Genomic DNA, 57,456 nt, shown 5'->3' on the forward strand with positions numbered 1-57,456 from the left:
CTTGGCCGCAACCATCCGCATGTCGAGATCGAACTCTCGCCCGAACGCGCCGCTGCCGGCGACCACAGCCGCATCGCCTTCCGACCGACAAAGTGGAAACTGTTCAGGGAGGAGCAGGCGAATGCGGCCGCAACGCCGGAGCCGCCGGCCGAAGTGGAGACCGCCGAACCGTTTGAACTGGCACGCACCGGCAGCTGACCGGTCGCGCTCCTAGCCCAGTTTCACCCGTCTCGTCATGCCTAGCGTGCAAGCGCGCCGACAACGACGGGCTGAGAGTCGCCGTGCGGATATCGGTTTGCTTCGCGATGCGCTAAGCAAGGATACCCGCTGCCGACAATGGCTGCGGAACCAGGAGAAGCGCATGACCATCGTCGACGACCTGAAACAAGCCCTCGGCGACATCGTGCTCACCGGCACGCAAATCGGCGAACGCCACCGGAGCGACGCCAGCCTGACCGGCCGGGAGCTGCCCAAAGCCGTGATCCGCCCGACAAGCAGTGGCGAGATCGCCACGGCCCTCCGGCTCTGCAACGAGAACGGCCAAACGGTCGTCGTCCAGGGCGGCCTGACCGGACTTGCTGGCGGCGCCAATGCCGGCAAGGACGCGGTGGTGATCTCGCTCGAGCGTTACACCGGCATCGAAGAGATCGACCCACAGGCAGGCACCATGACTGTGCGGGCCGGAACGCCGCTCGAAGTGGCGCAACGCGCCGCCGAAGACGCCGGTTTCCTGCTGCCAATCGATCTCGGCGCCCGTGGTTCCTGCCAGATCGGCGGCAACCTCGCCACCAATGCCGGCGGCATCCGGGTGCTTCGCTACGGCGTGACCCGCGACAACGTGCTCGGTCTCGAAGCGGTGCTCGCCGACGGCACGATCATCTCGTCGCTCAACAAGATGATCAAGAACAACACCGGCTACGACCTCCGGCAATTCTTCATCGGCTCCGAAGGAACGCTCGGCGTGATCACCCGCGCGGTCCTGCGCCTGCGGCCCTTGCCCGCCGGCCGGCTGACGGCGCTCTGCGCTCTCGAAAGCTACGACGATCTGGTCGCCTTCCTCACGCGCTGCCAACGCCGCCTGCCCGGCCTCTCGGCCTTCGAGGCGATGTGGGAAAACTACTTCCGCTTCAACGCCGAGGCGGAGAAGCTGAAGTTCTTCGATGAAATCCCGCCCTTCGCGGTGATCGTCGAGCAGGATCTGCTCGGTGATGCCAGCGAGCGTGACGGCTTCGAGGCCTTTCTCGGTGAGGCGCTTGAAGATGGGATCATTGCCGATGCGCTGATCGCCCAGTCGGAGAAGGAAAGCCGTTCGTTCTGGAGCGTGCGCGAAGGCCACGCGATGGACAGCCAGCTGCCGGCGCTCGTCAACCTCGACGTCAGCCTGCCGATCGGCGATATCGGCCGCTTCGCCGCGGAATGTGGTGCGGCTCTATCTCAACGGTTCCCGGCCGCCCATGTCTCTTTCTTCGGCCACGTCGCCGACAGCAACCTGCATATCGCCTTTTCGGAGCCTGACAGCGACGCGGACACGCCGCATATCGTCGACGGCATCGTCTACGAAATCGTGCGGCGCTACAAAGGCTCGATCTCGGCCGAACATGGCATCGGCACGCTGAAGCGGGATTTCCTCGACCATTCGCGCAGCCCGGCCGAACTCGAACTCATGCACCGGATCAAACGGGCGCTCGACCCGAACGGCATCCTCAATCCGGGCAAGGTGATCTGAGGCAGCCTCATCGCCACGCAAACGGCTCAACTTCAGAGCCAGGACGCCGGCGTTTTCGGCAGGCGCCCTTCGGGATCGATAACCTTCAGTTCGGAACCCTCGCCCGCGTTCCAGTGCCACAGCGCGACGCAGGTGCCGCCGGGCGACATGAAGGACGGATAGATCAGGCCATCGAAGCCTCGGTCGCTCAACGCCAGTTGCAGCTGGTGCGTCTCCGGCACCAGACCACGATCGAGCGCATCGCGCCATTCGCATCGGTGGATTTCTTCGGTGAGACCAAGGTCGGAAAGGATCTCCGGCGCCGTCAGATCGGCAAGACGGGCAAAGCGGAGTTCAAGCTGGGCGATCAGCGCCGGGTGTTGGACGAAACCCTGATTGTATTCGGCCCAGGCGGTCGAGAGCTCGCGGGCGGCGTAAATCGTCGGCGTTCCAACGGGATTCCACCTCCCACCGTACCGCCCTGCCCCTTCGCCCGAGAGCGGCGCATGCGCCCAGCGCGGCACATAAGCGCGCCAGAGGCGCACCGGCTCACCAACCGCCATCAGGCGTAGACACCGGAACGCACGGCTTCGAGATAGGCGAGCACCTTGTCGGCCTTGCCCTCGCCGACGAGATCATAGGCGGTCTTGCCGGCCCAGCCGGGGATCGGCTGGTGCTTGAACCAGATGACGGCGCGGCTATCGTCGCCCGCCATTTCGCCGGCTATGGCAAGGATACGGACGACGCTGCTCAAGGCCGCATCGACCTTTCGGGCACTGGACTTCGCCGTCAGCGTGTTGCGCGCGACACCGATCAGCTTCGCGAGTTCGGCAAGCGTCACGCCAAGGCGTTCGGCGACCAGCCGAGCGGACAGGAAGGACGACTGGCTCTCGCCGTAGTGGGCGGTGGAGATGTTGAGACCGACAGCAGCCATGACAGGATCCGCACTTGTTTTGATCATCGTGTTATCAAAGTAAGATCAAAACATGCCCAAATCAAGGACGCCTATCGCCGCCAGGCGGGCTCGCGCTTGTCGAAGAACGCGCCGACACCCTCACGCGCCTCATCGGATTCCCAGCAATCGGCAAGCTGTTCGATGGTCGCGGCAATGGTCTTTTCGGTGATTGGAGCCCCAAGCGAGCGAGCCAGTCGCTTGGCCCGGCCGGTGGCCTCCGGCGCGACCGCCAGATAGGGCTCGATCTCCGCTTCGATCGCCGCATCCAGCGCGTCGGCGGTGACAACGGTGGTGGCGAGCCCCAAGGCGCGCGCCTCCTCCGCACCAAACAGACGGGCGGACATGAACAGCGGCCGCGCCTTACCCTCGCCGATGCGGGCGACGACATAGGGGCTGATGGTCGCCGGGATCAGGCCGAGACGTGTTTCGGTCAGGCCGAACTTGGCGTCGGTCGAGGCAACCGCCGCGTCACAGATGCTCATGAGGCCAACGCCGCCGCCAAAGGCATTGCCATGCAGGCGGCCGATCATGGGCTTCGAGATCTCGTTCAGCCCCTTGAACATCATCGCCAATCGCGTCGCCTCAGCAATGCGAGTCGCCCTGTCTGCATCGAACTGCTCGCGCATCCAGCCGAGGTCGCCGCCGGCGCAGAAGCTGCGGCCCTCGCCCTCAAGGATAACGACGCGGACAGAACGGTCGGCCGAAAGCTGCTCTGCCGCCTCGGTCAGTTCGCCGATCATCCGCGCCGAAAGCGCGTTGTGCTTCTGCGGCAGTGCCAAGGTCAGCCGCGCGACACCGCGTGCATCGGTTTCGATCCGGATCGTTTCGAAGGTCATGATCCCGTCCTTAAGGTCCGCGCGAAAGCGGCGGCCTGTTCGAGCTTCGCTACGTCGAGCCCCGTCGCAAAACCCTTGGCCGTTACGAAGGCGTTGACGGCGAGCGTGTCGACATTGCCGGCAGCACCCGGCGCATAGGGGCAGCCACCGAGACCGCCGGCCGAACCGTCGAAGACCCTGAGGCCGCGGTCGAGCGAAACGGCAATGTTGTCGAGCGCGCGGCCGGAGGTGTCGTGGAAATGCCCGGCGAGCCTGTTGGCCGGAATGCGCTCCAGCACCGCGGCCAGCATCGCGTCCACCGCCTCCGGCGTGCCGCGGCCGATCGTGTCGCCGAGACTGATCTCGTAGCAACCGAGATCGTCGAGCAGGTCGGCGACGCGGGCGGGGCTCGCTGGGGCGATCGCACCCTCATAAGGGCATTCGACAACGCAACTCACATAGCCGCGCAGCAGAATTCCTTTTTCCCGGCACAGTTCGGCAACCGGTAGGAACCGCTCGATGCTCTCGGCGATCGAACAATTGATGTTCTTTTGCGAGAAGGTTTCGGAAGCCGACGCGAAGATCGCCACCTCGTCGGCGCCGGCTTCGAGCGCGGCTTCAAGACCGCGCATGTTGGGCGTCAGCACCGCGTAGCGCGTCCCGGGCCGCCTCCGGATGCCGGCCATCACTTCGGCGGCGTCGGCCATCTGCGGCACCCATTTCGGGCTGACGAAGCTCGTCACCTCGATCCGCTCGTAGCCGCAATCCGAGAGCATATCGACGAGACGTATCTTCTCAGTCGTTGGGACGAGCGCGCTTTCATTCTGCAGCCCGTCGCGCGGCGCCATCTCGACGATCGTCACATGCCCAGGCGCCGCTCCGCTCATTCCGCGCTCTCCGGCTGGAGCATCACCAGCACGGCGCCGGCTGTCACCTGCTCGCCTTCGCTGACCTGCACGCTCTCGACCACGCCGGCGCGCGAGGCCGACAAGGTGAGTTCCATCTTCATCGCTTCCATGACCGCAAGCGCCTGGCCCTTCTCGACCGCATCACCGGGGCGGACCCGGATGAGCTTGACGATGCCGGGCATCGGCGCCGAGACCGCGTCGTCGGCGACCTCGCTTGAGTGACCGGCACCAAGCGCGTCCGGCAAGCGAAGTCCGTAGGTCTCACCGTTCAGGAACAGCGTGATCTGCTCGCCTTCGCGCAGGAAACGGAACTCCTGCTGCGCGCCGGCGATTTCCGCCCGGGCGCCATCGGCAGAGCGATGGAGGATAACGACCGGCAGCGCCGCCGTCCCGGTGTGGACGGCGAACTGATCCCGGCCACGGGCCGCCAGCGCCACGGTCGTCCGTCCACCCAGGTGCTCGATCGCGATGTTGCGGTTTGCGTCACCCCAAATCTGCCAATGGCCGAGCGAAGACCAGGGATCGGCCGATCCGTCCGGCTGCAAGGCTCCGGTCGAAATGATGGCCGCAAGCGCGAGGGCCGCATCGTTCGGCACCGGCGACGCCGATAGCCGATCGATCGAACGATCGATCAGGCCGGTATCGGGGTGCCCGGCGCGAAAATCCGGTTCGGCCGCAAGGCGGGCCAGAAAATCGAGATTGGTGACCGTGCCACCGATGCGGCAGGCCCTGAGCGCGTTCTCGAGCCTGGCCAGCGCCGTCGACCGGTTGGACCCGTGCACGATCAGCTTGGCGATCAGCGGGTCATAGAACGGCGTGATCCTGTCTCCCTGCCGGACACCGGCATCGACACGGACGCCCTCCTCCGGAAAGCTCAAGGTCGTGAGATGCCCGGTCGCCGGCAGGAAGCCGCGCGACGGGTCTTCCGCATAGATGCGGGCCTCGAAGGCCCAGCCGTCGATGGCGATCTCGCTCTGGCGTTTCGGCAGCGCTTCACCGGCTGCAGCCCGCAACTGCCACTCGACGAGATCGATGCCGGTGATCGCCTCGGTGACCGGATGCTCGACCTGCAGCCGGGTGTTCATTTCCATGAAATAGAACTGATCCGGCCAGAGTCCGTCGGTCACGTCGGCGATGAACTCGACAGTGCCCGCGCCGACATAGCCGATCGCCTGCGCCGCGCGAACGGCGGCTTCGCCCATGGCGCGCCGCACTTCCGCGGTCATGCCCGGCGCCGGCGCTTCCTCGATCACCTTCTGGTGGCGTCGTTGCAGCGAGCAGTCGCGCTCGTAAAGATGCAGGATGTTGCCGTGCCGGTCACCGAAGACCTGCACCTCGATATGCCGCGGCTTCGTCAGATATTTCTCGATCAGGACCGCGCCGTCGCCGAAGGCCGCTTCCGCCTCGCGGCGCGCCGCCTCCAGCGCAGCCGGAAAGTCGGCGGCGCTGTCGACCCGCCGCATGCCCTTGCCGCCGCCGCCGGCGCGCGCCTTGATCAGCACGGGATAGCCGATGTTCACCGCTTCCCCGGCAAGGAAGTCCGGCTCCTGTGTCTCGCCGTGATAGCCCGGAACCACCGGCACGCCGGATTGCTCCATCAGCGCCTTGGCGGCATCCTTCAGCCCCATGGCGCGAATGGCCGACGCCGACGGTCCGACGAAGGTGATGCCGGCCGCCTCGACAGCTTCGGCAAAGTCGGCATTCTCCGACAGGAAGCCGTAGCCGGGATGAATGGCGTCCGCGCCGACGGAGTGCGCCGCCGCGATGATGCGTTCGGCCACAAGGTAGCTGTCGAGCGCCGGCGCCGGGCCGATGCGGATCGCCTCGTCGGCCAGCGCCACATGCAGCGCGCCGACATCGGCATCGGAGTAGACGGCGACCGTGCGGATGCCGAGGCGCTTGGCTGTGCGGATCACCCGGCAGGCGATCTCACCGCGATTGGCAATCAGGAGTTTGGAAAACATCGGCATCTCCTGGCCCTATTGCGCTGCGATCACATCGATTTCGAGCAACCATCCGGCATCGAAGATGCCGGCGATCGCGACCGTCATGGCGGGTGCTAGCGCGCCGAGATATTCGGCGCGGGCCGCGCGGTTGGCCATGGCGTGTTGCCGATCGGCAAGCAGCACCGTCACCTTGACGATATCGACCTTGGTCATGCCCGCCGCGGTCAATTGCGCGTCGATGTTGGCCCAGACCTGGCGCGCCTGCGCCTCGAAACCCTTCGGCAGCGCGTCTTCAGGCGTCAGCGGCACCTGCCCGCTGACGAAGAGCAGACGCTCGAAGTTCTCCAGGCGAACGGCCTGCGAGTAGCCTCCACGCGGCTGCGGTGCGTTCGGGGCATTGATGTTTTCGCGTTTCATGGCGGTGTCCCTACATCCTGAAGAGGCCGAAGCGCGTGTCTTCGATCGGCGCATTGAGCGCCGCCGACAGCGACAGGCCGAGCACGTCGCGCGTCTTGCGCGGATCGACGACGCCGTCGTCCCAAAGTCTGGCCGAGGCATAGAGCGGATGGCTCTGGCGTTCGAAGAGATCAAGGATGGGCTGGCGGAAACGCGCCTCCTCCTCCTCGCTCCAGGGCGTTCCCGCCCGCTTCAGGGCCTCGCTGCGCACGGTCGTCAGGACGCCGGCCGCCTGCTCACCACCCATGACGGAGATGCGGCTGTTCGGCCAGGTCCACAGGAACCGCGGCGAAAACGCCCGACCGCACATGCCGTAGTTGCCAGCGCCGAAGGAACCGCCGACCAGCATCGTCACCTTCGGCACACGTGCCGTCGCCACCGCCGTCACCAGTTTGGCGCCGTGCTTGGCGATGCCTTCCGTCTCATATTTCCGCCCGACCATGAAGCCGGTGATGTTCTGCAGGAAGACGAGCGGGATCTTGCGCTGGGCGCAGAGCTCGACGAAATGCGCGCCCTTCAGGGCGGATTCCGAAAACAGCACGCCGTTGTTGGCGATGATGCCGACCGGGATGCCGTGCACATGGGCAAAGCCGCAGACGAGCGTGGTGCCGTAGCGCGCCTTGAATTCGTCGAAACGGGAACCGTCCACGGTGCGGGCGATGACCTCGCGGATGTCGTAGGGCGTGCGCAGATCCGAGGGCACGATGCCGGCGATCTCGTGCGGGTCGTAGAGCGGCGGCTCAGGCGTCACCAGCTCGACCGTCAACGGCTTCAGCCGATTGAGTGCCGAAACGGCCCGGCGGGCGAGCGCCAGTGCATGAGCGTCATCGCGCGCCAGATGGTCGGCCACGCCGGAGAGCCGCGTGTGCACATCGGCGCCGCCGAGATCCTCCGCCGAGACGACCTCGCCGGTCGCGGCGCGCACGAGCGGGGGGCCGGCGAGAAAGATCGTGCCCTGGCCTTCGACGATGATCGTCTCGTCGGACATGGCCGGCACATAGGCGCCACCCGCGGTGCAGGAACCCATCACCACGGCGATCTGCGGGATGCCGGCGGCCGACATATTGGCCTGGTTATAGAAGATCCGACCGAAGTGATCGCGGTCCGGAAAAACCTCGTCCTGGTTCGGCAGGTTGGCGCCGCCGGAATCGACCAGATAGATGCAGGGCAGATTGTTTTCCGCGGCGATCTCCTGCGCGCGCAGGTGCTTCTTGACCGTCAGCGGATAGTAGGTGCCGCCTTTGACCGTCGGGTCGTTGCAAACGATCATGCACTCACGGCCAGACACCCGGCCGATGCCGGTGATCAGCCCGGCCGCCGGCGCATCGCCGTTGTACATGCCGTGCGCCGCCGTCATGCCGACTTCGAGGAAGGGTGTTGCCGGATCGATGAGGCTGGCCACCCGGTCGCGCGGCAAGAGTTTGCCGCGGCTGACATGGCGTTCGCGCGCGGTATCACCGCCGCCGGCGGCCGCCACCTTCACCGCGTCTTCGACAGTCGCGATCGCCTCCGCCATGGCCGCCTGGTTTGCCTTGAACGTATCGGAGGACGGAGAAATGTGAGATTTCAGAACGGTCATCAAGTCCTCTTTCGATCGAGTTCGGCCGTTTCAGTTGGCGGCGGCTACCGCGTCTCGGTGAACAGCTCCCGCCCGATCAGCATGCGGCGGATCTCGCTGGTGCCGGCGCCGATCTCGTAGAGCTTGGCGTCGCGCAGCAGGCGACCCGCCGGGTAGTCGTTGGTGTAGCCGTTACCTCCGAGCGCCTGGATCGCTTCGAGCGCCAGCGCCGTCGCCTTCTCCGCCGCATAGAGGATGCAACCGGCCGCATCCTTGCGCGTGGTCTCGCCGCGATCGCAGGCCGCCGCCACGGCATAGACATAGGCGCGCGCCGCATTCGCCGTTACATACATGTCGGCGAGCTTGCCCTGCATCAGCTGGAACTCGCCGATCGCCTGGCCGAACTGCTTGCGCTCATGCAGATAGGGGACGACCACATCGAGGCAGGCGGCCATGATGCCGAGCGGCCCGGCCGAAAGCACGACACGCTCATAGTCGAGCCCCGACATCAGCACGCGCACGCCACCGCCGATGGTGCCGAGCACGTTTTCTTCCGGCACTTCGCAGTCCTTGAAAATCAGCTCGCAGGTATTGGAGCCGCGCATGCCGAGCTTGTCGAGCTTCTGGCCGGTCGAAAAGCCGGCATAGCCCTTCTCGACGAGGAAGGCGGTGATGCCGCGCGGGCCGGCGGTCGGATCGGTCTTGGCATAGACGACGAGCACGTCGGCGTCCGGACCGTTGGTGATCCACATCTTGTTACCGTTGAGCACATAACGGTCGCCGCGCTTGTCGGCTCTGAGCGTCATCGAAACGACGTCGGAACCGGCGCCGGGCTCCGACATCGCCAGCGCACCGACATTCTCGCCGGAAATCAGCTTCGGCAGGTAACGCGCCTTCTGGTGGTGGTTGCCGTTGCGGTTGATCTGGTTGACGCAGAGATTGGAATGGGCGCCGTAGCTAAGGCCGATCGAGGCCGATGCGCGGCTGATCTCCTCCATCGCCACGCAATGGGCGAGATAGCCCATAGCGGCCCCGCCATGCTCCTCGCCGGCGGTAATCCCAAGCAGACCAAGCTCGCCCATCTCGCGCCAGAGCGGCATCGGAAATGCGTTGCTGCGATCGGTCTCGTCCGCCAAAGGCGCGATACGGTCCGTTGCGAAGCGCCGCACACTCTCGCGCAACGCGTCGATGTCCTCGCCAAGCGCGAAGCTCAATCCGCCCTGAAACATGTCTATCCTCCCATCGTGCCGGCCAGTGCGGTCTCCTCCCACAGCGGCCGGACGATAACGCTCCATCCTCTACGCGGATCGCAGCGAATGCAATGAGATCAACGCCGCGACATGGCCGGACGATAGCACCGCGTTTCGCTAATTTCCTTCCAAAGAGGGGCAAAGCCAAGCACGATATGCAAATCCGGAACCGCCTGCCGATTGCATCCTGTGCGCGAACGAGTTGGCGGGCCCTCGCGCCGAGTCCGGCGGCAGGCGTTCCACTCCTGGTACGGCAGCAGGTGTCGCCGTGACATCGCGGGATCGACGATCAGTTCTTGTTCGGCCAGATTTCCTGGCTGGCCTCGACGGCCGCAAGGCCCTGCATCGCGTCTCTATTGCCGGTGGCGGCAAGCGCCTCGAAGATGCGTCGCGCTTCCGCGTGGTACTTGAGGTTCATGTAGGCGTAGCCGCGCAGCACCATCAGGTCCTGGCGGCGGGTCGAGATCTGCCCGAGCTGATCGAGAAAAAGGATGGCCTCGCGGTAGCGATTGGCATTGAAGGCGGCAATGGCACGGTCGGCGAGGATCGCCGTCTGCAGCTCGTCGACCCGCCCCCGGCTCTGCGTCGACTTGGTCGCCGACACCGCGGCCTTGTTGGTGAGACCAGCGCGCAGGTAGGCCAGGCTCTGGCCATAGGCAGCGTCTTCGCGCATCTGCGACGCAGGCGCCTGCAAGGCCACCTCGAATGCTTCGGCGGCCTCCAGCGGCCGGTTGAGGTCCATCAGGCACCAGCCGCGCGCGAGCGCCGCCTGCGGCGCCATGCCGGCGGGATTGATGGTGGTTCGGCAGCCGGCCCCGCTGCGCACCGATTTCTGCACGACGCCGCCCGTGCGCGGCCTCTGAGCGGCAGGTTGCGCGACCACCTCTGTGACGACGGTGGTACGGGCCGTCGGCTGCGGTTGCGTCCGTTGCACCTCGGCCGTCGGAAGCGGCGCGCGGCTGACTTCGTCGAGCTTCTCCTTGACTTCGCCAAGCCGGGCGATGCGTTCGGAACGGCCCGACCACAAACGCTGGACTTCGACGACGCCATCCTTGTCGTTCAGCTGGTCACGGCTGAGCGCAAGGCCATAGGCCGACGGCTCGTCGTCCGACTTCCAGCGCAGCGCCGTTGCAAACCATTGTGCGGCGGTTGCCGGCTGGTTGAGGGCGCGCGCATACCAGCCGAACTGCTGGGCCGTGGCCGGTTCGCGGGCCTTGGTCGTTTCCTGAGCGATCCGCGCCAGCACGGCGGCATCGAGGGCGACCGGCGGATCGATTGCCAGCAGATTGGCAGTCGCCGCGAAATAGGTCGCAAGGGCATCGGGCGAGCTATCGCGCCACGGGTAGAGTACTGCCTCGGCCTCGAGCGGTGCCTTGCGCGCGATCAGCGTCAGCGCCAGCCCCTGCGCGGCGGAGGCGCTGTCTTCCTTGTCATGGGCACGGCGGAACCATTGCTCGGCGGCGCTCATGTTGTCGCGGCGCAGCTGATACCAGCCCAGCAGCAGAGCGTCGCTTGCCGTGCCACCGGTCTCGGCCAGTTTTTCGACGCGCTGGACGTACTTGGGATCAACCGCAAGCGCTTTGTCTCCGTCACCTTCGGCAACGAAGCGCCGGGCGAGATCGTCACGGATGCTTTCGAACTCCGGCACGCCCTCCGGCGTGGTGCGCTCGAGCGCGAGCAGATCCTGCAGGGTCGCGTAGGACAGCACAGCGGCAGCCTTCTGCACGGTGGCGAGCCGTTCCGGCGCATTGTCGCAGCTCTTCAGCACATAGAGATAGGCATCGCGGGCCCGGTCCGGCCGCTTGGTCTCGGCAAAGGCCTGCGCCACATGCCAGAGCACATCCACTTCCGAGCAGGTCAGAAGGCTCGGCGTGCTCGCAGCAATCGAAATCACGGTTTCATACTGCTTGAGCTCGGAGGCGTTCACCAGCCGGGCGCGAGCCTCGGCGACGTTGAGGCGCTCGAGCAGGTCCGATGGCGGCTGCCAGGCGGCTTCCTTCGCCTGACGCTCGGCGATCGCCTTGCGCACTTCGGCGTAGCGGCCTTCAGAGTAGAGCCGCCACATGGTTTCGAGCGCGACGTCGTTGTTGCGCGGCACAGCCAGCGGATCGGCGGGCGGGACCCAGTCGGGATAAAGCGAGCGCAGGCGCGAGATTTCCGCCTGCAGCCGTGCGGTATCGCCCTTGGCGGCAAAGTAGCGAAGCGCCGATTCGTCGACGACCGACTGCGGCTTGCTTGTGCTTTGTGCTTCCTCCGACGGCCTGTCGGCCTGGGCCACCTCGGTGAATTGCGGCGGCGCGCCGCGCGCGCCCTGGCCGGCGCTGCCGCCGACGGCGGGCGCCTCCTGGCTCTCACCAGTCAAGCTGCCGAGTTTCTTGTTGTCCTGGCGCAAGAAGCCGCCATCGGTCAGTCCGGCAACCCCGATCGCCGTAGTCATCACAGCGGCAATGGCAACGATTGAGGACTTCATAGACACTCCGGACGCTTCTCCCTCACGTAAGACAGCCCCAACAGGTGCAGCGTGGAAGGGTAATATTGCGTCGGGCTGAACACCTTGACGCTGTCGGGTATCGGAACCCTGTCCAAGACACAGGCCAGAATATGGTTAACAAATCGATAACCGGGGTCCGTGAGGCTGGTTTGAACGGCCCCCGTAGAGGCGTCGCTGAGGACCAATGCGTCGTTGTCGCCGGCCAATCCCGCCCGCAGCCGCGCCATCAGATCGCGGCCACCCATGTCCGCCCGGGCGAGGTAGAGCGGGATCCGCAAAGCGTTATAGCCGAACTCGGCGGGAAAGCCCTGGGCTGGCTTCGGCATCGCACGCAGGCTGACCCAGTCGGCCGGCAGTTTTCTCGGGCCTGATTGCAGGGCATTGAGCAAGGCCAGGCCGTCATCCGAGAGCGCCTTCCAGCGCGGCGACGGCGCTACCCGATCAAGTGCGGGAAAAGCCTCGAAGATCCAGTAGGACGGATTGACCACCGGGCCATCCGGGCGATCGGTCGTGCCGAAGCCCGTAACGCCGGGCAACAGCAGCGTTCGCCCGCCATGATCGAGCAGGGTGTTGTCGAGGATGGCCTTGGCGATCCGCGATGCGGCCTGCAGGTAATCCTGCCGCTTCCAGCGTTCACCGGCGAGCACCAGCGCATAGGCGATCAGGATGTCGCCGTCGGTGGCATTGTTGATGTCGATAATGTGCGGCGTTTCGGTGGCACTCCACTTCCACGCCGCCAGCCCATCGTCGCGCAGCAGCAGCTCACGGCGCGTGAACGACCAGATCAGCGCGAAGTCGGCCGGGTTGTCGGCCAGCACGGCGAGAAGCAGGCCGTAACCCTGTCCCTCGCTATGGCTGACATTGCCATTGGCGTCGTCGATGATCCGGCCACCGGAATCGAGGAACCGCGCCTTGTACTGGTCCCATTCCCCAGCCTTCACGGAGCCCGCCTGTTCGTCGGCTCCGGCCGCCATCGGCAAAAGGAGCGCAAGCAATCCGGCGAGAAGCGCGGTCCGCCACTTCATTGGCGCCGCCCCAAGCGAGTGAGCATCGAGGATGTTGCCAGCCCCAGAAGCACCGACAGCACGATCAGCAGCAGGGCATAGACCATGATGTTGCTGGACAGCCAGTTGGCAAAGATCAGGCGATAGTTGGTGAGCGACGGCGGCTGCGTCTGGACGAAATCGAATCCGGCGGCCGGCGTCGCCTCGATCTTGTCCGTCGCCGGCTCGTAGGCCGAGACCCGCCCGGCAAGCTGTTGCCAGCGCGTGACGTCGGCGATCGCCGCCGTGCCCTCACGCAGACGCTTGCCGGTTGGCGCCGTCAGCAGCGTCCAGGTCGCGTCGTCGCTCGGATTGGCGCCTTGCGCAATCACCAGGCCGGCACTTTCCGGTGGAATATAGGCGGCTTGCGCTTCGGGCAGAATACGCAGCGAGCTCAGCGAAATGTCGAACTCCTGCTTCACCCAGGTCTGAAACCCCGTGACCTGGTTGCGCCAGGCGCCGCCGCTCAGGCGCGTGCGCCATTCGTCGATGGCTTTCTGGGTGTCGTCAGGACGGCCGGTGTCCTCCGCATTGCCCCAGGACATCTGCCTGGCGGGGTCGATACCGACCTGTGTCAGCACCGTCTTCGGCAACTGCGGCATGGCGCCGATGAAGATCGCGTTGCGGCTGCCGGCTGCAAGCGGCGATGTGATCACCTCCACCAGCATCGGCCTGCCGCCGGCAACCGCCAGGCGGGCAAGGAAGGTCGCGGCCGCCGACAGCGTGTCCTCGTCTGCACGGTCGAGGAAAAGGGGAACGGCGGCGCTATCACTGCGATAGGGGGCGGCAGCACCGGAAATCGCAGCGATATTCGGCCGGCGACCGATGCGCGCGAAGTCCGGCATTCGCAGTTCGGACGTATCGAAGAGCGCGAAGCGGGGATCGTTAGAGGCCGGCGTTCCCGGCGCGCAGGCCTTGTCCGGCTCGGCGGAGAGCACCGCCTCGATCTCGATCAGGTTCGGACCGGGCTTGAAATGGCGCATCGTTACTTTGATCGGCAGGTGGCGCAGGATGTCGCCTGTGGCCGAGTTCAAAGGGATCGTCGATGCGATGTTGCCGTTGATATAGATGTCGATGTGGCTGCCTGGAAGCACGGCATCCGTATAGGCAGCGTCGAGCAAAAGCGTCGCGTCGCCATAGGCGTCGGCATAGAAATCCGACGGCACGGCTACGGAGAAACGCGTACGAAAGCGCCGGCCGGTAAATTCGCTGGTTTCCACCCCGAGTTCGGAGAAGCGCAGGCGCGCATTCGTCACGACCAGCGGCGTCTCCGGCAACTGCCAACGCCCGGTGGCGATGACGTCGCGCGGCACGTTGCTCGGGCGGTCCATCGGCTGCGTGATCCCCTCGATCGCCTCCTGAACGGCGGACCAGTCTGGACCGCTGATCACCAGCACCGACGACTTCGTCTTGCCGTCGCGCACGAACATGGCGACAGGGCCGCTCGACGCACCTTCCGGCAGTCGCTCGAGGAACGGCGCCACTTCCTCCGCGGTGCCGACGAGCGCAGTCATCTGCCCGGGTTTCGCGAGTTCAGGCATGGTCTCGCTGAGGGCGAATTCCTGGGCGGGCATCTGGCCGCGCAACGCCATGCCTTGCGCAAGCCGCATCAGAGCCGCCGTTCGGCTCGGCTGCTGGAGGCCGGGTACGACCAGGTTGAACTGCGTCCGGCCGCGCGCATCGAGCCCGACCGCGCGTACGTCGTCGAGACTGGAAAGCGTCGCGCTGTCGCCGGAGGAAAACCGGATGAAGGCCGATTCCGGTGCGATCTCAGTCCACAGTTCATAGGTCGATTCGACCGTGCAGTCCGTGCGGTGGCGTTGGCGAACCTTGACGCGAATATCGTTGGATCCGGCGCGCAGCAACCCGGGCTTCAGGTCGTAGCTCAGCGGCGTGGCGGCCTCCGCCGAGCCGATCGGCTTCTCGCCGGCCAGTTCGCCATTGACGAAGATCGAAAGCGTCGACGCTTCCGGCGCAACGACGATCGCGTTCTGATAGGCGAAATTAAGCGAGGCGGCAGATTGCGCCTGCGCCGGCGTCAGATAGACGGACCAGGTGCGTTCATCGACCTCGCCGGTCAGCGACAGTGCGCTGAACGGGATGATGAAGCGCTTGAAGTCGTCCGGCGGCTTGAGCGTGACGATGGGCTCTGCCGGCCCGGCGTTGCTTCCGGTGTCTGCCGGCGGCTGCAGGATCGGGGCATCCGCCGGGCGCTCGCCGGACATGTCGAAAGGCGACGGCTGCGCCGACACGCCGGTTGCAAGGCTCGCAAGCAAGAGGGCTGGGAGAACGAGGTGCCTGAGCATCAAGCGCCCTCCTTCTGCGCCTCGGAGCCGCGCAGGCTGCGAAGGAAGTAGATCATGCCGCGGCTCGTCTGATAGAGCGCCAGCCAGAGGAACCAGAACGTTCCGCGCACCAGTCCCGGATTACCGCGCCGGGCGCTTTGAAACTCGCTCCATTGCCGCGAATTGGCAAAGATCAGGTCGGCGACCAGGCTGTGATGGCGGGCGACCTGCGGCAGGTAGCGGCAGCCCATGATGGTGATATCGCCGGCAACCTCCTTGTTGCGGATCGCGACAGGCAGCGTCTCGGCCACGCCGCTGCCGCTGTAGGGCTCGAAGCGGATCCCGCCCTCGGTGTCGGTCGGCAGCGTCGATGCGTCGATGCCGTAGACCTGGACGCGCGCGCCGTGCGCCGAGACATCCTCGATCGTTGCCGGATACCATTTGTCGGCGACCCCGAATTCGCAGCGGCGGCTGACCTTGACGCGCCGGGAGGCTGCCCGCTCGCCGCGCTCCGACACGACGCCGAGCACGCAGCCGGCCATGATCAGGTTCAAGAGGTTCCAGCCGCCGACGACGAGCGTCACGTCTGCCTTGTACGGCTCGGTGTAGACCCGGTAGACCGTCATGAGCAGGGCGACGAAAAGCACCGCGAAGATGACGAAGAACGGCCGGGCAATCTCGGAGAGCCGGCTTTCCAGGATCGATTCATCCTTTGCCGTCACCTTGAAGGTCGGCCGGCTCGGCCGCAGCAGCACCGAGATGACCGCCGGCAGCAGATGCACCGTCTGGGCGAACTCGTAGAGTTCAGAGATCCAGGGCCAGCGGAACGAGCCGTAGAGATAGTTCTGCATCATCAGGTTCACGACCATGTAGGCCAGCGTATAGGCGAGGAACTCGCCGCCAGACGCCGTGAAGATCTCAAGGTCGAAGAACAGATAGAAGAGCGGCGCAAAAAGGAAAATCGTCCGCGGGATCGGAAACAGCCAGAACAGCGTCGACGACATGTAGCAAAGCCGTTGCGGGATCGACAGTCCGCCCTTGAACAGCGGAAAGCGAAATATGAGGATCTGCATCATCCCTTGCGCCCAGCGGCTGCGCTGGCCGATGAAGCTGGCGAAGGTTGCCGGTTGCAGGCCGGCGATGAGCGGGCGGTCGACATAGATGCTGTTCCAGCCGCGTCCGTGCAGCGCCAATGCCGTTTCGCAATCCTCGGTGATGCTCATGCCGCTGAAGCCCTCGGTATCCTCCAGCGCCTTGCGGCGGAGAACGGCGGCCGAGCCGCAGAAGAAGGCGGCATTCCACTTGTCGAGACCGCGCTGGATGATGCCGTAGAACATCTCGTTCTCGCTCGGCATTTTCTCGAAAGTGCGCAGGTTGCGCTCAAGCGGATCCGGGTTGAGGAAGAAGTGCGGCGTCTGCACCAGGAACAGCTTCGGGTCCTGCTCGAAATAACCGACGGTCTCTAAGAGGAAGTCGCGCGCCGGCGCGTGGTCGGCATCGAAGACCGCAATCAACTCGCCGTCGGAGTGCAGCATGCCGTTGTTGAGGTTGCCGGCCTTGGCGTGCTCGTTGCGCTCGCGCGTGAGGTAGCGCACGCCGAGATCGTCGCAAAGCGCCTGCAGTTCGGCATTGCGGGCGGATGCGCGCTGCGCTTCGACAAGGTTTGCCGAGTTGCGCTTCTGCAGGGTGCCGCCGTCGTCGAGCAGCCACACCGTCAGCTTGTCGGCCGGATAATCCATCGCCTTGGCGGCGGCAAGCGTATTGGCGAGCAGGCCTGCGTCCTCGTTGTAGGACGGCACGAAGACGTCGACCTTCGGAAACTTGCCGGGAGAGATCGAACTCGCCTTTCGCGGCGGCAACGGCATCGCCACTACGAACAGGCTGAGCGACAACATCATCACGCTGTACATTTCAGCAAGGTAGAGCAGGAAGCCCGGGATGAAGTTTTCAAGCTGGTTGAGCGGCGGCAGCGTGCTTGTCGTGCGCCAATAGACATAACGCAGCACGATCGCCGTACCGAAGGCGAGCGCGATCAGCCGCCAGCGGCCGCCGGCATTGGCAAGCTTGAGCACGGCCATGAAGGTAACGATGAGAACGCTGACGATGAGCTGCGTCTGGAGGTTCACCGGCAGCGTGATGACCGCCATCACACAAAGCGAGAAAAACGCCCAAGCGGCAACCGATCCGATCCTGCTCATACATTTGCCTTCCAGCGTTCGGCATCATGCCACTGGTATTGCCCGACCCATATTCGACCGAGTCTCCCCTACCGACACCAGCCCATAACAAAGGATGGTTAGCGGTCGATTAAGGGCAGGCTCCTCCGGTCTGCTGCCCTGCGCACGCGGGAGCCGGCACGATCACGTTCGGCAAGGTTTTCGCCGTGGTTTCCGCCTGCGCCTGCGGCATTGAGACGGTCCCGTCCGGCTGCGGAACCGGGATCGACGTCACCGCGGCGGGCGCGACGACCTGCTGTTCGACGCGTGCCGGAACGCTGCTGACTTCACGCCGTGCCACGGGCTGCACCTGGCGCCGCGGAACCGCCACCGGAGCGCTCGTGGTCACCGCCTCTTCCTGGCGGTAGATCGGGCTGCCGGTTCGGCCGAGACCCGCCTCCAGCGGCGGCGGCGCGCCATAGGGGTTCCAGGCAGGATCGCCGAAGGTGCCGGTGATCGTGTAGCCGTAGACCGGGGCCAGAAGCTCGGTCTCGCTGGCGCCTGCCGCGCAATAGCGCAGCCGCACCTGGATCGTGCCGTAGCCCTTGAGCGGCGAGCGATGGTTCTCCGCCTGGCGGATCTGCTGCCAGGCAAAGATGCAGGCGTCGTTCGCCCGGCCCTGACCGAAGGCATAGCCGAACGGCCCGTAATTGTTCTGCAGGAAATAAGGGTTGAGCGACAGCGAAACGCCGGGCAGCGCCCGGCGCGCCTCAGCCATCATTTTGTTGTCGCGCACAGCGGCATAGTTCGAGCGGGATTGCTGGTCGAACTTGGCGTTCATCGGGCCGAAGAACTTGGCCCGCAGCAGGTTCTGACCTGGGGTCGCCGCCGAGGTGTAAAGATAGATATCCTGCTCGATCGCGTTGGTGCTGCGCCGTTCGACGACGTTCAGAACCGCAGGCCCGCCGGGCGGCGGCAGGATCAACGCGTTTTCCGAGGGAACCATGATGCTGCCGGTCGGCGTGCCGACGTCCTGGCGCGTGTTGCAGCCCGACAGCACGGTCGCGGCCACCAGCGACACCGCAGCCACGCGCCAGCCGTCCGCAGGGCGCAGCCGTCTCTCCGACGTGCCGAATCTCCGACTCAGATATCGTTGCATCATGGCTGAGCATTAGTTGATTCACCCCATTTCGCAAACCCGCGAAGAATGGGGGCAGAGATGCGACCGGGCGACGACGCACGGCTTTGTCCCCTCAAAATCGATTGTTTCAGGGCGGGCCGGCGCGCTTCGGCGGCGCCGCGACCAGTCGCCTCAAACCGCTTCTCTGGGACGGGCAAGATCGTTGACACCCTCATCATCCGGGGCCTGCCCGTAGCTCATGCGGCGCATCTGCGCGATGACGCGCTCCATCTCGTCGTCGGGCAGAACCGGCGGCTCGCCAAGCGTCAGCGCCTGAACATACATGCGCGACAGGGTCTCGATCTCGATCGCCAGCCACAGGGCGGACTCGAGCGTCCTGCCGAGCGAGATCTGGCCGTGCTGGCCAAGCAGGCAGGCCGTACGGTCCTTGAGCGCCACAAGCGCATTGTCGGACAATGCCTGCGTGCCGAAGGTCGCATATTCTGCACAGCGGATCGTCGTGCCGCCGGCAATGCCGGTCATGTAGTGAAAACTCGGGATGGTCTTGTGGTGGCAGGCAAGCGTGGTCGCATAGACCGAATGGCAGTGCAGTACGACGTTGATATCCGTGCGTTCCCTCAGGATATCGCGGTGGAAACGCCATTCCGACGACGGACGAAGACCGACATAGGTACCGTCGAAATCCATCTCGACCAGATCCTCAGGCTGCATCGTCTCATAGGGCAGCGACGACGGCGTGATCAGGAAACCGGTCTCGGTACGAACAGAAATGTTGCCCGCAGTCCCCTGGTTGATACCGTTCGAATTCATGCGGCGGCAGATGTCCACCATCTCGCGGCGGAGCGACAGAATGTCGGCCTTGCTCATCGATATGTCCTTTCGAAGTCGCGACTGAAACCATTGTTGTGCCCAGCCCGGGCGCGGGCTCGCCATTGCGACGCATAGACGGCGACAGCAGGCGAGAGGTGAGACACGTCGCCGGGATCGGCGAGCGAAAGCGGCGCCGGGCGCCGGCGCCGGCCCTCGCTTGCAAGCAGTGCGGCGCCGGAGGCCACGCCATAGGCATCGAGATTGAAACGCACACGCCGGTTCGGCATCAGTGCGGCGACGAGGCGGGCATAGAGCGGGTCGCGCAGGAAGCTTCCGTCGAGTACGACCAGCGGCCCCGGCCCCAGCGCCTCCACGCACTCCGCCGTTAGAAGCGCGCAATAGAGCAACGCCAGCGCCTTGCGTTCGATCGGCGTTTCCGGCGGTGGCCCGCTGATGCGACCGCGACCGGCACTTCCCGGAAAGAGGCCGTCATCGTCGCCGAACGACGGCAGCGCCATGCTGCGTCTGGCGATCAAGCCGAGAACGACGTCGTCAGGCACCGCAGCGTCCGGCGGTTCGCGGCCCGCCACATGGGAGAACTCGCGGCCGCCCATCGTGAGCACGCCGCCGAGCGGGCGCCCGAAGACGTCGCTGTTCAGCGTCATGCCGCGGCGTTCGTCGAGCCGGTCGAGCGCCGTGCGGCCGGAAAAGCCGACGATCCACGTTCCGGTCGAAACGACGATGAAATCGTTGAGCCCGCCGGCGTGATAACGATAGTGGTTGAGGCTGCTGTCGTGGCCGCCCGTAAGCACGCGCAAGCCTTCCGGCAACCCGTGGCGCCGGACAAGCTCGGGACGAGCGGAGCCGAGGACCTGCCAGGCATCGGCAAAATCCGGCATCAGGCTCCGCCAGCCGCGTGTCCCGACAATGGGCGCGAAGCGGCGTTCGGCGACATTCCAGAGATGCGATTGCGCGCCGAGCAGGCTCGCCTCGGATGCAGCAACGCCCGACAGCCGCCACGCCCAATATTGCGGCAGACCGAGATACCAGCACGCGGCGGCGACGGCATCGGGCGCATGCTCCTGCATCCAGTAGAGCTGGCGCGCCTGATGGGTGGCGCTGTGCATCGTCGCGCTGCCGCGGTCGAAAAACGAACCGGAGAGCGGCGCGTAGCCGAACTGGATTTTCTCCGGCACCGGCTGCTCGTAATCGATCATCGGTAGAGCCGCGCCAGCGGCCATATCCGGGTCATCGCCGACGAGTACGCCGCCGGACCCGTGACCGGCGGCGACGAAGGTTTGCAGCGGATGGCGGCGACCAAGATCTGCGAGACTGGCGAAGATCCATTCGCCAAGGCTTTCGAGGTCGTGATGCCGCCAGGGCGGGCCCGGCAGCACTGGGTTGGCAACGCTCAGCGTTTCCAGGACGAAACCGTCTGATGTGACCGCGTTCAGCTTCACATTGGTCTTGCCGACGTCAAGGACGGCGACCGTCCCCGTGTCCGCATCCGCTGAAACTGCCATCCCGAGACCCTCCGTCCTGATAGAGGCGGCGCTTAAAGCGCGCGCACCTAGATCAATCCGTATTGCAGGGCCTTGTTCCTAAGGAACGGCAGGCCGTTGCCCATCACTTCCTCTTCGTCCCTGGCGACCGGCCGCCAGACCGCAAGGCCATAGGCCACTTCCGGCGGCATGTTGATGAAGCTTTCCATCGCCAGTCCACCCTTGAAACCGATCGCGGCCAGCGTCGCGAAGATCTCGTCCCAGGCGCAGTTGCCATAGCCGGGCGTGCCGCGGTCGCTTTCGGACAGGTGGATGTATTTGATGAAGTCGCGTGCATCGAGGATGCCGGTGCCGATGCCCTTTTCCTCGATGTTCATGTGGTAGGTATCGAGATGCACGAAGACATTGTCGGCGCCCACCCTCTTGATCATGTCGACCGCCTGCCAGCCGGTGTTGATCAGGTGGTTCTCGTAGCGGTTGACCGCCTCGACGCCCAGTTCGATGCCACGGGTTTTGGCGTGCTTGGCGGCGGCCTGCAGCACACGGGCGATGTTGTCGTACTCGGCTTCAGTCGGCGGCACGCCGGTGCGCTCGCCGATGCCGCCGTAGATGACGCCGGAGAGCGCCTCGCCGCCGAGATCGGCCGTCTTGTCGATCGCCACCTTCAGATGCTCGATCGCGGCATCGGGTCGGACGGATGCCCAGGCGCGCTCCGGCAGGCCGAGCGAGCAGACCGCGCGCAGCTTGTTTTTCTCCAGCAGCGCCTTGGTATGGGCAGTATCAACCGCCGGCGGATTGAGCATCGGGATCTCGATGAAGTCGACGGCGTATTTCACCGCCGCCGCAACGGCGCGCTCCGCACCGGGGCGATCCCAATTCATGGTCCACATGCTTGTATGGACGCCAAAACCCTGCATGGTCATGTTTCCTTTCTGACAAATGAAATCTTGAATTTCGTCGCGACGAAGCGCAGCACCATGACGCCGGCGAGCAGCAAACCCCAGACGGCGGTCGCCAGATGCTGGTTGGCGCCGACGAGGTTGAGACCCGAAGAGAGAAGCTGCAGCACCACCAGCGCGACAAAGACAGGGATGACCCGACCGAAGCCGCCGAACGGATTGACGCCACCCAAGAAGCAGGCGAGCACCGTGATCAGCAGGTAGCTTTCACCGTGGCCGATGCGCACGGAATTGAAGCGCGCCAGCATGATGATGCCGGCAATCGCGCACATGGCGCCGGAGAGCGCATAGACGAGCACGATCACCTTGCGGGTGTTGATGCCGGAATAGCGGGTCGCCTCGAGGTTGGAGCCGATCATGTACGTGTTGAAGCCGAGCTTCGTGCGGGTCAGCAGCACGTTCCAGGCGAGCACGCAGACGATGAAGACGATCAGCGGGATCGGCACGCCGAGAAACGAGCCGTGACCGAGCGGACCGAGGAAGGCCGGAAAGCCGGATACGTCGCCGCCGCGCGTCAGGAACTCGCCGAGGCCGCGCAGGAAGATCATCATCGACAACGAAACGAGGATCGGATGCGCGCGGGTAAAGGCGATCACCAGTCCCATGATCACGCCGCTCGCCGCCCCAACGAGAATGGCGAGCACCGAACCGAGCAGGAAAGCGCCGGGGCCGGCCTCCACCCCGCCATTGGCCTGCAACACCCAGGCCAGCGTCAGCCCGGCGATGTTGGCCGTGAAGGTGATCGCGAGATTGAGCCCGCCCGTCAGGATCGGCAGCAACATCGCGAGCGTCAGAAGGCCGAGCTCCGGCAGCTGGAAGGCGACCGAACCGAAGGTGGCCGCGCTGAGGAACTGCGGCGAGGCGATGCCGAACACCAACACCACGGCGAGAAACGCCAGCCCCGGCCCGGCTATTTCCGGACCGATGAGGGTCTTCACGCGTTCGACGATCGCACTCATCGTCCGGCTCCTTTCTGGCTGACGAAGGGCAGAAGCCTTTCGATGCGGGTATTGGAGAGCGTGATCGCCACGAGGATGATGGCGCCGATGATCATCTTGAAAGCGAAGGGCGAGACGCCCATCAGGTTGAGGCCGTTCTGGGTGATCGAGATCAGGAGCACGCCGAGCACGCAGCCGAGCACCGAGCCCTTGCCGCCGCCAAGCCGCGCGCCGCCAAGGACGACCGCCGCAAGCACGTCGAGTTCGCGACCATAGAGCGCGTTCGGCACCACCTCCTGCGCATAGTGCGCCTGGATGAGCCCACCGATGCCGGCCATCAGACCGAGCCAGCCGAAGGCGATGAACTGCATGGCGCCGATGTTGATGCCGAAGCGGCGCGCGCCTTCCGGATTGTCGCCGAACGCATAGAGCTGGCGGCCGGTCGCGGTGCGGGTGATCAGCACCCAGGTGGCGATGACGCAGAGCACCATCACCAGCACGGGAAGCGTGATCTCGATCCAGGTTCCGTCCGGCATCTCGTGTTCGAACAGGATGAGGCGGTCCGTCAGCCAATCCGGCAGGTCGTAGATCGACACGCCCTTGGTGAAAAACATCAGGAGGCCGAAGTAGATGTTGAAGGTCGAGATCGTCGCGACGATCGAGATGACGCGGAAACGGTGGATCAGGAAGGCGTTGATGGCGCCGAGCAGGATGCCGAGCGAGCCGGCAATCAAAAGGCCTGAGATCCAACCTCCCCCGCCAATCCAACCAAGAGCAATGGCCGTACCGTATTGCACGACAGAGGCGGCAACAGCGAAGGAGATATCGATGCCACCGGCGATCAGCACGACGAGCAGCCCGACGGCGAAGATGATGTTGACCGAGCTGATGTTCAGCAGGTCAAAGGCGTTGCCGAGCGAGAAGAAGTTGGCGGTCGAGACCGACAGCACGGCGCTGATCGCGATGATGACGGCAAGCAGCGACACTTCCGTCGCGTGGGTGCGGACGAAGCTACGCATAGACCGCTCCTTCGATCTCGGCGAGCGAAGCGCTGCGCGGATCATAGCTGCCGACGATGCGGCCTTGTGCCATGTGCAGCACACGGTCGGCGTTGAAATAGACCTCCGGCACCTCATCGGAGATCAGAATGATCGCAAGGCCGGTCTCGGCAAGCCGCGCGACGATGTCGAAGATGCCAGCACGCGCACCAACGTCGACGCCGACAGTCGGGGCGTCGAGGATCAGGAGCTTCGGATCGGTCGCCAGCCACTTGGCGATCGCCACGCGCTGCTGGTTGCCGCCGGAAAGCGTGGAGATCGCATCCTGCTGCAGCCCGATCTTGACGCCGAGATCGGCGATCCAGCGCGCGACAAGGCTGCGCTTGCGATCCTCGGAAAGCAGTCCGCCTGAAAGGATCTTGTCGAGCGAACTGATGACAAGATTGTCGGCGATCGACTGCGGTTGGATGAGGCCAAGCGACAGCCGGTCCTCGGAGAGATAGGCGACGCCCGCCGCAATCGCATCGCGGTTGGACGAGAAGCGAGCCGGCTTGCCTTCAAGCGCAATGGTACCGGATGCCGGCTTCAGCATGCCGAAAAGCGTCAGCGCCAGTTCGGTGCGCCCGGCGCCGAGCAGGCCGGTAATCCCAAGTGTTTCGCCGCGCCTGACCGAGAGCGAGATATCCTCGAATTGGCCCGGGCGGGACAGGCCCTTCACATCGAGCACGACGGGCTGACCGTCGCGGAATTTCGCGCGCACCTGCTGGTCGAAGGTCTTGCCGGTCATCAGTTCAGTGATGCGCGACTGGGTCATGCCGGTGGCGGGGTAGACGCCCACCAGCGCACCATCGCGCAAGACCGTGATGCGGCTCGAAATCTCCAACACCTCGGCGAGCCTATGGCTGACGAAAACGACGGCGACGCCGGAGGCGGAGAGCCCGCGAACGATATCGAGCAGATGGTCGGTTTCCGATTGCGTCAGCGACGCGGTCGGCTCGTCCATGAAGACGAGCCTCGCTTCACCCACAAGCGCCCGGGCGATCGCCACGATCTGGCGCTGGGCAATCGCATATTCCTTGAGCGGCAGGTCGACGTCGAGCGTCACGCCAAGACGGGCGAGCGCATCGGTCGCGATCTGGCGCATTCGGCCATAATCGACCAGTTTCGGCCAGCGGCCGAGCACCGTCTGGAAGGCGATGTTTTCGGCGACGCTCATTTCGGGAAACAGCGCCAGGTCCTGCCAGATCACCTGGATGCCGCGATCCTGCGCGGTCACCGGTGACATGTGGGAATAGGTTTCGCCATCGAACTCGATCGAGGCGCCATCGGCGGGGCGGTAAACGCCGGTGATGATCTTGATCAGCGTGCTCTTGCCGCAGCCGTTTTCGCCGGCAAGGCAATGAACCTCGCCCGGTCGGACGTCGAAGCTCACATTCTTGAGCGCACGAACCCCACCAAACGTCATGTTGATATCGCGCAGGGCCAGAAGCGGCTTCTCGCCTCCTCCCGCGGTCGCAAGCTGGTGCATGGACTGCCCCTAAATCACGTTAAGTCCGAGCAAGATGCGGGCAGAAACCGCAAACACCTTTCCTCATCCGGCTCCGGTACGGTTGAGGGACTTGCCAGGCCGGCCGAAGCCGGCCCAGCAGCCGGGAGAACCCTTGAGGATCAGAGACCCATGGCCGCGAGATCCGCGACCGTGTCCTTGTTGATCGGCACGAGCTGATCGACGATGATGTTGCGGTTTTCGAAGTCCGGCTTGACCTTGCCGAGACCTTCGATCTCGTCACCGTCCTTGACCTCCTCGCCCTTCATCAGCTTGTCGGCAAGCGTGACGAAGACTTCGCCGGCCTGCTTCGGATTCCACATGAAGCCGCCGGAGATCGCGTCGGACTTCACCAGCTTCTGGCCTTGGCCGGGAGAGAAGGGACCGAGCACGAAGATCTCGCCGACCTTGCGGCGCTCTTCGACGGCGCGGCCGGCGCCGATCGGGCCCTGGCTGCCGAAGGCAAGGAAGCCTTTCAGGTTCGGATGGGCAGAGATCAGGTCGAGTGCAGTCGACCGGCTCTTGTCGACGTCTTCGGCAACACCGTAGCGATCGCCGACCAGCGTCATGTCCGGATGGTTCTTCTTGATGTAGGCGATTGCCGCATCGGCCCAGGCATTGTGCAGCGGCACGGTCAGCGAGCCGACGAAGACTGCATATTCGCCCTTGCCGCCCATCTTCTCGGCCAGCAGCTTGCCATGCGCCTCACCGAAACCGGTCGAGGATGCGAGCTCGAAGTCCCAGTCGGCACCCTTCTGGCCCGGGGATTCGTGGGTGATGACGATGATGCCCTTTTCCTTGGCCTTGGTCAGCACCGGCTCAAGCACCTTGGCGTCGTTCGGCACCACGCCGATGACCTTCACGCCTTGGGCGATGAGATCCTCGATGGCGCGCACCTGCAGCGCCGGGTCGGCGCTGGTCGGGCCGACCATGAAGGCGTCGATACCGAGCTTCTGGCCGCGTTCCTTGATGCCGGCTTCCATGGCGTTGAACCACGGAATGCCGCCGATCTTGACGACGACGCCGACCTTACCGGCATCCTGCGCAAAGGCGGTCGCCGAACTCGCAAGCGCCAGCGATGTCGCCAGGGCGGCGACGAGAATTTTCCTGATCATGTTCTCTCCTCCACTCGTTCCCATAGGGGGAACGCGCCCGGTCGCCTCAGCGCCGGCCTCCAGTTTCAAATCATCACTGGCGAAGTGTTCCTCGCCTCCCTGAAACGCCGCCTCCTCAGACGACACCATCAAATGTGCACAATCGATATTTCTTGTTTGCACAATCGATGGTGCAAGAACTATTGTGCAGACTTAATCTTTCGTCAAGGGGAAATCGGCACTAAAACCACCAGGGGAGAAACCGATGGCCAGCAGCAGCAAGAAGAAGGCGACGATCTACGACCTGTCAGTGTTGTCAGGAAGCTCGCCTTCAACCGTAAGTGCGGTCCTGAACGGCACCTGGCAGAAGCGCCGGATCAAGGAGAGCACGGCGGAACTGATCCGCAACCTCGCCGAGACGCACCAATATACGGCCAACCGCCAGGCGCGCGGACTGCGCAGTTCGCGCTCCGGCCTGATCGGGCTGCTCCTGCCGATCCATGACAACCGCTACTTCTCGTCGATGGCGCAGACCTTTGAGGCGCATGTCCGAAGCAAGGGGCAATGCCCGATCGTCGTCAGTGCCAGCCGCGATCCGGAGGAAGAGCGCAAGACCGCCGAAACGCTGATCTCCTATTCGATCGACGAGCTGTTCATCTGCGGCGCGACCGACCCCGACGGCGTGCACGAGGTCTGCGAGGCGGCCGGCCTCAAACACATCAACATCGACCTGCCCGGCACCAAGGTGCCCTCCGTCATCAGCGACAACTACGAGGGCGGGCGAATGCTGACCGAGGCGATCATCCGCCACTTCCAGGCATCAGGTCCGCTTGCGCCGCACGATCTCTACCTTTTCGGCGGCCGCAACGACCATGCCAGCCGCGAGCGCATCCGCGGCTTCCGTGCCGTCAAAAGCGAACTGCTCGGCGCCGATCCGGACGAATGCATCCAGCCGACGGGCTATGCGCCGAACAATGCCCGCCTCGCCTTCGAGGCCTTCTACGAAAAGCACGGCAAGCTGCCGCGCGGTCTCTTCGTCAACTCGTCGATCAACTTCGAGGGGCTGCTGCGTTTCATGGCAGGGCATCCACACGAAAACTTCGCCGACCTCGTGGTCGGCTGCTACGATTACGATCCCTTCGCGTCCTTCCTGCCCTTCCCCGTCATCATGATCCGCCAGGACGTCGAGGGCATGATCACCAAGGCCTTCGACGTCATAGAGGAAGCCCGGCCGCAGCCGCGCATTCACCTGATCCAGCCCGAACTGGTGCAGCCGCGCACGGCACTGACCGGCCCGCTCGACGCCTTGAAAGACATCGAATAGCCCCGGCAACCAACGTTTCCGCGGAAACTGCAGCTTCAAACAGAAAAATCCTCTGTACATTCTATTAGAAACAGCGTATTCATTGGACATGGATGACGTTGACAGAAAAATCGTCGAAATTCTCGCTGACGATGCGAGGCGATCGCTGACTGATATTGGTGCTGCGGTGGAGTTGTCGCCGTCGGCCGTCAACGAACGCATTCGCCGGCTCGTCGCCAATGGCGTGATCCGAAATTTCACCGTCGAGGTCGATCATCGCGCGCTCGGCCTCGACGTACTCGCCTTCGTCTGGGTCGGCCTTGCGCCGGACGCGGACGAGGAAGCGTTCCGCAGCTTCATGGCCTGTCACCCTGCCGTAGCGGAATGCCACCATGTCACCGGCGCCTGGTCCTATTGCGTCAAGGTCCGGATGCCATCGCTCGGCGACCTCGAGCCGTTCCTTGCCGAAATGAAGCAACGGCGGTTCCTGGCGCGAAGCGAAACGGTGATCGCGCTGTCGACCGTACGGGAAAGCCTGGCAACGACCGCGCCGCGCGCCTGACCGGACGCGAAAACTGCTGCAACACTTTTTGTTTGCCGGGCATGCACCGTCCTCGAAGCGAACGGCGCAACCATGCCCCGGCCGGAGCCCTATGCCATGTCCACATTGTTGTTTGGAAAAAGCCTCCTCGTCGGCCTCGCGGTCGCAGCCCCTCTAGGCCCGATCGGGGCGCTCTGCATCAACCGCACGCTGGAGCGCGGCTTCTGGGCGGGCGTGGCCGGCGGCCTCGGAACAGCCGCCGCCGATGCCACCTATGCGGCACTGGCTGCGATCGGCTTCGCGGCCTTCGCAGCGGTCCTTGCCATCATCGCCACGCCGCTTAGCTTGGCCGGCGGACTGTTCATGATCTGGCTCGGGTGGAGCGGATTACGGCCAAGGTCGGTGACGGCAGCCGCCGATGTCGGCGGACGCGATCTCATTCGCACGACCATCGCCACCTTTTTCCTGACGATGACGAGCCCGGCGACGATCCTCTCCTTTGCCGCGATCTTCGCCGGCCTCGGCCTTGCCGAAGCGGGCGACGCGCTCAGCGCTGCCGTCGTGGTCATGGGCGTCTTCCTGGGATCGCTCGGCTGGTGGTTTTTCCTAAGCGGCGGTGTTGCGATCGCCCGGACGCGACTGCCCGACAGCTTCGTCGTCTGGGTATCGCGCATTTCGGGGCTGGTTCTGATCGCTTTCGGCATCATTGCCATCGGAGCCGCCGTGAAGGGGCTGCTCTAGCCCCTGTCGACGCAGCCTCTACCGGCTGCGTCAATCACCTTCGACCCCTGCTCGTCAGGTCGTGGGCTTCACCGCCTCCACGTGCCACCACTTGGGTCGGGCAGTGCGATAGCTGTGGCTCTTCGGGATCAGATCGATGGCACTCGTCTTGTCGAAGACGCCGAGCAGAAGGGCAACCACCGGCGCATCGTCGATCGCACCGAGACTGCTGCCGCAGGCCGGGCAGAAGGCGCGGCTGGAATAGTCCGAGGAGCGATAGACCGATGGCGCGCCGCCCGGTCCGGTCCAGGTTACGGCTTCGCTCGGGAATTCGACCCAGGCCAGGGTCAAGGCGCCCGAATGGCGCTGGCACATCTTGCACGAACACGTATGCGGCTTTCCGGCCGTCCCCTGCGCCTCAAACCGGATTGCTCCGCAGAGGCATCCGCCCGTGTGCGGCTTAAGCCTCTTGGCAGCGGCCCGCGTCATACTTACCTCCAGTTGTGGTTTCGAATCGGCGCCAGTATAAACAACCGCGACAAAATTGGAGGCATCCATGCGTGCAATTCGGGTGATATCTGCCCTTGTGGTTGTCGGCGGCATCGCAGGCGAGGCGATGGCTGAGGATGATGTGCGCCCGTCTGCAGCCGGGCCAACGCCGAAAGGCCGGATCGTCTCCGGCGCCTTCGAGATGGACTTCACGAAGATCCCGTAATCGCGGCAGCTTACATGCCGGTACCGGCTCAGTAGAACCACGCGCCGATGTCGCGAAACGCGCGTTTGCTCTGATCGCGCCTGTTGCCGTCCCGCGCCGCCGGGTCGTCGCCGATCGGCAGACTGAAGCCGAAAGGCTCGGCCGGCACGCCGCCGCGATCGCACCAATAGGCATCGAGGTCGGCCCTCATCATGCGGCGGCGCTTCAAGCGGCGGCGGTTGATGACGTGCTTGTCGTTCGAGACCGCAAAGACGTCGCCCGCGTGGCCTTCCGTCACCAGGCCATTGAGGACGAGCAGCGCCGCATCCTTCGGCCGGAGCCCGCCGAGATCGCGAGTTGCCGTGATCAGGGATCGCTTGGCCTCTTCGCCCTTCGGCCCCTGCATCCCGCCGATGGCGAGACTATAGGTGTCGACTTCGCAACGCACGAAGATGAAGCCGACAGTGCAGAGCGCATAGCCATCGCTCTGCCGGCGCAGCCGGATCGCGAATGCCCCCTCATGGCGGGCGCCGCCATGGTCGGCCAGTTGCAGCTGGATGCGATAGTTCTCGCTGCGGCCGGAAACCGTGCCCATTTCCAGCGTGCTGCCGCGCCAAAGGGCCATCAGTGAACGGCGCGACAGGACCTCGCTTGCGACATCGAAGTGATTGAGCAGCAGGTCGAGTCTTGCTGTCGACGACGCGCCGTGCAGGAAGAATGTCGGGATCGACTTGCGCACGAGATCATCGTGCGGCAGACCCAGCCGGTAGCGTTCGGCAAATTCGCCTAGAAAGCCGATCCAGCGCGATGTCAGGAACGGATGGCGCGCAAACCGCATGGAAAATACGACGGCGCGCTTCAAGCTCACCCTCAGGCCGAGCTTGAGCACATGGCTGGTGATTGACGTCTCTCCCGAGCCTTCACCGACGACAGGCGCAGAAACCGGCCGGCCCGAAGGCGTCAGCTGTTCGCCGACGAATGCCTTGCCATCGACCGGCAACCGCAGATCCGCGCTGTATTCCTGACTGAATTCCACGGACATGGTGCTATCCTTGAGAGCAAACGCTGTTGGCCGAAAGACTCGGCCGAGCTCAGGTTTGCCCGGGCACTGTCAAGGATTTGCGGAGAACCGGTGGGCAATTGCACGCCGATTCTAAGCGGGCGCGAGGGCGGCGAAGCCGCCGATGTTCCGATCGCGAAAAGCGGAAAATTGCTTGGCGCAACGGCTGTTGCGCCAATCGCTCACAGGGCGATTTCCCGCGGCAGGACGAGCGTGATCACGGCGCCGCCGCCGGCACGCGCGGAAAATTCCAGCCGTCCGCCATGCGCCATGGCGATCGCCTGGACGACGGAAAGCCCAAGGCCCGTGCCGCCCGTCGCACGCGACCGCGAGGCGTCGCCGCGCCAGAACAGGTCGATCGAATGGATCGAAACGTCGTCCGGAAGACCGGGACCACGGTCCAGCATCCGGATAAAAGCCTCGTCGGCACCCCGCCGCCCGGTCTCGCAGCGCAGGACACGGCCGTCTGCGGCGTAGCGTGTAGCGTTTTCGATCAGCGCCAGCAGCGCCTGGCGCAGACGCTGCGAATCGCCGGAGACCCGCACCGGCTCAAGCGCGACCTCCACCGACATGCCAACAGAGCCAAGCAGGGTGTTTGACGCACCAAGCACCTGCGTCGCCTCCACGGCGAGGTCCACCGTCTGACGTTGGGTGACCAACTTCTGGCCGGCGGCGAGCGAAAGCGTACGCAGATCTTCAACCAGGGCGGAAAGCCCCTCCACCTGCAGCAGCAACTGCCGCACCCTTTCCGGCTCGAGAGGGAAAACACCGTCGGCCATTCCCTGAAGGTTGCCCTGCAGGATCGTCAGCGGCGTACGCAGTTCGTGCGCCACCGCCATCGTATTGAAGCGCAGCCGGTTCTCCATGTTTTCCAGTTCGGCTGCCAACTCATCGAAGGTCTTCACGAGCGTCGCCACCTCCTTGGCACCCTTGCGAAACGATCCGACGCGCACCGCGAAGTCACCCGTCCTGAGGTCCTGCGTCGCCTGCGCCAGCACTTCCAGTGGCCGGCTGATCTTGCGCGCCAGCCAGTAGCCCACGAGCCCGCAGAAAGTGACTGCCGTCGCTCCGAAACCGAGGATGATCTTGTCCACCTCCCAGTTCGCCCAGTCTTCGAGTTCCGGCATCGTCGAAAGTAGCTTTTGCAGCGACTCCTGGCGCGGCAACTTGCCGGCATTGATGTCCTTGTAAGCCTGGGCCGCCTCCGCAGGCATCCGCTCCAGCAGTCTCGCCTCCAGCCGCGGCTCCATAAATTCGACGCCGGCATAGATGATGAACACGCTGATGATGAGCAGCGCGATCGTCACGAGCGCGGTGAGAATGCCGAGCGGCAGGCGCGAGAGACCGATCTTCATCTGGGCTCCACGAAACGGTAGCCGACGCCGCGCACGGCACTGAAGAAGCCGCAGGCACCGAGATCTTCCAGCTTGCGCCTGAGATTGGCGATATGGGTATCGACCGTGCGGGCGAGCGCATCGCTGTCCGGCAGGCAGGCGTCGAGGATATCGGCGCGATCGAAGGCATGCGTCGGTCGGCGGATCATGTGGGCAAGGATGCGGAATTCGCTGAGCGTCAGCGGCACCGACTGGCGATTGCCGGCCCTTTCGACGAAGGCGACATGGGCATCGAGATCGACCTCGACACTCTCGAAGCGAAGCACTGTGGCGCCGGCGCCGTTGCGGGTACGGCGCAGCACCGCGTTGACGCGCGCCACCACCTCCTGCGGGTTGAACGGCTTGATCACGTAGTCATCGGCGCCGAGCCTCAGCCCGGTCAGCCGGTCGAGATCTTCTGCCAGTGCCGTGACCATGATAACCGGCGTATTCCCCTCGCGGCGAAGGCGGGCGAGAACCTCGAACCCATCGAGCTTCGGCATGCGAACGTCCAGCAGCACCAGGTCCGGCGACAGCACCGCATGGTGGGTCAGCGCCGTCTCGCCGTCGGCGGCACGCACCGTCCGGAAACCGTCGCGCACGAGATAGGCATCTAGGATCTGCGCAATCTCCGGCTCGTCCTCCGCCAGAAGGATGAGACCCTTATCGACCATGAACTAACTCCCTGGGTCTGATGTTGTGATCAGCAGCTTATGTGACGAATAAGCCCGCGTTGCAATTCGTCCGCGCGGCCCAATGGTCGCTTGATCGGCCCTCCGGATAGAGCTCCGTACAAATCTTCGCCGTTTCTTGACAATTGGCGACGGACGCGCCGCACAACCGACAAACCGGGCCTCTCCCCGCGGCCGAAATGCGGGGTCGGAGTGCCGGAGACCTCCTTCCCGCATGTCGGTCGCGCTCGACCAGAAGCTGTATCGGCCAACCGTTCGGTCTTGCGCATCAAGCGCTCCCAGTTCCTCGACGCAGCCTTGACAGAGCGGCGCAAGTGTCCGGCCCCCACACACAGACAACTTGCGAGCGACCGCATGCCCAGCCTTTATTCATCCACGGCGACCTCTTCAGACAGCGGCCGATGGCCGCGCGCCAATCCTCGTCTCTGGCCGGGGCAGGCGCGCGCGCGCCCAATCGCGGCCGCCGGCGCACTGACCATTTGCGCGGCCTTCGTCTTCATGGCCTTTCCCGGCATCGATCTTGCCGTCTCGCGCTGGGCCGCCTTCGCCACCGGCGACTTTCCGCTCTCGCGGGAGCCGGAGCTGCGGGCCCTTCGCGACTTCAACCGTATCTTGCCGGTTTTCATTCTGCCTTGCGTTCTGGCGCTTCTGGTTGCGCAGGCCATCGCACCCCGCCCATGGCTGCCCCGCCCGCACAAGGCACTGTTCTTCCTGACCTTCTTTGCGCTCGGGCCGGGGCTCCTTATTCAGGCGCTGAAGCGGCTGATCGGACGGGCGCGCCCCCATGAGATCACCGATTTCGGCGGCAGCCTGCCGTTTACGCCGGCCTGGCAAGTGTCCGGCGCCTGCACCCGCAGTTGCTCCTTTGCGTCGGGCGAATCCGCCACCGCGATCGCGCTCGTGGCGCTCGCACTGCTGTTACCGGTTCAATGGCGACGGGCGACAATCATCGCCCTCGTCCCCCTTGTCCTCGCCTTCTCGCTGAACCGGATCGTGTTCGGCGCGCATTATCTGTCCGATGTCGTTCTGGCGTGGTGCCTGATGCTGTGGCTGATGGCGTGGCTGTGGGCCGTATTTGCCGACAACGGCGAACGGATCGATGCCGCCGTGATGCGCCTTTCGCGCCGAAGCGCGCCATAGAGCGCCCGAGAAACCGGTATCGCTTCAGCGCGGAAAGACGAGTTCCACCGTCGTCCCGCGCCCAGGCTGCGAGAGAATGCGGGCATCGCCGCCGCTTTGCCGAACGAAGCCGTAGACAACGGCGAGGCCAAGGCCGGCACCGCCCTCCTGGTCACGGGTGGTGAAGTAGGGCTCGAACGCCTTGTCCACCGCCTCCGGCGACATGCCGATCCCCGCATCGGTCACCGAGACGACGACATCGCTCTCGACGCCGCCCGCGCGGACGAGGATCGTGCCGCCGAGCGGCATCGCCGCGGCAGCATTGAGGCAAAGGTTGAGGATCGCCTGCTCGAAGAGCGCTGCATCGAGGTTCACGTTGGGCAGGTCGTCGGCGATCTCGAAGGCCAACTGGCATTTTTCGCCGACGGCGATCTCCAGCACGTCGGCCATGCCGCGCAGCACCGCGCCGATTTCGAGCGCCCCCGGCTGGAGCGGATGCTGGCTGCCGACAGACAGCATGCTCGAGGCCAGCGAACGCCCCCGGTCGGCCGCCTTGCGAATGCGGGCGATATGGCGTTTCTGCCGATCGCTGAAGCCTGTCTCGCGCTCCAGCAGCCCCAGGCTGCCGGTGATGATACCGATCATGTTGCCGACCTCATGGCTCACCTGGTGGGTCATCCTCATGATCCCGTCCAGCCGCTGCGCCTTCGCCGCCTCGGCCTCCTGCCGGTCGATCTCCGTCACGTCCCGCGCCAGCAGCACGATGCCCCGGTCCGGCTGCCGCGACAGGGAGACTTCGGTCACCCGGCCCATGTCGGAGCGATGGCGCAGCACCAACCGGTCGTCGAGCGATCCCGCGTCGCGATCGGCGGGCAAGAGGGTTGGATCGATCTCCGGCATTGGGCTCACGAACCGGCGCAGCGGCAGCTTCCGCGCCGAGCCCGGCCAGCCGACGAGCTCCATGACGCGACGATTCATCGTGATCGGTTTGCCGCTGGGATCGAAAAGCGCGATCCCTTCGTTCATGTTGCGGAAGGTCGAGCGAATGGTGCGCGCCGCCGCCTCGGCCGTCCGACGAAGCCGCGACACGCGCTCGACGCTTTCGCGGAAGGCGCTGAAGGCTTCAAGCAGCCGCAGGAACTCGGTCTCAGTCCCCTTGTAGCTCGGCGTGTCGACGTCACGGCGCCCCTGGGCAAGCGCGTTCATGCCCTTGGAGAGCGACACGATCCCGCGCGACACCCGCATGACGGAGCGGATCGAGAAGATCGCCATGACGAGCACCAGCAGGGCGGAGACCGCGACGATGACGAGCAGTCGGCTCAGCGCATCAGAGGTCGAGGCGAGATCCTCGTTGAGCCCCCGGGCAACGGCCTCGCTTTGTGTTTCCGTGGCGTGCGAAAGATCGCGCGAGACCGTGTGCAGCCGCGCCACCGCGGCGCGGATGGCGAACATTTCCAGAAGATAGTGGGTCTGCGCCTCGAACACCCGTTCATAGGGCGTCAGCTCGGCTGCCGAAATCCGGCTATCCGGCCCAGCGGGCGCCAGCCGGGGCGTCGTTACGGCAACGTAGCGGCGGCGCAGTTCGCCAAGCTGGAACAGGCTGTCGGAATTGGATGCCGATTGCACGATCGCGTTGAGGCTCTGGCGAACCTCTGCGTCGGCTATGCCGTTGCCGGTGGCGATCTCTCCGAGCGCTGCTGCCGCATCGGCCTTGTACTGCTGGGCCGAATCCGCGTCGGCGGCGAGTGTCACCGTTTGTGTGCGGATCGCATCCAGCAACTCGACGATGTGGGCGCTGGCAAAGCCTTCGACCGCTGTCTTGCCGGTCTCCGGCGCCATGGTCTGAAGCAGGACGTCGACCTGCGCGACGACCGAGCGGCTTTCGCTCGACACCCGATAGGGCGAGGTTGCGTTCATCAGGAACGGCGCGCTGGACACGAGATCGGAAACCTGGCGCGAAACCAGCGAGGCCTTGGCAAGGCTCGAAAAGGCCTGCAGCCCGTAGGCCGCCATCTCGTCACGCGCCCGTTGCAGGCCGAACACGGCGACCGTTGCCAGGCTGAAAACGAGCACGCAGATGAAGACGATCGCAAACGGCAGGCGGAAGGCGATCGACGAAAGGAACGGGCGGCTGATCACGGCCGGGCCTCGTCGTCGTCGTCGGTATCCAGCACATAACCCTTGCCGCGCCGCGTCTTGATGTGGCGCGGAAGGTCCGGATTGCGCTCGATCTTGCGCCGGAGCCGAAGCACGAGCACATCGACGTTGCGGTCGATGTAGCGATCGCTTTCGGCGCCCAGCCGATCGAGGATATGGGCGCGGGTGACTGGCGTGTTCGGCGTTTCCGCGAGAATTTCCAGCAGAGCGAACTCGGCGCTGGTGAGCGAGCGGGTCGCATCGGAAAGGCAGACCGCGCGCCGGCTCTTGAGGTCGATCGACCAATCGCCGAGTTTCAGCGCCGCGGGCTCGTGCTCGCGCTCGGTCTCCCGCTCCGGCTTCAGCGAAGGGTAAGTCCGTCGAAGCACAGCCTTGATCCGGGCCGTCAGTTCGATCGGCTCGAACGGCTTGACGACATAATCGTCGGCGGCCGTCTCCAGTCCCAGCACCCGATCCGCGGCGCTGCCTGCCGCCGTTACCATGACGATGCCGATATTGGTGCGCGCCCGCAGCCGCTGGGCAAAGGTCCGGCCCGAGGCTCCAGGCAGGTTGTGGTCGACGAGCACCAGGTGCACCGTTTCCCGCTCGAGGACGACAGCGGCGGCCTCCGCCGATGGCGCCGTCAGCGGCATCCAGCCTTCGGCCTCCACCAGATCGGAAACAAGCTCCGCCATGTCCGGATCGTCTTCGACGATCAGAATCCGTATTCTCTCACTCAGCATGCACGTCCTCCCGCCGCCATCATAGGCGGGGCTGCCCCAATGATCAAAGCGGCTCGCGTTATCCGCATTGTCACATTTGTAATCTTTGTAATCTTGAAACGGCAAAGCCGCATCCGTGTTGTAAGAACGGTAACCATTCTGCGGGTTGCGACCCGCAGGGAATACCGACATCCTGATTGCGGAGATTGGGGCGGCAACGCTCCAAATGGGAGGACATCGTGAAAGGCATTACCGCTATCGGCGCGGGCGTGGCCCTATGGCTGTGCGCCGCCACGTCAGGCATGACGGCACCGGCGCTCACCGTGCTTTGCGGTGTCGACGAAGCGTGGTGCGCGACGATGAAGGCCTCTTTCGAGGCGAAGTCGGGCATCGAGGTCGCTATGACCCGAAAGAGCAACGGCGACATCCTCACCCAGATCCGGGCCGAAAAGGACACCCCTACCGTCGATGTGTGGTGGGGCGGGACAGGCGACACCCATCTGCAGGCGGGATCGGAGAACTTGCTCGAACCCTATCGGCCGGCGCATGAGCGCGACATGCTGCCCTGGGCGCAGAATTTCTTCGCCATCTCCGGCGGACGTTCGGCGGGCATTTATGCCGGAGCGCTTGGCTTTGCCTACAATGCCGACCTGCTGCATACGCTGAAATTGCCGGCCCCGACCTGCTGGAAGGATCTCGCCGACAACGCCTATCGCGGCCGTATCCGCAGCGGCAATCCGAACTCGTCGGGCACCGCCTTCACCACGCTTGCAACGCTGGTGCAGCTCTTCGGCGAGGATGAGGCCTTCCGGTTCATGGGCGCACTCAACCGCAACATAGACCAGTACACCACGGCCGGCTCGGCACCGGTCAAGGCGGCAGCACGCGGGGAGACCCTGATCGGCATCTCCTTCATGCATGACGCGGTCACGCAGAAGCAGGCGGGCTTCCCACTCGTCATCGTCGCGCCGTGCGAAGGGACCGGCTACGAAATCGGCGCCGTCAGCATCGTCAAGGGCGCGCGCCATCTCGAAAACGCGAAAAGCTTCGTCGATTTCGCGCTCACCCCGGAAGGCCAGGGTACCGGTGCAGCTGCCGGCCAGAACCAGGTCCCATCCAACGCCCGCGCGGAGTTGCCGCCTGGCGCACCGGACATATCGCTGATCAAGATGGTCGATTTCGACTTCGCCACCTTCGGCTCGCCGGAGGAACGAAGTCGATTGCTCAAACGGTTCGACGCGGAGATCGCCGCGACGAACTGAGCGCTTCGCAGAAGCGTAGCAAAATCCACAGCACCGAAATCGTGAACGTGCCGCCCGGCGGGCAGGCCGATGGCCGCGCCATGCCCGTTCGCGCCCAAGTTTCAAACAGGCAACAGGAGGATGCCCCAATGAAAACAACGACGCTTTCCCTCATGCTCTTTGCAGGCACGGCGCTTGCCGCCCTGCCCGCCCAGGCTGCCGGCAGCCTCAACCTCATCTGCTCCGCAGACGTGGTCATCTGCGAACAGATGACCGGCGATTTCCAGAAGGAAACCGGCATCAAGGTCAACATGGTTCGCCTGTCTTCGGGCGAAACCTACGCCAAGATCCGCGCCGAGGCGCGCAACCCGAAGACCGACATCTGGTGGGCAGGCACCGGCGACCCGCACCTGCAGGCGGCATCGGACGGCCTGACACTTGAATACAAGTCACCGATGCTGGACCAGCTCCAGGACTGGGCGAAGAAGCAGGCTGAAGGCTCCGGCTATCGCACCGTCGGCGTTTATGCCGGCGCGCTCGGCTGGGGCTACAACACCGAGATCTTCCAGAAGAAGGGCCTGAAGGAGCCGAAGTGCTGGGCCGACCTGCTCGACGCCTCGCTGAAGGGCGAGATCCAGATGGCCAACCCGAACTCTTCCGGTACGGCCTATACCGCGCTTGCCTCACTGGTGCAGATCATGGGCGAGGACCAGGCATTCGACTATTTGAAGAAGCTCAACGGCAACATCGCGCAGTACACCAAGTCCGGCTCGGCACCGGTGAAGGCAGCCGCACGGGGCGAAGCCGGCCTCGGCATCGTTTTCATGCACGATGCGGTGGCACAGACTGCCGAAGGCTTCCCGATCAAGTCGATCGCGCCTTGCGAGGGCACCGGCTACGAGATCGGCTCGATGTCGATCATCCGCGGCGCCAAGAACCTGGACAATGCCAAGGCCTGGTACGACTGGGCGTTGAAGCCCGAGGTCCAGTCGCGCATGAAAGACGCCAAGTCCTTCCAGCTGCCGTCCAACAAATCGGCCGAAGTGCCGAAGGAAGCACCGAAGTTCGAGGACATCAAGCTGATCGACTACGATTTCGCCACCTTCGGCGATGCCGAGAAGCGCAAAGCCCTGCTCGAGCGCTGGGACCGCGAGGTCGGCGCGAGCGCCAACTGATCGCGGCCTGAACGGTTCGGCCGGGTGATTGATCCGGCCGGCACCGCCCAACGGTCCCAACCGTCGTTCATCGCTTCCGGCATGCGTCGCGGTGATGCGATGTCACATCATCTTTCATTCCAAATTGCGCGAGGACCGTCATGGAACATCGCAACCGCAGGCTCGACCTCACGCTCGGGCTCGGACTGGCCGCATTCTTGGCTGTCCCCTGGTATCGCATCGAAGGCGGCTTCTTCGGGCTCGGCTGGCTTGCCGATTTCCCCGGGGATCCAGCCGTTGCCCCCGGCCTGATGCAGATTTTCGCCCATGGTAAGCCGTGGCTGATCGTGGCGCTGGCGCTGCTCGGCATCTGCATGGCAGCGCGTTTCGTCCGCGATCCCGCGCGTCGAGGGCATCTGCTTGCCGTCGCCGGCGCAGCGGGGGGTCTCTATCTCGCTCTCCAGGGGCTGGCGATCGGCTTTTCCGGCTGGACCTGGACGATCAGCGAGACCCTGTTCGGCACGCTTTCCGACGGTCAGCCGTCAATGGGCGCCGGCGCCGTGCTTATGGCACTCACCTTCGTTCTTCTGTTCGCCTTCGGGCTGGCCGAGCGCGGCGTGCTCAAGGGCGACGCCTTCATCGTCGCGGCGATTTCCCTGCTCGTGACCCTCGTCATCGTCTTCGTCTTCTATCCGGTCGGCAGCATGTTCGCGGCGTCGGTTCAGGATTTCGACGGCTCGTTCAAACCGGATGGTTTCATCCGCAATATCCAGGACGCCTCGATCTGGAGCCTGAGCTGTGTCGTCGGCGAAGGCCGCTGCGGCGTCGCCTGGCGCACCCTATGGCTGGCGCTGATGACGGCGTCCGGCTCGACGCTGCTTGGCCTTGCCTTCGCGCTTGTTGCCACCCGCACCCGCTTCCCCTTCAAGAAGGGCATGCGGCTCTTGACGGTGTTGCCGATCATCACGCCGCCCTTCGTTATCGGCCTGGCGTTGACGCTGCTCTTCGGCCGCGCCGGGGTCGTTACCGAATTTCTCTCGGATGCCTTCGGCGTCGAACCGGGGCGCTGGCTCTATGGCCTCACCGGCATCTGGATCGCGCAGGTCCTCTCCTTCACCCCGATCTCGTTCCTCGTGCTGATCGGCGTCGTCGAAGGGGTCAGCCCTTCGATGGAAGAGGCGTCGCAGACGCTGCGCGCTGATCGTTGGCGCACCTTCTGGACCGTCTCTCTGCCGCTGATGAAGCCGGGCCTGGCGAACGCCTTCCTCATCGGCTTCATCGAAAGCATGGCCGATTTCGGCAATCCGCTGGTGCTCGGCGGCAGCCATGGCGTGCTCTCGACCGAAATCTTCTTCGCCGTCGTCGGCGCGCAGAACGATCCGTCCCGTGCGGCCGTACTCGCCATCATCCTTCTCTGCTTCACGCTCACGGCCTTCGTGGCGCAACGCTACTGGCTCGCCGGCAAGAACTATTCGACCGTGACCGGCAAGGGCGATTCCGGTGCCCACAGTGCACTGCCACGCTCGATCTCGATCGGCGTTCACGCCATCGTCATTCCCTGGATGATCTTCACCGTCGTCGTTTACAGCATGATCCTCTTCGGCGGCTTCGTGAAGACCTGGGGTCTCGACAACTCGCTGACGCTCGACCACTACGCCAAGGCCTTCTCGATCTCGTTTGCCGACGGCGCAATCGCCTGGACGGGTGTTGCCTGGAACTCCTTCTGGACGACCATGGAGATCTCGCTGATCGCAGCACCACTGACGGCTATGGTCGGGTTGCTGACGGCCTATCTGATCGTGCGCCAGCGTTTCGCCGGCCGTGATGTCTTCGAGTTCGCGCTGATGCTGAGCTTTGCTATCCCCGGCACCGTCATCGGCATCAGCTACATCATCGCCTTCAACCTGCCGCCGCTCGAAATGACCGGCACGGCGCTGATCCTCGTCGCCTGCTTCGTCTTCCGCAACATGCCGGTCGGCGTGCGCGGCGGTATTGCGGCGATGAGCCAGCTCGACAAGAGCCTCGACGAGGCGTCGCTGACGCTTCGGGCAACGAGCTTCCGCACGTTGCGCAAGGTCATCCTGCCCTTGCTGCGTCCGGCGATCGTCGCGGCACTCGTCTACTCCTTCGTCCGGGCGATCACCTCGATCAGCGCCGTCGTCTTCCTCGTCAGCGCCGAGTACAACATGGCCACCGCCTACATCGTCGGCCTTGTCGAAAACGGCGAGTTCGGCGTGGCGATCGCCTACTCCTCGGCCCTCATCCTGGTGATGATCACCGTCATCACCGGCCTGCAACTCCTCGTCGGCGAACGCAAGCTGAGGCGCGAGAACCGCGTCCTCGGCGCCGCCCCGGTCCGTTCGTCCAACACCATCTCCCAGGAGAAAACCGCATGAGCACCTCCATGAGCACCCCGCGCACCGGCTCGGTCGTCTTCCAGAACGTGCGCAAGCAGTTCGGCAGCTTCACCGCCATCCACGACCTGTCGCTCACCATCGAGCCGGGCACGCTGGTGACCCTGCTCGGCCCCTCCGGCTGCGGCAAGACGACGACGCTGCGCATGCTGGCCGGCCTCGAACACCCTTCCGCCGGCCGCATCCTGATCGGCGGCAAGGACGTGACCATGCTGCCGGCCAACGAGCGCGACGTGTCGATGGTCTTCCAGTCCTATGCGCTCTTCCCGCACATGTCGGCGCTCGACAATGTCGCCTACGGCCTCGAATCCTCGGGAATCAAGAAGAAGGAAGCGCGTGATCGCGCCGAAGAAGGCCTGCAGCTCGTCGGCCTCGGCGGTCTCGGCCAGCGGCTTCCGGCCGAACTTTCGGGCGGCCAGCAGCAACGCGTCGCCGTTGCCCGCGCGCTCGTGCTCGAACCGCAGGTGTTGCTGCTCGACGAACCGCTGTCCAACCTCGACGCGCGACTGCGCCGCAAGGTGCGCACAGAAATCCGCGAGTTGCAGCAGCGCCTCGGGTTCACCGCCGTCTACGTCACCCACGACCAGGACGAGGCGCTTGCCGTTTCCGACCGCATCATCGTCATGAAAGATGGCGCGATCGCGCAGCAAGGTGCGCCGCGCGACCTCTATGAAGCGCCGGCCTCCACCTTCATCGCCGACTTCATGGGCGAGGCCAATGTGCTGCCCTGCGAGGTGACCGCGACCGACGCCGGCCTGGCGACGATCCGCATCGGCGGATTTGAGCACCGCCTGCCCTCCAAGGGCGCCCGGACGGGTCCGTCAAAACTCGCCGTAAGGCCCAACGCGGTGACGCTGACGCCGGCCAAGGGTGCCGCCCTTTCAGGCACGATCAGCAGCGCCGCCTATCTCGGCGGCCACGTCGAATACGAGGTCGAAACGCCGGCGGGTCTCCTCTTTGTTGTCGATCAGGCGGTGGAGGAAATGCTATCTCCGGCAACGGAGGTCGCGATCGGTTTCCGCAGCCGCGGCCTCGCTTTGATTGACGCATGACTTTTCACAACTGGATACGAGAAGGACACTTGCATGACTGCTGAAATTGCCGGCCTCGATGCCCGGTTCGCGCTTGCCAAATCCATGGCCGAGGAGGCCGGCCAGCTCGCCTACGATTACTTCCTGAAGCGGGAAACACTCGTCATCGAAACCAAGCGTGACGCCCACGACGTCGTCTCGATCGCCGACCGCAACGTCGAGACGTTGATCCGCGACAAGATCGCCGCCGTGTTTCCGGACGATGGCGTGCTCGGAGAGGAGCATGGACTTCTCGACGGCACATCCGGCTTCACCTGGGTGCTCGATCCGATCGACGGCACCACGCCCTTCGTCAACGGCATGCCAAACTGGTGCGTCTCGATTGCGGTGGTCTATGCGGAGAAACCCGTTATCGGCGTGATCCATTCGCCCTGCCACCAGGAAATCTATGCCGCTGCAACCGGCCGGGGCGCGACGCTGAACGGCAAGCCGCTTCGTCTCGACGGCACGCGCACAATCCGCAACGCCGTCACCGGGCTTGGCGCCAACGATCAGGTGAAACCTGGCGAGATGGGTGCCATCGTCGAGCGCCTGCTCTCGAATGGCGGCAACTTCATGCGCAACGGTTCCGGCGCACTGATGATCGCCTATGTGGCGGCAGGTCGCCTCGTCGGTTATTACGAACCCTACATGCATGCCTGGGACTGCCTTGGCGGCTATTGCCTGGTGACCGAAGCCGGCGGCTGGACGCTGCCTTTCCCCGCGCGGGGCGAGGCGCTGACGCATTGGGCGCCGGTGTTGGCCGCAGCCCCCAGCGCCGTCGATGACCTGCTGAAGGTCGCCCAGCTTGACCGGGCAGCAGCTTGATCACTCTTGCGTCGAGCCGGTGGGTTTGTCGGGCTTGAACCCCAGCAGACCACCGAGTTCCATCGGGAATGGGAAGATCACGGTCGAGTTCTTCTCGCCGGCAATGACGTTCAAGGTGCTCAGATAGCGCAACTGCATGGCCTGAGGCTGCCGGGCGAGGATCTCGGCGGCCTCGAGCAGCTTGGCCGCGGCCTGCTGCTCACCCTCGGCATTGATCACCTTGGCGCGCCGCTCGCGTTCGGCCTCCGCCTGACGGGCAATCGCCCGAACCATGCTCTCGTTGATGTCGACATGCTTGATTTCGACGGTCGCCACCTTGATGCCCCAGGCATCCGTCTGGCTGTCGAGGATCTTCTGGATATCGTCGTTCAGCCGATCACGCTCGGCCAGCATCTCGTCGAGATCATGTTTGCCAAGCACGGACCGCAGGGTCGTCTGCGCCAGCTGGCTCGTCGCCATCATGAAGTCCTCGACCTGGATCGTCGATTTCTCGGCGTCGATCACCCGGAAATAGATCACGGCGCTGACCCGGACGGACACGTTGTCATGAGAGATGACGTCCTGGCTCGGCACGTCCAGCACCCGGGTTCTGAGATCGACCCGCACCATCTGCTGCACATAGGGCACAAGCAGGATCAGCCCCGGCCCCTTGACGCCGGTGAACCGGCCGAGGGTAAAGATCACGCCCCGTTCATATTCACGCAGGATCCGGATCGAATAGGCGATGACGAGAATGACGAGCACCAGCAACGCAGCAAAAGGAGCAAGGCTCCCGAACATGTCCATGACCATTCCTCCATTCCGGGCGCCTTCACCGCGCCCTCACCCGATCCGCGGGCGCTATGTCTTTGGTCCGTCGCGGATCACTTCGAGCGTCAGTCCGTTCCGCCCGATGACCTTCACGTTCTCGCCCCTCGACAGCGTCTCCGTGCTGACGGCCTGCCAGCGCTCGCCATGGGCGATGACGTAACCGGCCGCGCCGGTCCAATTTTCGACCGTGCCGGCAAGGCCGATCATCTGTTCGCTGCCGGTCACCACCGCATGGCGCCGCGAACTGAAGGCGAGCCGAGCGACCAGAAGGCTAAAACCGAGGCTTGCAACCGCAAGCGCCGCCAGCACGGACCAGGAAACCCCAAAACCCGGCGTATCCGTATCGAAGAGAATGGCCGCGCCCAGAACCAGTGCAAAACTGCCGCCGGCGCCGAGCACGCCGAAGGATGGCGAATGCGCCTCGGCGACCATCAATCCGATCCCGAGCATGATCAGCCCTATGCCGGCATAACTGACGGGCAGCACCGAAAGCGCATAGAGCCCGAGCAACAGGCAGATGCCGCCGATCGTTCCCGGCGCCACCGACCCCGGCGACAGGAACTCGAAGATCAAGCCGTAGACGCCGATCATCATCAGGATGACCGCGATATTGGGATCAGTGACCACTGAAAGCAGCCGGGTGCGCCAGTCGGGCACGAAGTCCTCGGTCGTAAGACCTGCGGTATCGAGCACGATCTCTCGCTGCCCCACGCGCACCGTCCGCCCGTTCGCCTGCTTCAGGAGATCGGTAACGTCGGTCGCGGTGAAATCGACGGCCTTTTCCCGGACGGCCGCCTCGGCCGAGAGGCTTGCAGCCTCGCGCACCGCCTTTTCGGCCCAGTCGGCATTGCGCCCGCGCAACTCCGCCAGCCCGCGGATATAGGCCACGGCATCGTTGACCATTTTTGCCTCGGCAGGGCTCTGCGCCGCCGGCTGTTTGTCACCGTCCTTACCCTCACCGAACATGTCGCCACCGATCGCAATCGGCGTCGCGGCGCCGAGGTTCGTTCCCGGCGCCATCGCCGCAATGTGGCTGGCATAAAGGATGTAAGTGCCGGCGCTCGCCGCCCGCGCGCCGCTCGGCGCAACGTAGGTTGCGACGGGTATGGGCGAGCCAAGGATCGCGCGGATAATCTCGCGCATCGAGGTGTCGAGGCCGCCGGGCGTATCCACCTGCAGGACCACCAGCGGCAGGCGGCGCTCTTCCGCCTTCGTCAGGCCACGCCTGACATATTCGGCGGTCGCCGGACCGATGGCGCCGTTGACATGCAGCACCAAGGCGACCCGATCGTTTTCGGCCCGCGACGAAGCTGGAAACGCGAAGGACAAGATCAACAAAAACAACAGCGTGAGGGTTCGCAACATCCGTCGTCAGAACCTCGCATGCTCGACACCTGCGAAGAGGGCCGCTCGCCGCATGATAGCACAACACAAGGTTAGCACGAAGCGAAGGCCTCTACTGCGCCCGCGGGCTCGCACGTCAGAGCACGGGGCGCCAGCGGCCTCTCGGCAGCGACGGGATGACAACGGCGGCGATCGGCGTTATCTGCTAGATGTTCATTTGAGCGGCAACGCTTCGCCGCCTATTCGAGGCTGCCTTCGTGGCGCCTTCCGGTTTCAGCAGAACAGGATTTTTGGGTTTGGAGACGACCCTCTACCAACCGATCAAGAGCTTCCTCGAAACCCGCGGCTACAGCGTCAAGGGCGAGATCGGCGGCTGCGATATCGTCGCGCTCAGCGACGACGAACCGCCACTGGTGGTCGTGTGCGAACTGAAGCTGAGCTTCAACCTCGAACTGATCCTCCAAGCGGTCGATCGCGCCACCGCGGGCGACGAGGTGTGGGTCGCCGCCCGTGTTTCGGCCAAGGGCAAGGGGCGGGAGAGTGACCGGCGTTTCCGCGATCTCTGCCGCCGGCTCGGCTTCGGGATGCTGGCGGTCGCCGACAACGGCATGGTCGATGTTATTCTCGCGGCTTCCGCGGTGATGCCGCGCAAGAACAACAGGAAAAGAGCGCGCCTGATCAGCGAGCATCGCCGCCGCAAGGGCGATCCGACCGCGGGTGGCGCCACGCGCACACCGATCATGACCGCGTATCGGCAGCAGGCGCTCGCCTGCGCTGCCGCCCTGCAAGTCGGCCAGCAGCGCCCGCGCGATCTGCGCCCGGTAGCACCCGATGCCGCCAAAATCCTGCTCAGCAACGTCTATGGCTGGTTCGAGCGGGTCGACCGCGGCATCTACGCGCTGTCGGAACAGGGCGCCGAAGCACTTCGCCGCTGGCCTCCGCTCGAGACCGCAACGGTCGTGATCGCCGAGGCATCCGAAGCATGACACAGCCTGGAGCCCTCCGGTGAACCCCGCGCTTCGCCTTCTCTATCTTTGCCTCGCATGGCTGATGGTCGGTTTCGGCGTCATCGGCGCCTTTCTTCCGATCCTGCCGACAACGCCGTTCCTGTTGCTGGCAGCCGGGCTCTTTGCCCGCGCCTCGCCCCGGCTGGAGCAATGGCTGCTCAACCACCGGGTCTTCGGGGCCCCGCTTCGGCTGTGGCGCGAAAAGGGGGCGATATCCCGGCGGGCCAAGACCGGTGCGGTCAGCCTGATGGCCGCCAGCTTCGGCCTCTTCCTTTTCTTCGGCAATCCGAGCCTCTCGCTCGCCGCTATCGTCGCAGCCGCAATGGCGCTTCCCGCGCTTTTCATCCTGACGCGTCCAGCGGAGTAGCCGGTCGGCACGGCCAACGAACCAGGCCGGTGCAAACGGGAAACGATACTTTTCCTCTCAAGAAATACTTGATTGCGCGCGAAAAGGTCGAAATATTCTCCGGGCGCACACGCTATAAGCGTATACATCCATACTTAGTGTTTTTGTAAATCAAAATATACTTCGAACAACTCAAGAACAAAGTTGTACAAATGTGCAATTTCCGCGGCCGCACACCGGCTCGCTCTCTTGCTCGACCGTTGTTCCGCATCCACGCAATGCACGATCGCGTGAATTTATGCATCGCGAACGGCCGTGGAAACGTTTCATCGGCTCACATAGGCACCTGCTGAACGCAGATAGACCCCCAAAACTGACGATTGGCGATTGACAAGCCGGTCCGGTTGGCTCCATCTATTGCATTACAAAGGCAGCAATTCCTTAATAAAGGAATATGTGGAGGAGCATATGCCTGACATGCTGGTGAGCTTGTATTCGCCGATCCTCGGTGAACTCAAGCGCAGAACAAAAACTGACAAGGTGACGATCCGTCCCGCATTGCCGCCGGAAATGGGCCTGGTCGTCGGCTGGGTTCGGGAGAATTTCAGCGAGAACTGGGCGAGCGAGGTGACTGTCGCCTTCACGCGCAGGCCCGTCGCCTGTCTTATCGCGGTTGACGACGGCAAGCTCGTCGGCTTCGCCTGCTACGACACGACCGCTCCCGGCTTCTTCGGCCCGACTGGCGTCGATCCCGTCGCCCGCGGCAAGGGCATCGGCGTCGCCCTGCTTTCCGACTGCCTCGACACCATGAAGACGCTTGGCCACGCCTATGCCTTCATCGGCGACGCCGGCCCGGTCGATTTCTACGCAAAGACCGTGGGCGCCGTGCCGATCCCCGCCCCCGACAAGGGGATCTACCAGGGCATGCTGCGCCGCCCCTCCAAATAATTCCAATCTCGGAGCCTCTGAATGTCCTCGACACCCCTCGCCCTTTTTGTCGGTCTTCCGAACCCTACGCTTTCGGACGACGAGTTCGCCCTGTTTCGCGAAACCAACCCGCTCGGTCTCTTCGTTGGCCGCCGTAACCTGCGTGATCCGCAGCAGGCAAAGGCTCTGATCGAACGCTTCCGCGAAGCCGTCGGCCGCGAAGACGCTCCCGTCTTCACCGACCAGGAAGGCGGACGCGTTCAGCATCTCGACGCCGGCCCCTGGCCGCTGTTCCGCTCCTTCGGCGAATTCGCCGAACTCGCCCGCCGTGACTTTGCCCTCGGCAAGAAGGCCCTGCGCCTGTCAAGCCAGGCCATGGGCACGATGATGACCGATCTTGGCCTGACGAGCGGCTGCTCGCCGGTGCTCGACCTCGTCTTCTCGACGACGAGCTCCGTCATTGGCGCCCGCGCCTTCGGCGCCGACCCGGACTTCATCGCCGCACTCGGCCGCGACGTGGTCGACGGCCTGCTCGAGACCGGCAACATGCCGATCATGAAGCACATTCCCGGCCATGGCCGCGCGACGCTCGATTCGCACAAGGAGCGCCCGGTCGTCGACGCCTCGCGTGAATTGCTGACGTCCACCGATTTCAAGCCCTTCGTCGCCCTGCGTGACACGCCCTGGGCCATGGTCGCCCACGTCGTTTACTCGGCCTTCGACAAGGAACTGCCGGCGTCCATCTCGCCGATCATGCACGACGTCATCCGCAACAACATGGGCTATGACGGCGTCCTCATCTCCGACTGCATCTTCATGGAATCGCTGCGCGGCACCCTGCCGGAGCGTGTTCGCCAGGTGCTCGATGCCGGCTTCGACATCGCGCTCCACAGCCATGGTGATCTCGCCGAAAGCGAAGCGGCAGCCAAGGCTGCAAGCCCGCTGACCGCCGCCGCGCAGAAACGCATCGACGCCGCCAACGCCCGGCTCGGCACGCTCAAGGTCGACGTGCGCGCCGTGCATGCGGAAGTCGAGGACATGTTCAACAGCGCCCTCGTTGCCTGACCGAAACAAGAAATCCTAGCGATCTAAAAGGGGAACTACCGTGAAAAAATCGCTTCTCGGCGCAGCCACCGCGCTCGCCCTCATCGCCGGCCCGGCGGCGGCACAGACCGTGCTGACGGCCAATATCGAGCCGGCGACCACCTGGGTTCGCAACTTCAACCCGTTCAACCAGACCTCGGCGCGCCAGAGCACGCTCGACTTCATCTACGAGCCGCTGGTCGTCTTCAACCGCTTCGACGGCAACAAGCCGGTCTTCCGGCTGGCCGAAAGCTTCAAGCTCTCGGACGACCTGAAGTCGATCGAGTTCAAGCTTCGTCCGAACCTCAAGTGGTCCGACGGCAAGCCGCTGACGGCGACCGACGTCAAGTTCACCTACGACTACCTGAAGAAGTTCCCGGCGCTCGACTTCGTCAGCATCTGGACCTTCATCACCGGTGTCGAGGCCGTGGACGCTGAGACCGTGCGCTTCACGCTCGCCAATCCGAGCTCGCTTGCAGCCGAACAGCTGGCGCAGCTGCCGATCGTGCCCGAGCACGTCTGGAAGGACATTGCCGAGCCGGTCACCTTCGCCAACGAGGCGCCCGTCGGCAGCGGTCCGCTGACCGAAATCCCGCGCTTCACCGGCCAGACCTACGACCAGTGCCGCAACCCGCACTACTGGGACGCAGCAACGCTCAAGGTCGACTGCGTGCGCTTCCCGCAGCTTGCCGACAATAACCAGATCCTGACGGCGACCGCGTCGGGCACGCTCGACTGGGGCGTCTCCTTCATCCCGGATATCGAGAACGTCTATGTCGCCAAGGATCCGGAACACTTCCACTTCTGGTATTCGCCAAGCAGCATGGTCGCCTTCCTGTTCAACCAGGAAACGGCGAACGAGAACAACCGCAAGGCCTTCAACGACGTGAAGTTCCGCCGTGCCGCCTCGATGGCGCTCGACCGCGGCACCATGGTCGACGTCGCCGGCTACGGCTACCCGACGCTCAACGAAGACCCGGCAGGAATGGGCGAGCTCTACAAGAGCTGGGCCGATCCGTCGGTCGCGGCCGATTTCGGCAAGTACGGCAAGTACGATGCGGATGCCGCCAAGGCGCTGCTCGACGAGGCCGGCTACGCCGACAAGGACGGCGACGGCTTCCGCGACAACCCGGATGGCAGCAAGATCTCGTTCTCGATCATCGTTCCGAGCTCCTGGACCGACTGGATCGACACGGTGACGATCGCCGTCGAGGGCCTGCAGGCCGTCGGCCTCGACGCCAAGATCGAGACGCCCGAGGAAGCGGTCTGGACCGGCAACCTCATCAACGGCACCTTCGATGCGGCGATCAACAGCCTGCCGGCATCGGCCTCGCCCTACTACCCCTACAAGCGCGCCTTCAGCGCGTCGGACAAGGGCAAGACCCGCTTTACCTCGCAACGCTGGTTCAATCCGGATGTCGAAGCGCTTCTGACCGAGTTCACCCAGACCGCCGACCCGGCCAAGCAGAAGGAAGCGATGAACAAGGCACAGCGCATCGTCGCCGAAAACATGCCGATGATCCCGGTGTTCAACAACCCGAACTGGTACCAGTACAACACCAAGCGCTTCAAGGGCTGGGCGACGGCGGAAAACCCCTTCGTCAACCCGTCGATCACCCGCAACAACCCGGCGCGTCTTCTGCACCTGCTGGCGCTTGAACCGGTGAAGTGATCCCTGATCGAAGGCGCGGCGCCCTTTCGGACGACGATCCGGGAGGGCGCCGCATCTCGATCGGCAACGGTGGCGGGCGCTTTTCGTCCGCCACGCAATCGTCCTTGGGGTCAGTCTCCACGGGCGGTTCGACAAGAAGACAGCCCTGCCGCCTGACGCGCTCTTGCGGCAGCCGCAGTCGATGGAGTTCCCGATGGCCTTTTTGCTTCGCCGCCTCTGCTTCTATCTGGCGGCCTTCGTCGCAGCGGCGACGATCAACTTTTTCCTGCCGCGGCTGATGCCCGGTGATCCGGTGCAGATCATGTTTTCGAGCGCCGGCGCTGAACTGCCGCCCGAAAGCCTGCAGGCCCTGAAACTCACCTTCGGCTTCGTCGATGGCCCGCTTTGGCAGCAGTACCTCACCTATCTCGGCAGCATCTTCAGCGGCGACCTCGGCCGTTCCATCAAGTATTTCCCGCTGCCGGTGACCACCGTGCTCGGCAACGCACTCGTCTGGACCGTCGGTCTGATGGGAACCGCCACCATCGTCAGTTTCGCGCTCGGCACCTTCCTCGGCATTCTCGCGGCTTGGCGCCGTGGCAGCCTGTTTGACGTCATCGTTTCCGTCGGCGCGATCTTCGCGACCTCGGTTCCCGCCGTCGTCACCTCGCTGATCGTCGTCTTCACCTTCGGCTTCACGCTTGGCTGGTTCCCGACCGGCTATGCTGCCGATCCGGCGCTCGATCCCGCCTTCACGTTCGAATATATCGGCAGCATCCTCTACCACGGCATCCTGCCGATGCTGACGCTCTGCGCCGTTCTGACCGGCGGCTTCGCCGTGACCATGCGCAACAACATGATCAACCTGCTCGGCGAAGACTACATCGTCATGGCCCGCGCCAAGGGGCTTTCCGACACCCGCGTGATGATCTGGTATGCGGCGCGCAACGCCCTGCTGCCGACCGTCTCGAGCCTTGCCATCGCCATCGGCACTGTGCTCGGCGGCTCGCTGGTGACCGAGGTGGTGTTCAACTATCCGGGCCTCGGCAACATTCTCTACCAAGCGATCCTCGCCCGCGATTACCCCGTCATCCAGGGACAGCTCTTGATCATGACCGCCACCATGCTCATTGCCAATTTCATCGTCGACGTCAGCTACGTGCTGCTCGACCCGCGACTGAAGAGGGCGTGAGATGAAAACCTCCTCCTTTCCGCTCATCCACAACCGCAAGGCCATGGTCGGCGCGCTGATCGTCGCCTTCATCCTGGCTGTCGCGATCGCAGCCCCCTTGCTGACCTCCTATGACCCGGGCGCGCGCGTCGGACGGCCGCATCAGTCACCGTCGCTCGAGCACTGGCTCGGTACCACCCGTATCGGCCAGGACGTCTTCGCCCGCCTCATCTACGGCGCACGCACGTCGCTCGCCGTCGGCTTCGGCGCCGGGCTTCTGATCACCATTGTTGGCACAGCACTCGGCATCATCGCCGGCTATCGCGGCGGCAAGATCGACGAGGTCATCAGCTTCTTCACCAACATGGTGCTGGTCGTGCCGAACCTGCCGCTGCTGCTCGTGCTTGCCGCCTTCATCGGCCAGGCAAGCCCGTGGGTCATCGCGCTCATTCTCGGCTGCACGTCCTGGGCCTGGGGTGCCCGCGTCACCCGCGCAGAGACGCTGTCGGTCAAACAGAAGGACTATGTGAAGTCCGCCGAGATGATGGGCGAGCCACGCTGGCGCATCATGACCTTCGAAATCTTCCCCAACCTCATCTCGATCGTCGGCATCAACTTCATCGGCAGTGTGATCTTCGCGATCATCACCCAGGCGACGCTCGAGTTCCTGGGCCTCGGCGATCCCAAAGTCGTTTCCTGGGGCACGATGCTCTATGCGGCGCAGAAGGCCTCCGCCCTTTCGGTCGGCGCCTGGTGGGACATCCTGACGCCCTGCTTCGCGCTCGCCTTCCTCGGCATCGGCCTGTCGCTGCTCAACTTCGCCGTCGACGAAATCGCCAATCCGCGGCTTCGCACCGGCAACCGGCTCGGCCGCTGGTCCGCGCTCATCCGCTCCGGGGAGGGCCGCCTGTGACCGCACCTTTGCTTTCGGTCAAGAACCTGACCATCGATTACATTGGCGAGACCAACGATTTCCGCGCCGTCGACAATGTCAGCTTCGACGTTGCCCCCGGTGAGGTCTTCGGCCTTGCCGGCGAATCCGGCTGCGGCAAGAGCACGATCGCCTTTGCCATCAGCCGGCTGCACAAGCCGCCGGCGCTGATCCGCAAGGAAAGCGCCATCCTGCTCGACGGCCGCGACGTGCTCGACCTCGACCAGAAGGATCTCGCCGACTTCCGCTGGCGCGAAGTGGCGATGGTGTTCCAGAGCGCAATGAACTCACTGAACCCGGTGTTGCGCATCGAACAGCAGTTCTACGACGTCTTGAAGACGCACAAGCGCATCACCCGCGCACAGGCGCGTGATCGCACCGCCGAGATGCTCAAGCTCGTCGATATCTCGCCGGACCGGATGCGCGATTATCCGCACCAGTTTTCCGGCGGCATGCGCCAGCGCATCGTCATCGCCATCTGCCTTGCGCTCGATCCGCGGCTGATCGTCATGGACGAGCCGACGACGGCGCTCGACGTGGTGGTGCAGCGCGAAATCCTGCAGCGGATCAACGAACTCCGGCGCAAGCTCGGTTTTGCCGTGCTCTTCATTACCCACGACCTCGGGCTGATGGTGCAGTTCTGCGACCGCATCGGCATCATGCTCGGCGGCAAGCTGGTCGAACAGGGCACCGCCGACGCCATCTACCGGACACCGGAGCACGACTATACCAAGAAGCTCTGGGCCTCCTTCCCCTCGCTGCACGGAGGCGTTCTTCGATGACCGGCATGTCCGCACCCATTCTTACCCTGGACAAGGTCAGCAAGACCTTCGGCAATGGCCCCGCCGCCGTGCGCGCGGCGAGGGCTATCTCGTTCTCATTGCATGCGGGCCGGGCGCTTGCCGTCGTTGGCGAATCCGGCAGCGGCAAGACCACCTGCGCCCGCATCGCCATGCGCGAATACGAGCCGAGCGAAGGACGGCTGCTCTATAAGGGCAAGCCCGTCGACGCGGCCGGATCCAAGGAAATCGCCGACTATCGCCGCTCGGTGCAGATGATCTTCCAGGATCCCTTCGCTTCGCTCAATCCGGCCCACACCATCGCCTACCACCTGAAGCGGCCGCTGATGCTGCACCGTGCTGACATCAGGGGTCCGGCGGTCGACGAAGAGATCAAGGCCCTGCTTCGGCAAGTGAAGCTCGATCCTGAGAACGTCGCGCCGAAATACCCTCACGAACTTTCCGGTGGCCAGCGCCAGCGCGTCAACATCGCGCGGGCACTCGCGGCCAAGCCCGAAGTCATCGTCGCCGATGAGCCGACCTCGATGCTCGACGTTTCCGTGCGGCTCGGCGTGCTCAATCTCTTGAGCGAAATGAAGCGCGAGATGAATCTCGGCCTGCTCTACATCACCCACGACATCGCGACGGCCCGCTACGTCGCCGAGGATATCGCGGTGATGTATGCAGGCCAGATCGTCGAATGGGGCAATACCAGTAAGGTCATCGACAACCCGGCCCATCCCTATACCAAGCTGCTGCTCTCGGCTGTGCCGGATCCGGACATCCGCTTCGACGATCCGAACGCGCAGGTGAGCTCAGCCGAAGCCGATGAAACGCGCCGGCGTTCGGCAGCGACCCAGGAGACAATCCGCGAGGTCGAGCCCGATCATTTCGTGCGCGCGGCCTGAGCCGCCCACCGACTGGCTAAAACAAAAACGCCCCGCTTACCGCGGGGCGTTTTTGTTTGGTCGCGAAAAGCGCAACCCCGTCGATTTTTGGCCCGGCGCCCTCGTGCGCCGGACCATAAAATCAGGCGGCTTCGCGCTTTTCGACGTCGGTCGGAACGGTGGAGATCGTCTTCAGGATCTGCGAAGCGATCTGGTAGGGGTCGCCCTTGGAGTTCGGGCGGCGATCTTCGAGATAGCCCTTGTAGTCGTTGTTGACGAAGCTGTGCGGAACGCGGATCGACGCACCACGGTCAGCAACACCGTAGCTGAACTGGTGGATCGAAGCGGTTTCGTGCTTGCCGGTCAGGCGCATGTGGTTGTCCGGGCCGTAGACGGCGATGTGGTCGGCACGAGCTTCGGCGAAAGCAGCCATCAGCTCTTCGAAGTATTCCTTGCCACCGACTTCGCGCATGTAGGCGGTCGAGAAGTTGGCATGCATGCCCGAGCCGTTCCAGTCGGTGTCGCCGAGCGGCTTGCAGTGGTATTCGACGTCGATGCCGTACTTTTCGGTCAGGCGCTGCAGCAGGTAGCGGGCAAGCCAGATTTCGTCGGCAGCCTTGCGCGAGCCCTTGCCGAACACCTGGAATTCCCACTGGCCCTTGGCGACTTCCGCATTGATGCCTTCATGGTTGATACCGGCAGCCAGGCAGATGTCGAGATGCTCTTCGACGATCTTGCGGGCCACGTCACCAACGTTGCTGAAGCCGACGCCGCAGTAGTAGGGGCCCTGCGGCGCGGGGTAACCGGCATCCGGGAAGCCGAGCGGGCGGCCGTTCTGATAGAAGAAGTATTCCTGCTCGAAACCGAACCAGGCGCCGTCGTCATCCAGAACCGTAGCGCGGGTGTTGGACGGATGCGGCGTCTTGGCATCCGGCATCATGACTTCGCAAAGGACGAGAACGCCGTTCTTGCGCTCCGGATCCGGATAGACGGCGACCGGCTTCAGCACGCAGTCCGAGCTGCTGCCTTCGGCCTGCATCGTCGACGAACCGTCGAAGCCCCAGAAGGGCAGCTGTTCCAGCGTCGGGAAAGCATCGAATTCCTTGATCAGGGTCTTGCCGCGCAGGTTCGGGGTGGGCTTGTAACCGTCGAGCCAGATGTATTCGAGCTTAAACTTTGTCATTTCGTTCTCTCACATGACGCCAGGAATGGCTTGGTTCCGAAGCGGTTGGGCAATCCAGACTGGCTGCCCGACGACCGATGACCGTTAAGAAGCATTAATCGTGCCAACTCGGATTAAGCGTCGAGAATCCAGAAAAAGGGTCATTAGAGGCAGGTGTGAGGGCTGCCGAACCGATACCACAGCGCAAGGAAGCAGCGATTCGCACAAAAAATAGGCAAAACCTGCCCGACTCCGCGGCAAAGCAGGGCGGCAAGTCTGCGATCAAAGATCCAGCGTCAGTAGATGCCGGCGATTGCCTGCAAAACGTGCAGTGGCGCAATGAACCGGACAGGTCAACTTCAGCGCCCGACGACGCATTGGCGCATGATCGCGGGCAGGACCTTGAACAGCCGCGCGTCCTCGCACTGGGAAACATTGAAGCGCATGAAGCCGTTGGCGGTTCCGGCGTGAGAAAAGACGTTGCCGGGCGCCAGCACGATTTCCTGCTGCAGTGATTTCTGCGCCACCTCGGCCGCGTCGATGCCATCGGGCAAACGGCACCAGAGAAACATGCCGACCTGCGGCTCGATCCATGGCGTGATACCGATCTCGCCGAGCCGCGCCGCCGTCTCGTTCATCGACCGTGCTAGGCGCTCGCGCAGTGCCTCCATGTGCTTGCGGTAGCTGCCGTCCTTGAGCATCGCAAAAACCAGCTCCGCCGCAAGGCTCGGCCCACCGAACGTGGTGGCGATCTTCAGGTCGACCAGCCCCTCGATCCACCCCCGCGGCGCGGCGATGAAGCCGCAGCGGATGGAGGCCGAGAGAGTCTTGGAGAAGCTGCCGATCTGCACGACACGCTCGAGCCCGTCGAAGGCGGCAAGCCGCGGCGCCGGCGTATGCTCGAAATCGGCGAAGATATCGTCCTCGACGATCGTCAGCCCGGCCTGTTCGGCAAGCTTCAGCAGACGATGGGCGACGACCGGCGAGAGCGTGGCGCTTGTCGGATTGTGAAGCCCGGAATTGGTGATGTAGAGCCGCGGCCGGTGGGTTGCGAGAACCTCAGCGAATTTCTCGAGATCAGGCCCCGAAGGCGTATAGGGCACGCTCACGACCTCTGCCCGATGGGCGCGCAGCAGAGCATGGAAATTGAAATAGCAGGGGTCGTCGACCACGACCGTATCGCCTGGCTCAATCAGGAAGCGGCAGAGCAGATCGATCGCCTGCGTCCCGGATTCTGTCAGGATGATCTGGTCGGGCGATGCCTCGACGCCGTGCTCGCCGAGACGCCGCGCCAGAAGCTGGCGTAAGGGCCGATGGCCAAGCGGCGTTCCGTAGTCCGTCAGCCCATTCGCCTCCAGCTTGGATGCCGATTTAAGAGCACGGCGGATTGCAGTTTCCGGCATCCAGCTCGGCGGCAGCCAGCCGCAGCCGGGCTTCAGCACGCTATCGCCCGTTTCCAGCGCCTGGCGCGACACCCACAGCGGATCGACGGCCCGGTCGAGCCGCGGACCGATCTCGGCCAAAGACAGAGGCGCCAGCGGCGCCGCCACGAAGAAGCCGGCGCCGGGCTTCGAGCGAATGACACCTTCGGCCACCAGCCGTTCATAGGCTTCGACGACGGTGGATTTCGAAACGCGCATGGTGTTGGCGAAGGCGCGGATCGACGGAAGCTTCGCCCCCGGCGTTAGGACACGCCCGGCGATCCGCTGCCGGATCGTCGCCATCACGCCTTCGA

Annotated in this window: 50 protein-coding genes and 1 pseudogene (1 of these 51 only partly in view); 21 read left to right on the forward strand and 30 right to left on the reverse strand. The window is 64.3% G+C overall.

Translation table 11 applies throughout. The features are described 5' to 3' along the window. Together ASD01_RS36620 and ASD01_RS10805 are read left to right on the forward strand one after the other, a co-directional pair. Window positions 1-198, forward strand: a pseudogene (locus tag ASD01_RS36620) (sulfate ABC transporter ATP-binding protein); the annotation flags it as partial. A 163-nt stretch (window positions 199-361) separates the two neighbouring features. Continuing rightward, window positions 362-1,726 (forward strand): FAD-binding oxidoreductase, encoded by a 1,365-nt coding sequence (locus ASD01_RS10805; RefSeq protein ID WP_034789931.1) that lies wholly within the window; start codon window positions 362-364, stop codon window positions 1,724-1,726. A 32-nt stretch (window positions 1,727-1,758) separates the two neighbouring features. On the opposite strand, the gene ASD01_RS10810 is transcribed toward ASD01_RS10805, so the two are convergent. The 20 genes from ASD01_RS10810 to ASD01_RS10905 form a co-directional block, all read right to left on the reverse strand. Then, window positions 1,759-2,268: an RES family NAD+ phosphorylase gene (locus ASD01_RS10810; protein WP_034789933.1), complete on the reverse strand. Its 510-nt coding sequence runs from the start codon at window positions 2,266-2,268 to the stop codon at window positions 1,759-1,761. Then, window positions 2,268-2,639: an antitoxin Xre/MbcA/ParS toxin-binding domain-containing protein gene (locus ASD01_RS10815; RefSeq protein WP_034790287.1), complete on the reverse strand. Its 372-nt coding sequence runs from the start codon at window positions 2,637-2,639 to the stop codon at window positions 2,268-2,270. Before ASD01_RS10815 ends, ASD01_RS10810 begins: the two co-directional genes overlap by 1 nt. A gap of 71 nt (window positions 2,640-2,710) precedes the next feature. Then, on the reverse strand, window positions 2,711-3,496 hold the full coding sequence (locus ASD01_RS10820; protein ID WP_034789934.1) for a crotonase/enoyl-CoA hydratase family protein: 786 nt from the start codon (window positions 3,494-3,496) through the stop codon (window positions 2,711-2,713). Next, on the reverse strand, window positions 3,493-4,362 hold the full coding sequence (locus ASD01_RS10825) for a hydroxymethylglutaryl-CoA lyase (protein ID WP_034789935.1): 870 nt from the start codon (window positions 4,360-4,362) through the stop codon (window positions 3,493-3,495). Before ASD01_RS10825 ends, ASD01_RS10820 begins: the two co-directional genes overlap by 4 nt. After that, the gene (locus ASD01_RS10830) at window positions 4,359-6,347 is read right to left on the reverse strand and encodes an acetyl/propionyl/methylcrotonyl-CoA carboxylase subunit alpha (RefSeq protein WP_034789937.1); all 1,989 of its coding nucleotides are present in this window, start codon (window positions 6,345-6,347) and stop codon (window positions 4,359-4,361) included. The genes ASD01_RS10825 and ASD01_RS10830 overlap by 4 nt, the downstream gene beginning before the upstream one ends. 15 nt (window positions 6,348-6,362) lie before the next feature. Further along, complete coding sequence (locus ASD01_RS10835) at window positions 6,363-6,746, reverse strand: RidA family protein (RefSeq protein WP_034789939.1); 384 nt, start codon at window positions 6,744-6,746, stop codon at window positions 6,363-6,365. A gap of 10 nt (window positions 6,747-6,756) precedes the next feature. Further along, complete coding sequence (locus tag ASD01_RS10840; RefSeq protein ID WP_060643944.1) at window positions 6,757-8,364, reverse strand: carboxyl transferase domain-containing protein; 1,608 nt, start codon at window positions 8,362-8,364, stop codon at window positions 6,757-6,759. A 44-nt stretch (window positions 8,365-8,408) separates the two neighbouring features. Next, a complete protein-coding gene (locus ASD01_RS10845) occupies window positions 8,409-9,572 on the reverse strand; it encodes an isovaleryl-CoA dehydrogenase (protein ID WP_034789942.1) in 1,164 nt (387 codons plus the stop codon). A gap of 310 nt (window positions 9,573-9,882) precedes the next feature. Further along, window positions 9,883-12,063 carry a cellulose synthase gene (locus tag ASD01_RS10850; RefSeq protein ID WP_034789945.1) on the reverse strand — a complete coding sequence of 727 codons (2,181 nt, stop codon included), beginning with the start codon at window positions 12,061-12,063 and terminating at the stop codon, window positions 9,883-9,885. After that, a complete protein-coding gene (locus ASD01_RS10855) occupies window positions 12,060-13,109 on the reverse strand; it encodes a glycosyl hydrolase family 8 (protein WP_060643945.1) in 1,050 nt (349 codons plus the stop codon). The genes ASD01_RS10850 and ASD01_RS10855 overlap by 4 nt, the downstream gene beginning before the upstream one ends. Next, complete coding sequence (locus ASD01_RS10860) at window positions 13,106-15,433, reverse strand: cellulose biosynthesis cyclic di-GMP-binding regulatory protein BcsB (RefSeq protein ID WP_060643946.1); 2,328 nt, start codon at window positions 15,431-15,433, stop codon at window positions 13,106-13,108. Before ASD01_RS10860 ends, ASD01_RS10855 begins: the two co-directional genes overlap by 4 nt. After that, the gene (gene bcsA, locus ASD01_RS10865) at window positions 15,433-17,610 is read right to left on the reverse strand and encodes a UDP-forming cellulose synthase catalytic subunit (RefSeq protein ID WP_034789955.1); all 2,178 of its coding nucleotides are present in this window, start codon (window positions 17,608-17,610) and stop codon (window positions 15,433-15,435) included. The genes ASD01_RS10860 and bcsA overlap by 1 nt, the downstream gene beginning before the upstream one ends. 109 nt (window positions 17,611-17,719) lie before the next feature. After that, window positions 17,720-18,658: a cellulose biosynthesis protein BcsN gene (bcsN, locus tag ASD01_RS10870; protein WP_063894939.1), complete on the reverse strand. Its 939-nt coding sequence runs from the start codon at window positions 18,656-18,658 to the stop codon at window positions 17,720-17,722. Window positions 18,659-18,880: 222 nt separating this feature from the next. After that, complete coding sequence (locus tag ASD01_RS10875) at window positions 18,881-19,576, reverse strand: class II aldolase/adducin family protein (RefSeq protein WP_060529113.1); 696 nt, start codon at window positions 19,574-19,576, stop codon at window positions 18,881-18,883. Further along, window positions 19,573-21,042: an FGGY family carbohydrate kinase gene (locus tag ASD01_RS10880; protein WP_060529114.1), complete on the reverse strand. Its 1,470-nt coding sequence runs from the start codon at window positions 21,040-21,042 to the stop codon at window positions 19,573-19,575. The genes ASD01_RS10875 and ASD01_RS10880 overlap by 4 nt, the downstream gene beginning before the upstream one ends. Before the next feature lie 47 nt (window positions 21,043-21,089). Further along, window positions 21,090-21,938, reverse strand: coding sequence for a sugar phosphate isomerase/epimerase family protein (locus tag ASD01_RS10885; RefSeq protein WP_060644000.1), 849 nt, complete (start codon window positions 21,936-21,938; stop codon window positions 21,090-21,092). Between the two features lie 2 nt (window positions 21,939-21,940). Then, window positions 21,941-22,939 carry an ABC transporter permease gene (locus tag ASD01_RS10890; protein WP_060643947.1) on the reverse strand — a complete coding sequence of 333 codons (999 nt, stop codon included), beginning with the start codon at window positions 22,937-22,939 and terminating at the stop codon, window positions 21,941-21,943. Beyond that, window positions 22,936-23,937, reverse strand: a complete 1,002-nt coding sequence (locus ASD01_RS10895) for an ABC transporter permease (RefSeq protein ID WP_060643948.1) — start codon at window positions 23,935-23,937, stop codon at window positions 22,936-22,938. The genes ASD01_RS10890 and ASD01_RS10895 overlap by 4 nt, the downstream gene beginning before the upstream one ends. Continuing rightward, window positions 23,930-25,444, reverse strand: coding sequence for a sugar ABC transporter ATP-binding protein (locus ASD01_RS10900; protein WP_060519907.1), 1,515 nt, complete (start codon window positions 25,442-25,444; stop codon window positions 23,930-23,932). Before ASD01_RS10900 ends, ASD01_RS10895 begins: the two co-directional genes overlap by 8 nt. A 140-nt stretch (window positions 25,445-25,584) precedes the next feature. After that, entirely contained in the window at window positions 25,585-26,577 is a 993-nt protein-coding gene (locus tag ASD01_RS10905; protein WP_090299213.1) for an autoinducer 2 ABC transporter substrate-binding protein, read from the reverse strand. 244 nt (window positions 26,578-26,821) lie between these two features. Between ASD01_RS10905 and ASD01_RS10910 the strand changes: the two genes are divergently transcribed. The 3 genes from ASD01_RS10910 (at window position 26,822) to ASD01_RS10920 (ending at window position 29,141) form a co-directional block, all read left to right on the forward strand. Further along, complete coding sequence (locus tag ASD01_RS10910) at window positions 26,822-27,880, forward strand: LacI family DNA-binding transcriptional regulator (protein WP_034789995.1); 1,059 nt, start codon at window positions 26,822-26,824, stop codon at window positions 27,878-27,880. Window positions 27,881-27,968: 88 nt separating this feature from the next. Next, complete coding sequence (locus ASD01_RS10915) at window positions 27,969-28,421, forward strand: Lrp/AsnC family transcriptional regulator (RefSeq protein WP_060643949.1); 453 nt, start codon at window positions 27,969-27,971, stop codon at window positions 28,419-28,421. A gap of 96 nt (window positions 28,422-28,517) precedes the next feature. After that, window positions 28,518-29,141 carry a LysE family translocator gene (locus ASD01_RS10920; protein ID WP_060529120.1) on the forward strand — a complete coding sequence of 208 codons (624 nt, stop codon included), beginning with the start codon at window positions 28,518-28,520 and terminating at the stop codon, window positions 29,139-29,141. A 54-nt stretch (window positions 29,142-29,195) separates the two neighbouring features. Here ASD01_RS10920 and ASD01_RS10925 read toward each other — a convergent pair whose 3' ends face one another. Beyond that, on the reverse strand, window positions 29,196-29,723 hold the full coding sequence (locus ASD01_RS10925; RefSeq protein WP_458574494.1) for a GFA family protein: 528 nt from the start codon (window positions 29,721-29,723) through the stop codon (window positions 29,196-29,198). Here ASD01_RS10925 and ASD01_RS35495 point away from each other — a divergent pair. Further along, window positions 29,677-29,835, forward strand: coding sequence for a hypothetical protein (locus ASD01_RS35495; RefSeq protein WP_156623638.1), 159 nt, complete (start codon window positions 29,677-29,679; stop codon window positions 29,833-29,835). The two genes, ASD01_RS10925 and ASD01_RS35495, sit on opposite strands and share 47 nt — an antisense overlap. A gap of 28 nt (window positions 29,836-29,863) precedes the next feature. Here the strand turns inward: ASD01_RS35495 and ASD01_RS10930 are convergent, their stop codons facing one another. The 3 genes from ASD01_RS10930 to ASD01_RS10940 form a co-directional block, all read right to left on the reverse strand. Next, window positions 29,864-30,856, reverse strand: a complete 993-nt coding sequence (locus tag ASD01_RS10930; protein WP_060643950.1) for a DUF535 family protein — start codon at window positions 30,854-30,856, stop codon at window positions 29,864-29,866. Window positions 30,857-31,056: 200 nt separating this feature from the next. Further along, complete coding sequence (locus ASD01_RS10935; RefSeq protein WP_060643951.1) at window positions 31,057-32,229, reverse strand: ATP-binding protein; 1,173 nt, start codon at window positions 32,227-32,229, stop codon at window positions 31,057-31,059. Next, entirely contained in the window at window positions 32,226-32,921 is a 696-nt protein-coding gene (locus ASD01_RS10940) for a response regulator (protein WP_060643952.1), read from the reverse strand. Before ASD01_RS10940 ends, ASD01_RS10935 begins: the two co-directional genes overlap by 4 nt. A 279-nt stretch (window positions 32,922-33,200) precedes the next feature. Here ASD01_RS10940 and ASD01_RS10945 point away from each other — a divergent pair, with 279 nt between their 5' ends. Continuing rightward, window positions 33,201-34,079, forward strand: coding sequence for a phosphatase PAP2 family protein (locus ASD01_RS10945; protein WP_156623639.1), 879 nt, complete (start codon window positions 33,201-33,203; stop codon window positions 34,077-34,079). A gap of 24 nt (window positions 34,080-34,103) precedes the next feature. Here ASD01_RS10945 and ASD01_RS10950 read toward each other — a convergent pair whose 3' ends face one another. Both ASD01_RS10950 and ASD01_RS10955 read right to left on the reverse strand, forming a co-directional pair. Further along, entirely contained in the window at window positions 34,104-36,197 is a 2,094-nt protein-coding gene (locus ASD01_RS10950; RefSeq protein ID WP_060643954.1) for a two-component system sensor histidine kinase NtrB, read from the reverse strand. Next, window positions 36,194-36,937 (reverse strand): response regulator, encoded by a 744-nt coding sequence (locus ASD01_RS10955; RefSeq protein WP_060643955.1) that lies wholly within the window; start codon window positions 36,935-36,937, stop codon window positions 36,194-36,196. Before ASD01_RS10955 ends, ASD01_RS10950 begins: the two co-directional genes overlap by 4 nt. 218 nt (window positions 36,938-37,155) lie before the next feature. Here ASD01_RS10955 and ASD01_RS10960 point away from each other — a divergent pair, with 218 nt between their 5' ends. From ASD01_RS10960 to ASD01_RS10980, 5 genes are all read left to right on the forward strand, one after another. Next, window positions 37,156-38,178, forward strand: coding sequence for an ABC transporter substrate-binding protein (locus tag ASD01_RS10960; RefSeq protein WP_226020740.1), 1,023 nt, complete (start codon window positions 37,156-37,158; stop codon window positions 38,176-38,178). A 128-nt stretch (window positions 38,179-38,306) separates the two neighbouring features. Beyond that, window positions 38,307-39,332, forward strand: coding sequence for an ABC transporter substrate-binding protein (locus ASD01_RS10965; RefSeq protein ID WP_034790034.1), 1,026 nt, complete (start codon window positions 38,307-38,309; stop codon window positions 39,330-39,332). A gap of 140 nt (window positions 39,333-39,472) precedes the next feature. Then, window positions 39,473-41,707, forward strand: a complete 2,235-nt coding sequence (locus tag ASD01_RS10970; RefSeq protein ID WP_060643956.1) for an ABC transporter permease — start codon at window positions 39,473-39,475, stop codon at window positions 41,705-41,707. A gap of 8 nt (window positions 41,708-41,715) precedes the next feature. Next, on the forward strand, window positions 41,716-42,777 hold the full coding sequence (locus tag ASD01_RS10975) for an ABC transporter ATP-binding protein (protein ID WP_060606333.1): 1,062 nt from the start codon (window positions 41,716-41,718) through the stop codon (window positions 42,775-42,777). A 33-nt stretch (window positions 42,778-42,810) separates the two neighbouring features. Continuing rightward, window positions 42,811-43,623 (forward strand): inositol monophosphatase family protein, encoded by an 813-nt coding sequence (locus ASD01_RS10980; protein ID WP_060606280.1) that lies wholly within the window; start codon window positions 42,811-42,813, stop codon window positions 43,621-43,623. Here ASD01_RS10980 and ASD01_RS10985 read toward each other — a convergent pair whose 3' ends face one another. Continuing rightward, window positions 43,624-44,409: a slipin family protein gene (locus ASD01_RS10985; RefSeq protein ID WP_034790039.1), complete on the reverse strand. Its 786-nt coding sequence runs from the start codon at window positions 44,407-44,409 to the stop codon at window positions 43,624-43,626. Between the two features lie 54 nt (window positions 44,410-44,463). Then, on the reverse strand, window positions 44,464-45,798 hold the full coding sequence (locus tag ASD01_RS10990; RefSeq protein WP_060643957.1) for an NfeD family protein: 1,335 nt from the start codon (window positions 45,796-45,798) through the stop codon (window positions 44,464-44,466). Window positions 45,799-46,073: 275 nt separating this feature from the next. Here ASD01_RS10990 and ASD01_RS10995 point away from each other — a divergent pair, with 275 nt between their 5' ends. The 9 genes from ASD01_RS10995 (at window position 46,074) to ASD01_RS11035 (ending at window position 54,580) form a co-directional block, all read left to right on the forward strand. Next, window positions 46,074-46,763, forward strand: a complete 690-nt coding sequence (locus tag ASD01_RS10995) for a DUF2161 domain-containing phosphodiesterase (RefSeq protein WP_060519920.1) — start codon at window positions 46,074-46,076, stop codon at window positions 46,761-46,763. A 64-nt stretch (window positions 46,764-46,827) separates the two neighbouring features. Next, a complete protein-coding gene (locus ASD01_RS11000; protein ID WP_060606331.1) occupies window positions 46,828-47,151 on the forward strand; it encodes a YbaN family protein in 324 nt (107 codons plus the stop codon). A 447-nt stretch (window positions 47,152-47,598) separates the two neighbouring features. Beyond that, the gene (locus ASD01_RS11005; RefSeq protein ID WP_034790046.1) at window positions 47,599-48,078 is read left to right on the forward strand and encodes a GNAT family N-acetyltransferase; all 480 of its coding nucleotides are present in this window, start codon (window positions 47,599-47,601) and stop codon (window positions 48,076-48,078) included. Window positions 48,079-48,099: 21 nt separating this feature from the next. Next, the gene (locus tag ASD01_RS11010) at window positions 48,100-49,122 is read left to right on the forward strand and encodes a glycoside hydrolase family 3 N-terminal domain-containing protein (protein ID WP_060643958.1); all 1,023 of its coding nucleotides are present in this window, start codon (window positions 48,100-48,102) and stop codon (window positions 49,120-49,122) included. Window positions 49,123-49,162: 40 nt separating this feature from the next. After that, window positions 49,163-50,812 carry an ABC transporter substrate-binding protein gene (locus ASD01_RS11015; protein WP_060606271.1) on the forward strand — a complete coding sequence of 550 codons (1,650 nt, stop codon included), beginning with the start codon at window positions 49,163-49,165 and terminating at the stop codon, window positions 50,810-50,812. Between the two features lie 193 nt (window positions 50,813-51,005). Then, window positions 51,006-51,983 carry an ABC transporter permease gene (locus tag ASD01_RS11020; RefSeq protein ID WP_060529168.1) on the forward strand — a complete coding sequence of 326 codons (978 nt, stop codon included), beginning with the start codon at window positions 51,006-51,008 and terminating at the stop codon, window positions 51,981-51,983. 1 nt (window position 51,984) lies between these two features. Further along, complete coding sequence (locus ASD01_RS11025) at window positions 51,985-52,875, forward strand: ABC transporter permease (protein WP_034790082.1); 891 nt, start codon at window positions 51,985-51,987, stop codon at window positions 52,873-52,875. Next, window positions 52,872-53,675: an ABC transporter ATP-binding protein gene (locus ASD01_RS11030; protein ID WP_034790084.1), complete on the forward strand. Its 804-nt coding sequence runs from the start codon at window positions 52,872-52,874 to the stop codon at window positions 53,673-53,675. Before ASD01_RS11025 ends, ASD01_RS11030 begins: the two co-directional genes overlap by 4 nt. A 5-nt stretch (window positions 53,676-53,680) precedes the next feature. Then, window positions 53,681-54,580 (forward strand): ABC transporter ATP-binding protein, encoded by a 900-nt coding sequence (locus ASD01_RS11035; RefSeq protein ID WP_060644002.1) that lies wholly within the window; start codon window positions 53,681-53,683, stop codon window positions 54,578-54,580. A gap of 121 nt (window positions 54,581-54,701) precedes the next feature. Here the strand turns inward: ASD01_RS11035 and ASD01_RS11040 are convergent, their stop codons facing one another. Then, window positions 54,702-55,742, reverse strand: a complete 1,041-nt coding sequence (locus tag ASD01_RS11040; protein WP_034790086.1) for a glutamine synthetase beta-grasp domain-containing protein — start codon at window positions 55,740-55,742, stop codon at window positions 54,702-54,704. 338 nt (window positions 55,743-56,080) lie between these two features. Continuing rightward, a protein-coding gene (locus tag ASD01_RS11045) for an aminotransferase-like domain-containing protein (protein WP_060643959.1) crosses the window boundary here: on the reverse strand, window positions 56,081-57,456 show its 3' portion. The gene runs 40 nt beyond the window's last position; 1,376 of the gene's 1,416 nt are visible here — the last part of the coding sequence; the start codon falls outside the window, past its right edge; it ends in the stop codon at window positions 56,081-56,083.

The organism is Ensifer sp. Root423 (assembly GCF_001426275.1).
GTDB lineage: Bacteria > Pseudomonadota > Alphaproteobacteria > Rhizobiales > Rhizobiaceae > Ensifer > Ensifer adhaerens.

Excerpts from the sequence above, each read along its gene's own strand:
- ASD01_RS10895 (WP_060643948.1), bottom strand. The coding sequence starts at position 23,937 with ATGCGTAGCTTCGTCCGCACCCACGCGACGGAAGTGTCGCTGCTTGCC.
- ASD01_RS10930 (WP_060643950.1), bottom strand. The coding sequence starts at position 30,856 with ATGTCCGTGGAATTCAGTCAGGAATACAGCGCGGATCTGCGGTTGCCG.
- ASD01_RS10840 (WP_060643944.1), bottom strand. The coding sequence starts at position 8,364 with ATGACCGTTCTGAAATCTCACATTTCTCCGTCCTCCGATACGTTCAAG.
- ASD01_RS10825 (WP_034789935.1), bottom strand. The coding sequence starts at position 4,362 with ATGAGCGGAGCGGCGCCTGGGCATGTGACGATCGTCGAGATGGCGCCG.
- bcsA (WP_034789955.1), bottom strand. The coding sequence starts at position 17,610 with ATGAGCAGGATCGGATCGGTTGCCGCTTGGGCGTTTTTCTCGCTTTGT.
- ASD01_RS10815 (WP_034790287.1), bottom strand. The coding sequence starts at position 2,639 with ATGGCTGCTGTCGGTCTCAACATCTCCACCGCCCACTACGGCGAGAGC.
- ASD01_RS10965 (WP_034790034.1), top strand. The coding sequence starts at position 38,307 with ATGAAAACAACGACGCTTTCCCTCATGCTCTTTGCAGGCACGGCGCTT.
- ASD01_RS10805 (WP_034789931.1), top strand. The coding sequence starts at position 362 with ATGACCATCGTCGACGACCTGAAACAAGCCCTCGGCGACATCGTGCTC.
- ASD01_RS11025 (WP_034790082.1), top strand. The coding sequence starts at position 51,985 with ATGAAAACCTCCTCCTTTCCGCTCATCCACAACCGCAAGGCCATGGTC.
- ASD01_RS10810 (WP_034789933.1), bottom strand. The coding sequence starts at position 2,268 with ATGGCGGTTGGTGAGCCGGTGCGCCTCTGGCGCGCTTATGTGCCGCGC.
- ASD01_RS10940 (WP_060643952.1), bottom strand. The coding sequence starts at position 32,921 with ATGGTCGATAAGGGTCTCATCCTTCTGGCGGAGGACGAGCCGGAGATT.
- ASD01_RS10885 (WP_060644000.1), bottom strand. The coding sequence starts at position 21,938 with ATGCAGGGTTTTGGCGTCCATACAAGCATGTGGACCATGAATTGGGAT.
- ASD01_RS10920 (WP_060529120.1), top strand. The coding sequence starts at position 28,518 with ATGTCCACATTGTTGTTTGGAAAAAGCCTCCTCGTCGGCCTCGCGGTC.
- ASD01_RS11005 (WP_034790046.1), top strand. The coding sequence starts at position 47,599 with ATGCCTGACATGCTGGTGAGCTTGTATTCGCCGATCCTCGGTGAACTC.
- ASD01_RS10975 (WP_060606333.1), top strand. The coding sequence starts at position 41,716 with ATGAGCACCCCGCGCACCGGCTCGGTCGTCTTCCAGAACGTGCGCAAG.
- ASD01_RS10970 (WP_060643956.1), top strand. The coding sequence starts at position 39,473 with ATGGAACATCGCAACCGCAGGCTCGACCTCACGCTCGGGCTCGGACTG.
- ASD01_RS10985 (WP_034790039.1), bottom strand. The coding sequence starts at position 44,409 with ATGGACATGTTCGGGAGCCTTGCTCCTTTTGCTGCGTTGCTGGTGCTC.
- ASD01_RS11035 (WP_060644002.1), top strand. The coding sequence starts at position 53,681 with ATGTCCGCACCCATTCTTACCCTGGACAAGGTCAGCAAGACCTTCGGC.
- ASD01_RS10905 (WP_090299213.1), bottom strand. The coding sequence starts at position 26,577 with ATGATCAGGAAAATTCTCGTCGCCGCCCTGGCGACATCGCTGGCGCTT.
- ASD01_RS10915 (WP_060643949.1), top strand. The coding sequence starts at position 27,969 with ATGGATGACGTTGACAGAAAAATCGTCGAAATTCTCGCTGACGATGCG.
- ASD01_RS10880 (WP_060529114.1), bottom strand. The coding sequence starts at position 21,042 with ATGGCAGTTTCAGCGGATGCGGACACGGGGACGGTCGCCGTCCTTGAC.
- ASD01_RS10890 (WP_060643947.1), bottom strand. The coding sequence starts at position 22,939 with ATGAGTGCGATCGTCGAACGCGTGAAGACCCTCATCGGTCCGGAAATA.
- ASD01_RS10910 (WP_034789995.1), top strand. The coding sequence starts at position 26,822 with ATGGCCAGCAGCAGCAAGAAGAAGGCGACGATCTACGACCTGTCAGTG.
- ASD01_RS11010 (WP_060643958.1), top strand. The coding sequence starts at position 48,100 with ATGTCCTCGACACCCCTCGCCCTTTTTGTCGGTCTTCCGAACCCTACG.
- ASD01_RS10875 (WP_060529113.1), bottom strand. The coding sequence starts at position 19,576 with ATGAGCAAGGCCGACATTCTGTCGCTCCGCCGCGAGATGGTGGACATC.
- ASD01_RS10900 (WP_060519907.1), bottom strand. The coding sequence starts at position 25,444 with ATGCACCAGCTTGCGACCGCGGGAGGAGGCGAGAAGCCGCTTCTGGCC.
- ASD01_RS10925 (WP_458574494.1), bottom strand. The coding sequence starts at position 29,723 with ATGCCGCCGACAACCACAAGGGCAGATATCACCCGAATTGCACGCATG.
- ASD01_RS10850 (WP_034789945.1), bottom strand. The coding sequence starts at position 12,063 with ATGAAGTCCTCAATCGTTGCCATTGCCGCTGTGATGACTACGGCGATC.
- ASD01_RS10955 (WP_060643955.1), bottom strand. The coding sequence starts at position 36,937 with ATGCTGAGTGAGAGAATACGGATTCTGATCGTCGAAGACGATCCGGAC.
- ASD01_RS10830 (WP_034789937.1), bottom strand. The coding sequence starts at position 6,347 with ATGTTTTCCAAACTCCTGATTGCCAATCGCGGTGAGATCGCCTGCCGG.
- ASD01_RS35495 (WP_156623638.1), top strand. The coding sequence starts at position 29,677 with ATGCGTGCAATTCGGGTGATATCTGCCCTTGTGGTTGTCGGCGGCATC.
- ASD01_RS11000 (WP_060606331.1), top strand. The coding sequence starts at position 46,828 with ATGGTCGGTTTCGGCGTCATCGGCGCCTTTCTTCCGATCCTGCCGACA.
- ASD01_RS11040 (WP_034790086.1), bottom strand. The coding sequence starts at position 55,742 with ATGACAAAGTTTAAGCTCGAATACATCTGGCTCGACGGTTACAAGCCC.
- ASD01_RS10860 (WP_060643946.1), bottom strand. The coding sequence starts at position 15,433 with ATGCTCAGGCACCTCGTTCTCCCAGCCCTCTTGCTTGCGAGCCTTGCA.
- ASD01_RS10855 (WP_060643945.1), bottom strand. The coding sequence starts at position 13,109 with ATGAAGTGGCGGACCGCGCTTCTCGCCGGATTGCTTGCGCTCCTTTTG.
- ASD01_RS10935 (WP_060643951.1), bottom strand. The coding sequence starts at position 32,229 with ATGAAGATCGGTCTCTCGCGCCTGCCGCTCGGCATTCTCACCGCGCTC.
- ASD01_RS10820 (WP_034789934.1), bottom strand. The coding sequence starts at position 3,496 with ATGACCTTCGAAACGATCCGGATCGAAACCGATGCACGCGGTGTCGCG.
- ASD01_RS10835 (WP_034789939.1), bottom strand. The coding sequence starts at position 6,746 with ATGAAACGCGAAAACATCAATGCCCCGAACGCACCGCAGCCGCGTGGA.
- ASD01_RS10980 (WP_060606280.1), top strand. The coding sequence starts at position 42,811 with ATGACTGCTGAAATTGCCGGCCTCGATGCCCGGTTCGCGCTTGCCAAA.
- ASD01_RS10845 (WP_034789942.1), bottom strand. The coding sequence starts at position 9,572 with ATGTTTCAGGGCGGATTGAGCTTCGCGCTTGGCGAGGACATCGACGCG.
- ASD01_RS11020 (WP_060529168.1), top strand. The coding sequence starts at position 51,006 with ATGGCCTTTTTGCTTCGCCGCCTCTGCTTCTATCTGGCGGCCTTCGTC.
- ASD01_RS10990 (WP_060643957.1), bottom strand. The coding sequence starts at position 45,798 with ATGTTGCGAACCCTCACGCTGTTGTTTTTGTTGATCTTGTCCTTCGCG.